A 49,164-nucleotide genomic window follows, 5' to 3' on the forward strand; every position below is an offset into this window, starting at 1 on the left:
ATGGTTTCCTGGTGGTGCGCAGCTGGGGCCCGGACTGGTGGATCGAGCAGTACGACGCCGATGCCCGGTTCGTGCGCCGGCTGCCGCTACCGGCGCAAGGTATCGGCGTGGGCGGGATCGCCTCCGAATCCGGCCAGGACAAGGCGCTGATCAGCTATGGCGGCTGGACCACGCCGGAGCACTGGGTGGAATACGACGGCCACAGCGGCACGCTGAAGACCGTGTTCGAAGTAAAACCGGCGGCCGATTATTCCAGGGTGACCGTTCAGCGCATCGACGGCACGTCGAAGGACGGCACCCGGATTCCGGTGACCGTATTGTCGATGGCGGGAATCGCGCCGAACGGTGCGCGTCCGACCATTCTTTACAGCTACGGCGGCTTCGATATTCCGATCAAGCCCGGCTTCATCGGGCCGAATCTCGCCTGGCTGGAGCGCGGCGGCGTGCTCGCCTACGCGAACATCCGCGGCGGCAACGAGAACGGCCAGGTCTGGCACGCGCAGGGCCAGCGGCTGCACAAGCAGAACGTGTTCGACGACTTCCACGCCGCCGCGCTGGCCTTGTTCGACACGCACTGGACCGACCGCGCCCACCTGGGCATCCTCGGCGCCAGCAACGGCGGCCTGCTGATGGGCACGCAGATCGTGCAGCATCCGGCCGACTACCGCGCGGTGATGGCGAAGGTCGGCATCCACGACATGCTGCGCCACGAGACCGTGTTCGCGAACGGCCGGTACAACGTCAGCGAATACGGCACGGTCGGCGATCCGGCGCAGTTCAAGGCCACCCTGGCGTATTCGCCGCTGCAGAACGTGCGGCCGCACACCGCCTACCCGGCCGTGCTGACGACCACGGGCGCCAACGATCCGCGGGTGGCGCCGTGGCAGTCGCGCAAATTCACCGCCGCACTGCAGAGCACCACCTCATCGACGCAACCGATCATGCTGCTGACTCGCATGAATGCCGGCCACGGCATCGGCGCGCCGTTCAGCCAGCGCGTCGGCGACACGGCAATCGGGCTGACGTTCTTCGCGCATGAGCTCGGGCTGCCCGGGAAATAGGCAACGGGACTTTCTCAGCTGCCGCGGAACTCGCGGCGATACATCGACGGCGTGGTGTTGAACGCGCTGTCGAAGTGCTGGCGCAAGGACAGCGGCGACCCGAAACCCGCGCGCTCGGCAATCCGCCCGACCGGCTGGGCAGTGGTTTCCAGCAGGCGCTGCGCCAGCGTGAGCCGCTGCCACAGCAACCATCGACCCACCGTGGTGCCGGTGTGCCGGCGGAAATGCCGGGTGAAACTGCGCCGGCTCATCGACGCCCTGGCGGCCAGCGAATCCACGCTGTGCGCCGCGTCCAGATGGCGCGCGGCCCAGTCCAGGGTCTTCGCCAGCGGGCCTTCGCCGGCCGAGGCCGGCACCGGCTGCTCGATGTATTGCGCCTGGCTGCCCTGGCGATGCGGCGGCACCACCAGGGTGCGCGCGATGCGGTTGCTGGCCTCCGCGCCGAACTGCTTGCGCACCACATGCAGGCAGCAATCGATGCCGGCCGCGGTACCGGCCGAGGTGAGCGCGTCGCCTTCGTCCACATACAACACGTTCGGATCGACCCGCACCTGCGGAAAGCGCCGGGCGAAATGTTCGGCCCAGCGCCAGTGGGTGGTGGCGCGGCGACCGTCGAGCAGGCCGGCCTCGGCCAGCACATAGGCGCCCAGGCACAAGCCCACGATCATCGCGCCGCGGCGATGGGCACGCCGCAAGGCGGCCAGCAGTGCGGGCGGTGCGGGTTCGTCCGCATTCCGCCATGACGGCACCACCACGACCTGCGCCCGCGCCAGCTCGGCCAGCCCGTACTTCGTGCCGATGCTGAAGCCGATCTGGCTGCGCAGTTCGCCCGGTTCGGCCGCGCATACCCGCACGTCGAACAGCTGCTCGGCACCGGCGGCCTCGCCGAATACCGCGCAAGGTACCGACAAGTGGAATGGCCGGATCCGGTCGAACGCCACGATCGCCACCCGCGTCGCCGTCGCTGTCATGCCGTCATCTCCAGGTTGGCCCGATAATGACTAATTATGGCATTCGGGCCACTCATGGCAACAGCCGCAACGGCGGATCATCTGCTCAGCGGACTCGTCCCGCCACTCGAGGTAACGTGCCATGACCCACACCCCCAACCGCGCACTCGTCGTCGTCGACGTACAAAACGAGTACGAAACCGGCGGCCTGCGTATCGAGTACCCGCCGATCGAGGGCTCGCTGCGAAAGATCGGCAAGGCGATCGATGCCGCGCATGCAGCCGGCATTCCGGTGATCGTGGTGCAGCAGATGGCGCCCGCCGATGCGCCGCTGTTCGCCACCGGCTCGCACGGCTGGCAGCTGCATGACATCGTCGCCCGCCGCCCGCGCGAGCATTTCATACAGAAGAAGCTGCCCAGCGCATTCGCCGGCACCGACCTGGGCGAGTGGCTGCGGCAGCATGGCATCGACACGCTGGCCGTGACCGGCTACATGACCCACAACTGCAACGACACCACGATCAAGCACGCGTTCGACGCCGGACTGCAGGTCGAATTCCTGATGGACGCATCCGGCAGCGTGTCCTACGCGAACCGCGCAGGCTTCGCCAGCGCCGAGGAAATTCACCGCGTATTCAGCGTGGTCGAGCAGTCGCGCTACGCGGCCGTGCTCGACACCGACGAATGGATCGGCTGCGTGACGGACCAGACCCTGCCCGAGCGCGACACCATCCACACCTCGCACCAGCGCGCCCTGGCGCTACAGGGAACACAACAGGCGACCTGAACCGACAATCGCAGGGGTGGCTGCTACGATGCACGCTTGCCATTGCGGATGTCACCATCCATGCCCCTGCCCGCCATCGAACGCGAAACCGCCTCCGACCCGCGCTACAGCATCATCTGGCTGCATGGCCTGGGTGCCGACGGCAACGACTTCGCGCCGATCGTGCCGGAGCTGGTCGACCCGGCATGGCCGCCGCTGCGTTTCGTGTTTCCGCACGCGCCGGTGCGGCCGGTGACGATCAACAACGGCTTGTCGATGCGCGCGTGGTATGACATCGCCGCGTTCGATCTCCATGCGCGACAGGACGAGGCCGGCATGCGCGCGTCGATCGGCGAGGTGGAAACCCTGATCGCCCGGGAGCGCGGCCGCGGCGTGCCCAGCGAACACATTCTCCTGGCCGGCTTCTCCCAGGGCGGAGCGATCGCGCTGGCCGCCGGACTGCGTCATCCGGAGAGGCTGGGCGGCATCATCGCGTTGTCGACCTATCTGCCGCTGCTCGCGACGCTGGCCGGCGAACGCCACGCGGCGAACGCCGCGTTGCCGATCTTCTGGGGCCACGGCACGCTCGATCCCGTGGTGATCCTGCAGCGCGGCACCGACTCGCGCGATCTGCTGCAATCGCTGGGCTACACGGTGGACTGGCATATCTATCCGATGGCCCACTCGGTCTGCGCCGAAGAGATCGGCGACCTGCGCCGCTGGCTCGGCCAGCGGCTGGCGTAAGCCGCGCCCGCATGCGGCATACTTGCCCGCATGCGCGACCAGACGCCCAGCCGCGGCCCGCGCGGCCGCATCGAACACAGCCCGTTGCCGGACTTCTGCGAGCTGCCGGCGTTGTTCGCGCTGCTGGTGGTGGGCGCGCTGACCGTGACCGTGATGTGGCTGGCACACGACGACCCGCGCGACTGGTCCGCCTACAGCGTCAGCATGCTGTTCGTGACCTTGCTGGGCATGGTGGTGGCGGTAACGCTGTGCATGCTGCGGCCCTGGCTGCAGCGCCTGCCGAAGCACCTGCCCTATGTCGGCGTGTGGCTGCTGATCATGCTGATCGTGCTGGTCGCCAGCATCGTGGCGCACTGGTTCGATGGCGCGTTGCAGATGCACCTGGTGCGCAGCAGCCTGCGCGTGTTCGTGCGCGACAACGTGCTGGTCGCCGCTCTGCTCGGTACCGCGATGCTGCGCTACTTCTATGTGCTGGCACAGTGGCAGGCGCGGCTGGCGGCGGTGACCCGCGCCCAGGTCGAGGCGCTGCAGGCGCGCATCCGCCCGCATTTCCTGTTCAACAGCATGAATACGGTGGCCGCCCTGATCCGGGTCGACCCGGCCGCGGCCGAACGCACGGTGGAAGACCTGTCCGAACTGTTCCGCGCCGCGCTGGGCCAGCACGACACCGACGACGGCACCCTGGGCGACGAGCTGGCGCTGATCGATCGCTATCTGGCGATCGAACAACTTCGCCTCGGTGGACGCCTGCGCGTGCAGCGCGAGCTGGATGACCTGCCCGCCGACTTTCCGCTGCCGTGCCTGCTGCTGCAGCCGCTGGTGGAGAACGCGGTACGTCACGGCATCCAGCCGTTGCGCGAAGGCGGCGAGGTGATCCTGCGGGGACATCGCGACGGCCGCGGCATCCGCATCGAGATCAGCAACCCGCTGCCGGACACACCGGCCGAACCCGGCAACGGCCATGGACTGGACAGCGTGCGGCAGCGCATCGCCTACCGCTACGGCGCGCAGGCGAAAGCGCAGGCCGGACCGCAGGGCGGCCGCTTCGTGGTGCTGCTGCACCTGCCCGGACCAGCGCGATGATGCGCGTGCTGATCGTCGACGACGAGCCGCTGGCACGCGCGCGCCTGGCCGCGCTGCTGGGCGAGTGCGACGGCGTGGAGATCGTCGGCAGTGTGGGCGATGGCGAAACCGCGCTGGGCTCGCTGGAGGACCTGCAGCCGGACGTCCTGCTGCTGGACATCAACATGCCCGGCCTCAGCGGCACCGCACTGGCGCAACGATTGTCGGGGCGCACGCGGGCCCAGGTGATCTTCTGCACCGCCTACGAAGCACACGCGCTGCAGGCGTTCGAACTGGGCGCGGTCGATTACCTGCTCAAGCCGGTGCGGCTGGAACGGCTGCGCGACGCGCTGCAGCGTGCGCAACGACGCCTCGCCGATCAGCCGCGCGAGCCCGTCGCCTATCTGCGCGGCAGGATGCGCGGCGAACAGGTCCGCATCGCGCTCAACGAAGTGATCTGCCTGCTCGCCGACGAAAAGTACGTGGTGGTGAAGCACCGCCGCGGCGAACTGCTGATCGAGGAGTCACTGCGCCAGCTGGAGGAAGCCTACCCGGATCAACTGATACGCCTGCATCGCAACTGTGTGGTGCCACCCCCGCGCCTGCTCGGCATCAAGACCCTCGCCGACGGCCGCGTACTGGCACGCCTGGACGGCACCGAACTCAGCCCCGAGATCAGCCGGCGCAATTTGCCGGCCGTAAGGAAGTTGTTGCGGCTGGGGTGAATATGCACGGGCTGTTGCGAACGATTTTGCCGTTTGAGCGGTGCGCTTCGGAATTGAATTCGCACCGGTCCGGCACGGTTCGTGCAGTCGGCCCGAATCCACCTCGGCTAGACAAGCGGCTTGTTTCAATGGGCTTCAGATCACCCATCCCTGGAGTCACCATGAACCATCAATTCAAAGTCGGCGATCACGTGCGCTGGAATTCCGAAGCCGGGCATGTGAGCGGAAAGATCATCAAGGTGCATACGCGCGACATCGACTACAAGGGCCACATGCATCGATGCAGCGAAGATGATCCGCAGTACGAAATCAGGAGCGACAAGACGGATCACATCGCCATGCACAAGGGCGCGGCGCTGCACAAGGTCGACTGAGATGCCAGACGACCCCGCCACGATCTGGACGATCGGTCATTCGACCCGCACGCTGGAGGAGTTTCTCGGTCTGCTGTCCGAATACCGGATCGAGGCGATCGCCGACGTGCGCAGGTTTCCCGGTTCGCGCCGCTATCCGCATTTCGCTCGCGACGCGCTGGCCGAAACTCTGCCGGCTCACGACATCGCCTACCAATGGATCCCCAAGCTCGGCGGCCGGCGCAGGGTGCAGCCGGGTTCGCCCAACTACGCGTGGCGCAATGCCTCGTTCCGGGGGTATGCCGACCACCTGGCCAGCGCCGAGTTTGCCGAGGGGTTGCAGGAACTGCTGATACTGGCAGCGGCCAGGCGCACCGCGCTGATGTGCGCCGAGGCCGTGTGGTGGAGCTGCCATCGCTCGCTGATCGCCGACGTATTGAAGCTGCGCGGCATCGAGGTGACCCACATCATCGATGCCACGCACAGCACGGCGCATCCGTACACCTCGCCGGCGCGCATCGTGGATGGGAGATTGAGCTACGCATTGCCCCGACGCGACCCGCCCCAACCCGCACCGTACCCCCACGTGTAGGAGCCCGCTCGCGGGCGATGCCCTTGCTCTGATGGCGGTAGGAAAGATCGAAACTGGAGCATCGCCCGCTAGCGAGCTCCTACTCCAGAGGACGATCGCCGGCGCGCATCGTGGATGGGAGATTGAGCTACGCGTTGCCCCAACGCGACCCGCCCCAACCCGCACCGCACCCCCACGTGTAGGAGCCCGCTGGCGGGCGATGCCGTTGCTCTGATGGCGGTAGGAAAAATCAAAACTGGAGCATCGCCCGCTAGCGGGCTCCTACCCCGGAGGACGATCGCCGGCGCGCATCGTGGATGGGAGATTGAGCTACGCATTGCCCCGACGCGACCCGCCCCAACCCCCGCAGCGCACCCCCACGTGTAGGAGCCCGCTGGCGGGCGATGCCGTTGCTCTGATGGCGGTAGGAAAGATCGAAACTGGAGCATCGCCCGCTAGCGGGCTCCTACCCCGGAGGACGATCGCCGGCGCGCATCGTGGATGGGAGATTGAGCTACGCATTGCCCCGACGCGACCCGCCCCAACCCCCGCAGCGCGCCCCCACGTGTAGGAGCCCGCTGGCGGGCGATGCCGTTGCTCTGATGGCGGTAGGAAAAATCAAAACTGGAGCATCGCCCGCTAGCGGGCTCCTACGGGAGATCGGGGCGCTGCTCGCCCTACTCCTTCTTGATCGCGTGCCCGCCGAACTCGTTGCGCATCGAGGACAGCAGTTTGTCGGCGAACGAGTCGTCGTCGCGCGAGCGGAAGCGCTCCATCAACGACAAGGTGATCACCGGCGCGGGTACGTTGAGTTCGAGTGCGGCGTCGACGGTCCAGCGGCCTTCGCCGGAATCGACGACGTAGGGTGCGATGCCATCCATGTTCGGGTTCTTGCCGAGGGCGTCGGTGGTCAGGTCGAGCAGCCATGAACGCACCACGCTGCCGTAGCGCCATATCTCACCGACCTGGTGCAGGTCGAGGCCGAAATCCTGTTTGTGCCTGAGGATGGAGAAGCCCTCGGCATAAGCCTGCATCATGCCGTACTCGATGCCGTTGTGGACCATCTTGGTGTAGTGGCCGGAGCCGACCGGGCCGACCCGGCCCCAGCCCTGATCCTTGGCCGGCGCCAGCGTCTCGAAGATCGGCCGCAGCGCCTCGACGGCTTTCTCGTCGCCGCCGATCATCATGCTGTAGCCCTCCTTCAGGCCCCACACGCCGCCGCTGGTGCCGCAGTCGATGTAGCCCAGGCCGTGGTCGGCATACAGCTGCGCGCGGCGCAAACTGTCCTTGTAGTTCGAGTTGCCGCCGTCTATCACGGTGTCACCCTCGTCCAGCAGCGGCAACAGCGCGTCGACGGTGTCATCGGTGATCTTGCCGGCCGGTACCATCAGCCACACCACGCGCGGACTGGACAGCGCGCCGACCAGGGCTTCCAGCGATGTCGCCGGCGCAATGCCGTCGGCTTCGGCCGCCTTGCGCGCGTCGGCGTTCGGGTCGAAGCCGCTGACTTTGTGGCCGCCCTTGACCAGACGTTCCGCCATGTTGGCGCCCATGCGCCCCAGACCGATCATGCCGAGTTCCATAGTTGTCCTTGTGCTGAGAGAGTGCCGATGTGAAATAGGGAATTGTAGAGGCGCCACCGATTAAATCGGCGTGACAGAGGTGCGGTGCGGCGGTTCCTCAGCCTGCCAGCCAGCGACGCAGCCGCGCCCGGATGCGCGGGGTCAGTCGCGTGCGGTTGTAGGCATCGGCGGCGCAGCGGACCGCCTCGGCCTGCGTGGGATACGCGTGTATCACCCGCGATAGCGTGCGCAGGCCGATACCGGCCACCATCGCCAGCGTGACCTCACTGATCATGTCGCCGGCATGGCGCGCCACGATGGTGGCGCCCAGGATCTTGTCGGTGCGCTCCCTGACATGGACTTTCACGAAACCGCCATCCTCGCTGTCAGTCACCGAGCGATCGATCTCGTGCATCGGGATGGTGAATGTCTTCACCGGAATACCTTGCCGGTTCGCCTCGCGCACGTAGAGTCCGACATGGGCGATTTCCGGATCGGTATAAGTGCACCAGGGAATGACCAGGTCGCTCATCCGCTCGCGGCCGCGGAACAACGCGTTCTGCACCGCGATGCGTGCCGAGACCGTGGCGGTGTCGGTGTACTGGTGCTCCAGACAGACATCGCCGGCGGCATAGATGCGCGGATTGCTGGTGCACAGGAAATCATCGACACGGATGCCGTCGCCGGCCGCGTAGTCGACGCCGGCCGCTTCCAGATTCAGCCCCTCGACATTGGGCACGCGGCCGGTGCCGGCCAGGATCGCATCGACGGCGATCGTGTTGTGGTAATCGTCGCTGAGCAGGTCGATCCGCTTCTCCCCGTTCTCCACGCGCACCGTGACGGCCTGCGTGTTCAGCCGCACCTCGATACCGTCGCGCGCGAACGCTTCGGAAAGAATCTGCGCCGCGTCGCGCTCTTCCCGGTCGAGGAACAGCGGCATGTCCTGCACGATGGTGACTCGCGCACCGAGCCGGCTGAACGCCTGGGCGAGTTCGCAGCCGAGCGGGCCGCCGCCGATCACCAGCAGGCGGGACGGCAGCTCGGGGAGGTCGAATACGTTGGCGTTGGTCAGAAAGCCGGCTTCCCGCAGGCCGGAAATCGATGGAACCTGCGGACGCGCCCCGGTCGCGACCAGAGCCTTCCGGAAGCGCAGCTGGTCCCCGTTGACCGTCAAGCTGTCGGCCCCGGAAAACTCCACGTTGCCGAAGAACAGGTCGACCCCGGCCGCGAGCAGATGACGCACTGAATCGCCGCCGCTGAGATGGCTGCGGATGCGCCGGACGCGCTCCATCACGGCGGCGAAGTCGACCCGGATGTCGTCCGGGACCTGCGCGCCATAGCGGTTCGCATCGCGCATTTCGGCATACAGCCGCGAGGTGCGGATGATCGCCTTCGACGGCAAGCACCCCGTATTCAGGCAGGTGCCGCCAAGCAGATGGCGCTCGACCAGTGCCACTTTCACGCCCAGCGCGGCGGCGCATCGTGCGGCAGCGAGACCGGCGGCACCGCCGCCGACGATCACCAGCTGGTAGCAGCTCGCAGGCCTGGGATTGCTCCACACGTCAGGATGCAGATTGGCGGCGCGCTCGCGCTCGTATGCATCCTGCGGTGTGCGTGGCGAAGCATCGATAGGCAGCGACATCAGCCTGCTCCATTGGGAATCGCATGCCGGAGCCAGCCGTCGCGAAAGCCCGCGCAACCCAGCCCACTGCGGATATACGGACAGTCGCGCATCAGCCGCCAGGGCAGCCCGCTGCGATGGTTCTCTATCATCAGCAGCACGATGCCCTGGTCCAGGCCGTAGTGCCCCGCGGAAATCCACGCAGACCCGTCGACCTCGGCAACTGAGGGGTTGAAGCTGCTGGCGAACCGGTCCGCGGTCAGCATTTCCGGGTAGCGCGCCATCATGTTGCGCACGTCGCTCAGGATGATCTCCGGCGCGAACGGCAGCGAGGCCAGCACGGACGGCGCCGACAAGGTGCCGTCGTCCGGCCCGTACGGCACGCCACGGGCGGCATAACCGAACAGGCGGCGCCTTTCGTTGGATACATCCGGCAGCTCATCGCTGGGACCGTCGCAGGCGGTCAGTCCCCAACAGTCGATATCGTAGCCGGCGAATCCGTGCGGATTGCGCTGTGCGTACTCGCGCTGAATCAGCACGGCGCGCCGGCTGTTCTCGAAATAATCCGAGCGCTTCTCACACATGAAGCCGTCGCGGATGCCGCGAAAATCTATCCACGCATGCGAGAACTGATGCACGAACAGCGGGCCTGCGTAGAGATAGTCGTAGTCGTACAGGTTTTCCCACTGGTAGGTGGCCGTCCACGCCTTGTAGCAATCGCCGCGGATCGGATGGGTGGGTGAACCCATGGCCAGCACGTACAACAGGATCGCTTCGCTGTAGCCCTCCCAGCCGTAATGCAGGAATCCGCACTCGGGTTTCCAGCCTTGCCGGATGGTATCGCCCTCATCCTGCGCCCAGCGCCAGTCGATGCGCCAATACAGGAAATCCGCCAACTCACGCAGCTCGGCCTCATCCGGCGTATCGGCGGTGAAATATGCGCTCGCGGCGAGCACGCCGGCGATCAGCAACGCAGTGTCGATCATCGACAGCTCCGACTGCCAGACGCGGGCACCGGTGTGGATATCGAGGAAATGGTAGTAGAAGCCGGCGAAACCGGTCGCCGTGGGGCTGCCGCTCTGGTCGCTGTCACGGAAGAAGCGCAGCGCCGCGAGGCAGCGCCGCACCGCATCCCCGCGTTCCATCCAGCCCCGCTCCACCGCCACCGGATACGACGTCAGCGCGAAGCCGACCACCGCGATGCTGACGGGCGAGTTGTCACGCGAGGTATCGGCTACGAGGCCGTTGCGCGGATTCATGTTCTGCAGGAAATAATCGAACGCGGCGCGCTCCAGCCGATCGAGCAAGGCCTCGTTCGTGAGAGCGCAAAGCCGAGACATCCGCGACTCCACGCCGGCTCAAGCCGCGGCAGTCGATGACGGGCCGCCGCGCGGTGCACCATGCCTGCGGCATGACGGCCGGCGTGCCAAAGTGGGGTTGAAACGCCCGTGCTGTCTGCTTCGGTCATTCATCGCGCTATCCTACTCTGCCGTGGGGTGAAGCCCAGGTCGACGCGTTGACGCGACGGATGCCGATACAGGCGCATGCTGATAGCTCAGCGCCAACCGACGAGACACCCATGCCATCCGCTTCTTCCCGCACCATCGACGCACGCCAGCACGCCCTGCTATCGAACGGCAGTTACAGCGTCATGCTGGGCAGCAGCGGTTCCGGCTACAGCCAGTGGCGCGATCTGGCGGTCACGCGCTGGCGCGAGGATCCCACCGGCGACGGCTGGGGCAGCTACCTGCTGCTGCGCGACGAGGACAGCGGCGAGGCGTGGTCGGCTTCACTGCAACCGTATGGCGTGCGCACACCGGACGACGCGGTATCGTTCAGCGCCGGGTGCGCCAGCTTCGGACGCCGGCACCATAGCCTGCACAGCATGCTGGACGTGGCGGTGGCCGTCGATGCCGACATCGAACTGCGTCGGCTCACACTGAGCAATCACGGCGACCGCACGCGCACGTTGTCGCTGACCTCGTATGCCGAGCTGGTGATCGGCCCGAGCGGCGCCGACAACGCGCATCCGGCCTTCTCCAAGATGTTCGTGCAGACCGAGTGGGACGCCGCACACGGCATGCTGCTGGCCACCCGGCGCCGGCGCGCGAACGGCGAGACCGAGGTATGGGCGGCTCAGGCATTGCAGATCGCGGGACAGCCCGCCGATGCCGCGCCCGAATATGAAACCGACCGGTCGCGCTTTCTCGGTCGCGGCAACACGCTGCGTCAGGCGCAGGCGATGCAGCCGGGCGCTGCCTTGTCGAACACCAGCGGCTGCGTGCTCGATCCGGTCTTCAGCCTGCGCCGGCGCATCACGCTCGGACCCAACAGCAGTGTGACCGTGCTGCTGTGGACGCAGCTGGCCGACTCGCGCGATGGCGCGCTGGCACTGAGCGCACGGCTGGAAAGTGCGGATGCGGCCGAGTCGCTGTTCGCCGGTGCGGTGAAGCATGCCGAGGCCGGACAACAGCGGCTGGGCATCGATGCCGCCCTGCTCGCACGCTTTGCATATTGGATGAGCGCCGTGGTGAACAGCGATCCTGGCCAGCGGCCCGCGCCGAATGTGCTGGCGCGCGGCCGCGGTGGTCCACCCACACTGTGGGCCGCTGGCATCTCCGGCGATCGCCCGATCGTGCTATGCCGTCTCAGCAGCGACGCCGGACTGCCGCCCGTGCAGGAGCTGCTATTGGCACAGCACTACTGGCGCGGCCAGCGGCTGGCCGTCGACGTGGTGCTGCTGAATACGGCCGACGGTGCCGATGGCGACGCGCTGCACAGCGCGCTCACGGCGCTGGCGAGCACGCAACAGGCTCAGCTGAAAGCCGACGACCGGCTGCCCAAGGCCGAGCTGTTCGCACTGCGCGACGACGCGATCGACGACGACTTGCGCAGCGGCCTGCTGACCGTCGCCCGGGTCGTACTGGACGATGCCGCGACGGAGCCTGTTGCCGCGGAACCCGCACCCACCGCCATCGCGCCGGCGATCATCCGCACGAGTACGCCAGCTTCCGTGGCAGCCGTGCCAATCTCCGGCGAACTGGAATTCGCCAACGGTATCGGCGGATTCACCGATGCCGGTCGCGCCTATGAGATCAACCTCGACGACAAGCGCGGCACGCCGGCGCCATGGGTGAACGTCATCGCGAATCCCGCGTTCGGCTTTCTGGTCTCGGCCGAAGGCGGCGGTTACGCTTGGTCGCTGAACAGCCAGCAGAACCCGCTGACGCCGTGGTCGAACGATCCGGTCAGCGACGTTCCGCATGACGTGCTGTATCTGCGCGATGAGGATACCGGCGTGCTGTGGAGTGCCACGGCGCTGCCGATCCGGGTAGCCGGCGCCACATACAAAACCACCCACGGCAAGGGCTGGACGCGTTTCGAGCATGATGCGAACGGCATCGGGCTGGAGCTGATTCAGTGCGTGCCGACGACCGACTCGATCAAGCTGTCGCGGCTGCGCCTGTACAATCGCTCGACGCGCACACGCCGGCTGTCGGTCACCGGCTATGTCGAGTGGGCACTGGGTGCGAATGGCACCACGCCGGCACCGTATGTGATCACCACGCGCGATGAAGCCACCGGTGCGTTGTTCGCGCGCAATCGGTGGCGGCCGGATTTCGGCGATCGCGTGGCGTTCGTCGATCTGGCGGGAGTGCAGCATTCGATGAGCGGCGATCGCCGCGATTTTCTCGGCCCGCTCGGCAGCGTCGCGCAGCCCGCCGCGCTGCGTGACGACGCACCGCTGCCGGGCCGGCTCGGTGCCGCGCCGGATCCCTGCGGTGCGCTGCAGACGCGCATCGAACTGCCGCCGAACACGCAGATCGACCTGGTCTTCATGCTCGGCGATGCGGCCGATGAAGCCGTCGCACGCGCCTTGATCGAAAAGTATCGCGCGGCGGATATCGACGGCGTGCTGGCCGACATCGCCACGCAATGGAACGACGTGCTCGATACGCTGCAGGTGCGTACGCCGGATCGCGCCATGGACATCCTGCTCAACGACTGGTTGCTGTACCAGGTGCAGGCCTGCCGGTTGTGGGCGCGCACGGCCTACTACCAGGCCAGCGGCGCTTACGGTTTCCGCGACCAGCTGCAGGACGTGATGGCCCTGTGCGTGAGCCGCCCCGATCTGGCTCGCGAGCACCTGCTGCGCGCAGCCGGGCGCCAGTTTGTCGAAGGCGACGTGCAGCACTGGTGGCTGCCGCCGAGTGGCCAGGGCATCCGCACGAAGATCAGCGACGACCGCATCTGGCTCGCCTATGTCGCCATGCACTATGCCGGCGTGACCGGCGATGCCTCGGTGTTGGACCAGGTCCTGTCGTTCCTCGCGGGCCAGCCGATTCCCGAGGGCGCTACCGATGCGTTCTTCCAGCCGTCCATTTCGGACCAGCGCGTCACGGTATACGAACATTGCGCCCGCGCGCTCGACACCAGCCTCACCCGCGGCGCGCATGGCCTGCCGTTGATCGGCACCGGCGACTGGAACGACGGCATGAATGCGGTGGGCGAACAAGGCCGCGGCGAAAGCAGCTGGCTGGGCTGGCTCCTGCTCTGTGCGATCGACGCGTTCGCGCCGTTTGCCCAGGCGCGCGGCGAAGACGAACGTGCGCAGCGATGGCGCGACTACGCCGTGGATCTGCGCGCGGCGCTGGAACGTGCCTGGGACGGCCAGTGGTATCGCCGCGGTTATTACGACGACGGCACGCCGCTCGGCTCGCACAAGAACGACGAATGCCGCATCGACACCATCGCGCAGTCGTGGAGCGTGCTGGCCGGCGCCGACGACGCACGGCACGCGGCGCAGGCGATGGCATCGGTCGACCGGCTGCTGGTGGATCGCGCCGACCGGATCGCCCGCCTGTTCACCCCGCCGTTCGACCATGGCACGCAGAACCCCGGCTACATCAAGGGCTACCCGCCCGGCGTGCGCGAGAACGGCGGCCAGTACACGCACGGGGCGACCTGGTCGATCTTCGCCTGGGCGAAGCTCGGCGACGGCGACCGTGCCGCCGGGCTGTTCGACCTGCTCAATCCGATCCATCACAGCGATAGCGCCGAAGCGGCGGCGCGCTACAAGGTGGAACCTTATGTGGTCAGTGCCGACGTCTATTCCGTCGCGCCGCACATCGGCCGCGGCGGCTGGACCTGGTACACCGGCTCGGCCGCATGGCTTTATCGCGCCGGGCTGGAAGCGGTGCTCGGCTTCCTACCGCAAGGCGACAGCCTGCGGATCGATCCATGTATTCCCAGGGACTGGCCAGGTTTCCAGATCGTCTATCGCTATCAGGGCACGCGACACACGAGCCGCTACGAGATAACCGTGTCGAATCCGGCCAGGGTCTGCCGTGGCGTGACCCATATTGAATTGGACGGCCAAACGCTGGTCATCGATGCCCCCATCAAGCTGCTTGACGATGGCCGGATCCACCTGCTGCACATCACTCTCGGCTGACCGCACGCGCGTCGTTGCCGTAGGAGCCCACTCGTGGGCGATGCTTTTCCATGGAAAGAGCAATCGCCCCCCAGTGGGCTCCTACAAAGAGCCTCGACCGTGCGGGCTAGTGGCGACGCGTGCGTGAGGCGCCGAGTTTGCGGGTGAGTGTGTTGCGTCCCACGCCAAGCGCCTGCGCCGCGTTCTGGCGGTGGCCTTCGTTGGCCTGCAGTGCCGCCTGCAGCAGTGTCTGGTCCAGCGCTTCGCGGGCGCGGGCATGGATGTCCGCCTCGCCACCGGTCAGCGCCTCGACCGCCCACTCCCGCAATGCGTCCGTCCACTCCCCGCCGCTGGGCGCGTGCGCGCTGCTGCCGAGGTCGGCGGGCAGGATTTCGCTGCCTGGCGCGATCACCGCCAGCCGGCGGCACAGGTTTTCCAGCTCGCGCACGTTGCCCGGGTAATCGCGCTGCGCAACCAGTTTCAACGCGGCCCGAGAGAAACGTTTCGGTGGCAGTTTCAGCTCATGCGCGGTGGCCGCGAGGAAATGTTGTGCCAGCAACGGAATGTCGCTGCGCCGCGTGCGCAGCGACGGCAGCTCGATGCGCACCACGTCGAGGCGATGCATCAGATCGGCGCGGAACTGCCCGGCGGCCACGCGCAGCGCGAGATCCTGATGCGTGGCGGCGACGATGCGCACGTTGCAGCGGATCAACTCGCGCCCGCCGACGCGATAGAACTCACCGCCGGCCAGCACGCGCAACAGGCGGGTCTGCAGCACCAGCGGCATGTCGCCGATCTCGTCGAGAAACAGCGTGCCGCCTTCGGCCTGCTCGAAGCGGCCGGCAACGCGGCGCGTCGCTCCGGTGAACGCGCCGGCCTCGTGGCCGAACAGCTCGCTCTCCAGCAGCTCGCTGGGGATCGCCGCGGTATTCAATGCGATGAAAGGCTTGCCGCTGCGCGCGCTTTCCACGTGCAACGCCCGCGCGACCAGCTCCTTGCCGGTGCCGGTTTCGCCGGTGATCAGCACGTTGAGGTCGCTGGCGGCGACGCGGCCGATCAGCCGGAACACTTCGCGCATCGCCGCGCTCTCGCCCAGCAGCGCGTGTTCGGGCGCGACGACGTGGTTGCCGGTCACCGTCGGCGCCGCGACACTGGCCAACGCGCGCTGCACCGACGCCACCGCGTGATCGAGATCGAACGGCTTGGCCAGATAGTCCACCGCGCCGGCGCGGTAGGCTGCCGCGGTGGTGGCCACGTCGGTATACGCACTCATCACGATCACCGGGCCGATCGCCAGCGCCTGCAGTTCGGTGAGCAGGGCCAGCCCATCCTCGCCCGGCATGCGCACGTCGGTGAGCAGCAACGCGGGCCGCGTGTCGCGCAATGCCGCGCGCACACCGGCCACTTCGCCGAACTCGCGCACCGTCAGGCCCGCATCGCGCAAGGCTTCGGCCAGCACGAAACGCACCCCGCGATCATCGTCGACGATCCAGATTTCTTCAGTCATGGGTACGCTCCAGCGGCAGGTACAGCGAGAACACCGTGTGGCCGGGGCGGCTGCTGTAGCGCAGCTCTCCGCCGTGTTCGTGGGCGATTTCGCGCGATAGCGCCAGGCCCAGGCCGCTGCCGTCGGCACGGCCGGAGACCAGCGGCTGGAACAGCGTATCGCGCAGTGCGGCGGGCACGCCGGGACCATCGTCGATGACGTCCACCCGCAGCGCCATGCGCAGCATCCGCTCGCGCACGCGCAGTCCGTGCTCGACCCGCGTGCGCATCGTCAGCGTACGCGCGCCGGCCTCCAGTGCGTTGCGCGCCAGGTTCAGCAGGATCTGCTGCAAGCGGTCGGCGTCGCCGTGCAGGTCGGGTACGCTGGGATCGTAGTCGTGGCGCAGCTGCGGCGGCGCGGGTTCAGCCAGCAGCAGATCGCACAACCGTTCCAGCAGGCGATGAACGTTGACCGGGCCGAGCTGCGCCGCGCCATCGTGATGCAGCAAGCGGTTCGCCAGCGTGCCGAGCCGGTCCGCCTCGTCGATGATCATGCCGGCCAGCGCCTGCAGATCCTCGTTGTCTACCCGTCGCTGCAGCAGCTGCGCGGCACCGCGCAAACCGGCCAGCGGGTTCTTCACCTCGTGCGCGAAGCCGCGCAAGGTGGCCGACAGCGGCGAGCCCGTCGACCGCGGCTCGGCCAGCACGTGCACTTCCAGCAGCAGGCCATCCCCGAACGGCTGCAGCGCGATGTCCGCGCTGACTTCGCGGCCATCGGCCGCAGCCAGCGCCACCCCGCGCCACTGCGCCGGCCGCTGCTCCGCAAGCACCTTGCTGGCCTGCAGCACGCCCTCGTCCGCATCGTCCAGCAACAGCCCGAGCGGCTGCCCCACCGCGTTGCGGAAACCCAGCTCGAGACATTCGATCAGGGCGGGGTTGAGCCAGCACAGGCGCAGCTCCGCGTCGACCAGGGCCACCCCGGTCGCCATCTGCTCCGCCCACACCCGCCACGACTGATCGCTCATTGCACCATCATGGACAATGTCTCGTCTTGGTGCAAATCGACTTCCGGCGGGCGAGCGGCTCCTGACGGCAATTTGGACAGAACTCCAAAGTTTGTAGGTCAAACACAAACTTTGGAGAACGGGCCGCTTACAAACTTTGGAGTTTCGACCTCAACCGTCGCTTGTCGACCCCTATGCGCAGGTCGCAACTATGCGCAGTTGATCGTCGCGGGTGCCGCCAGCCCCTTGCGCAATGCGGTTGGAGCTGGACGCACCTGCGCATAGTTACAACGTCTGCAGGAATCGCATGAGCGCGTCCGGTGCCCGGTATCGACGCATCTTGGTATCCGGTGCCTCCAGTCGTGCAAGCGCCTTCTCCTTCATCGCAAGGTCGGCTTCGACATAACGATGAGTGGTCGTCGTACTCTCGTGCCCAAGCCACAGGGCGATCACGTTGAACGGCACGCCCGACTGCAACAGGTGCATGGCGCTCGTATGTCGCAACGTGTGGGGTGAGATGTGTTTCTTGTGGAGGCTGGGTTGTTCTGCGGCTGCCCGTCTCACGGCCAGTGCCAGGCGTTGGGCGACGTTGGATCGGTGCATTGCCTGCCCATCACGATTGGGCAGCAAGGCGGCCTCGCCGCGTAGCGTCGGGTTCCGCCGTAACCAGGCGCGGACTTCCACAACCGTCGTGCCCCACAGCGGTATGGATCGCAGCTTGCGCCCCTTGCCATGCAGGTGCACGCAGGCGCCACCCTCCAGGACGACATCGACCACGCGCACGCCGATGATCTCGGACACACGCGCGCCGGTGTTGTAGAGCATCGCCAGAAGGAGGTGGTCGCGCTGCGAGGACCAGGTCGTGCCGGGTTGCCCAAGCACCGCCATCATCTCGGCTCGACTGAGGAACCCCAGCAGCGGCCGTTCGAAGCGCTTCATCGGCACCGCCAGCGCCCGCTCGATGTCATGCAGCGAGGACACATCACGGCGTGCGGCGAACTTCAGGAACGCGCGCAACGCAGTGAGCCTTAGGTTGCGGCTGCGAACCGCATTGTTCCGATCCTGCTCCAGGTGATCAAGGAAGGCTAAGATCAACTCGGGACGCATATCGACCAGTTGCATCGCCGTGGGGGTCTTGCCCAGCCTGCAACCGGCGAAGTCCAGAAACAGCATCAGTGCATCGCGGTAACAGGCCACTGTGCGTGGGCTGAGCGCACGTTGCGCGACCAGATACTCGGTGAAGAACTGCTGGACCAGCGCGGCGAATGACGGTGGCTTGGGTGCCGTGGCCTTACGCATCTTCGGCATCCGCGTGCGACATGAACGACTCGAAGCGGCCCGCAGCCAGCGCCATCAACTCCGGTACAGCCGAGAGGTACCAGTAGGTGTTGGTTACCATCGCATGGCCGACGTAGGTCGACAGCGACAGCATGGCCTGATCGATGTCCACGCCTGTGGCTTGCCACTTGAGGATACGGCGCACGACGAAGGTGTGCCGCAGGTCGTGGATGCGTGGGGCATCGTGCGTTCCGGGGTTATGCAAACCCAACTGCCGGCGGAGTTGGCCGAAGACGCGATGGACCTGGCGGTCACCCAGCGGCAGCCCTCGACGCCGACCGCGGGTGCCGATGAAGAACGGGGCATCTTCCGCGGCAGACTCACCCGCCAGGTCGCGCGTCCGGCGATACCGCCGCAGGGCGTCCACGGTGCTGGGGTGCATGGGCACCTGGCGCGACTTGCCAAACTTGGCCTGGTGGATGTGCAGCACTCCGGTCTTGAGGTCGACGTCCAAGTTGCGCAGCGACAGCGCTTCACCGATACGCAGACCGGTCGAAGCGATCAGGCCAAGCAGCGTCTCGAAGACGGCACCGCGAAGTCCCGCCACAGGCCCGAGCCGTCTGGCGGCAGCCAGTAGGTCGATGACCTCTTGCTGGCTGTAGATATGCGGTGCCTGCCGTTCCGGCAGTCGCCCGAAGATCGCATCATCGGGCACCTCGGTGCGTGGCTCGAACTGCTGCAGCCAGCGCATGAACGTGCGCAGCTTCTTCAGCCGCCGCGCCCAGTTGGCCATGACCTCCAGCGTCAACGGTCCGCGATGGCCGACCGCCCGGACATAGCCCGCGAAGCTGCGCAAGCCGTAGCCCTCGTTGCGGTCGGAGAACCCCAACCGGCGGCGTTCGGCCAAGAACTTCTCGATAAGCGACGGCACGGAAGGGCGCGCGCTCATGCCGCACTCCCCGGCCATGGCAACGCAACCTCAGTCAACGTACGGCTGTCCAGCTTGGCGTAGATCATCGTGGTGTTCAGCGAGCGGTGGCGCAGCACGTCGGCCACCTCCTTCAGCGACGAACCACCGGCCAGCAGCCGATTGGCCATCGTGTGGCGAAGCAGATGCGAGCGTGTGTAGGGCAGCCCGGCGCGCGCGTAGGCCTGCCGGATCGTCTTGCGCACGAGATCGGGGCCGACGGACTCATCACGCGGTGCCACCGCGCGCGCGAAGACGGCACGGTTGCTGGTCTTGGGGCGCTCCTGCTTAAGGTAGCCAGCGATGGCCTCGCCGGTGGTCGCGGGCAGCGGCGGCACATCCTCGCGGCGCCCCTTGGTACGGCGTAGCGTAATCGTGCCGCGGCGCCAGTCGATATCGTCCAAACCGAGCCGAGCGATCTCGCCGCTGCGAAGTCCAAGATCGAGGGCGCAGCGCACGATGGCGTCGGCGCGGCGCATCGAACGACCGGGGCGACCGAGCGATGCGACCAACTGCTGGACTTCTTCAGCCGTCAGCGTCTTGGGCAGCGAGGACAGCGACCAGTTGGCAGGGTAAGACACCGCTCCGACCAGACGGTGAACGCGGTCCCCCCATGAGGCGCGGTAGCGGAAGTAGCCGCGCAGCGACGCCACCACCGAGCCGGCACTGGCAGGCTTGCTGTAAAGCTTGGCTTGCTGCGCGAAGAAGCGTCGAATGTGTTCGGGCTTCATTGCCGCGATGTTGAGGACGCCGTCGCCGAAACGCGCGGCCAGCAGCCGACCGACGATGCGCAGCGCCATGCTCCGGGTCCTGGGCGCCAAGCCGCGTGCGTGCTCCATGTATTGGTCATATCGGAGCAACTCCGCTTCCACCTCGGTAGTGCCGACGGTCGGCGACACGATGGCGCCCTGCGCGCGAAGCACGACAAGTAGATGGGTCAGTGCCGCGCTGAGGTCCCGTCGATCGTGGCGCATGGGTCCCGCGCAGTTGCAGGTCGGGAGGTGCTCGTCGAGGAACTCGGTGATCGACCGTTCGTCGATCCGGCGCAACTGGAGGCGTGTGCTGCGCGCCCAGCGTGCGAAATGCGTGATGCCAGCCAGGTAGGCAGCGCAGGTGGATGTGGCGTACCTGCCCTCCGTGATGTGCTGCTTGAATGCATGCGCGTACGGGCCGATCGGCCCGTCGGCGAGCCAGTCGATGCCAACACTGCGGGAACGGTGAACGATGCTCATGGTGGTCTCCAGAAGTGGAACCACCAGTGCACTTGAGCACGAAAACTATGTCCAGATCTGCGCCGACCGACCTCGCTGTATGATGCCCCACGTCTGCGTTAACGCAGTCTCCATCCAGCTACCTGCGCATAGTTGCGACCTGCGCATAGGGGTCGGAAGCCGCCCTCCACCGGCCTTGGGAAACCGACAATATTGCCGAAGCGACTGGTCCAAACGATCACTTTCCGATGCATTCGTTTTGGCGCGCGCGACTCAACGGATGTGGGCAGAGGCCTTCAGGGCAGGCCCAGCACGCTACGCGCACCCGCGCGGAAGCGCCGACTGAGATCCAGTCTGGTGCCGTCGTGCAGCACGACTTCCGCACAGCCCTTGAACAGCGGATGCACTTCGCGGATGCGCGCGAGGTTCACGAGTGTGCCGCGGTGGATGCGCAGGAAGCGCGCGGGGTCGAGCTGCGCCAGCAGGTGACGCAAGGTGTCGCGATGCAGGTAGCGCGTCGGGCCGATGTGGATGTGCAGGTAGTTGCCGTCGGCGCGGATCCAGTCGATGTCGTCGACGGGGAGCACGCGGATGTGTTCGCCGTGACGCACGCTGAGGCGTTGCACATAGCCATCGGCGGGCGTCGGTGCGGACGCATCGCCGGTGCCGGCGTGCAGGCCTAGCCAGTGCCGGTTCACCCGCGCCATGGCCTGGTCGAAGCGGGCCTGGTCGATCGGCTTGAGCACGTAGTCCAGCGCCATCGCATCGAACGCGCGCAGCGCGTGTTCGGCGAACGCGGTGGTGAACACCACCAGCGGCAGGCGGTCGGAGGCGAGTTCGTGCAGTAGTTCGAAGCCGTCCATGCCGGGCATCTGGATGTCGAGGAACAGCAGGTCCGGCTGCAGCGCCCGCACCGCCTGCATCGCCTCGGCGGCGTTGCCGCATTCGCCGACGATCTCCACCTCGTCGTGCGTGGCCAGCGCCTGGCGCAGGGCCAGCCGCGCCAGCACTTCGTCGTCGACCAGCACGGTGCGCAGGCGTGGCGTGGTCATGCGACGTATCTGGTGAAGGGCAGGCGCACTTCGGCGCGCGTGCCGCCGCCGGCCAGCGGGGCGAGTTCGAGCCGCGCCAAGTCGCCGAACAACATGTGCAGGCGCGAGCGCGTGTTGCCCAGACCGATGCCTTCGGGTGCGCCTTGCGGCGGCAGGCCGAGGCCGTCGTCGTCCACGCGCAGTTGCAGCTGCTCGCCGTCGCGCCGTGTCGAGACGCGCAGGATGCCGGCGCCGGGCTTGTCCTGCAAGCCGTGGCGCAGGGCGTTCTCCACCAGCGGCTGCAGGATCAGGTTGGGTACCGCCGCCGCCAGGGTGTCGTCGGCCACATCCAACTCGGTGCTGAGCCGGTCCTGGAAACGCACTTGCTGGATGTCGAGATAGCAGCCGAGAAAATCCAGCTCGCGCGACAGTGGCACCTGCGGCGCATGGCGCTCTTCCAGCGTCAGCCGCAGGAAGTCGCTGAGCCGCGCGATCATCAGCCGCGCCTGCAGCGGATCGGCCAGCGCCAGCGCCGAGATGGCGTTGAGCGTGTTGAACAGGAAGTGCGGCTGCAGCTGCATGCGCAGCGCTTGCAGCTGGGACTGGGCCAGTTGCGTCTCCAGCTGCGTGCGGCGCAGACGCTCGCCGCGCAGATGGCGGCGCGATTCCAGCCCGCGCAACACCACCAGGATGATCCAGTAGGTGAGCACGGCGAGGTGGAAGCTGTAGGCGAACTCCATCCGCAGGTACTGGCCAAGTGTATGCACCGGCATGCGTCCGGGGCCGCATAGCGACCAGAACACCACCAGGTGTGCCAGCATCTGCAGCAGCGCCACTGCCGGCGCGGCCGGCACGTGCACCAGGCAAAACCGGCCCCAGCCGCGCCCTGTGCCCTGCCGGCCCAGCCAGCTCACCAGCGGCACCAGCAGCATCCACAGCCAGAAGTTGCTGAGGTTCCACGCCAGCGCGCGCAACCATCCCGGCGGGTAGCCCTCGCTGATCGACGCCAGCCCGCCGCTGAGCGCGTAGGACAGCGCCAGCAGCGTCCAGAAGCCGAATGCCAGGGCCCAGGTCCTCGTCTGCCGCGAGGTGATGTCTTCCGGCACAGGACTCTCGCTGGCCACGCCAGCCGCTGGCTCACTATTCATCCGCGCAGTATGCCCATGCCGCGCAGCCGGCGGATAGGCCGGAAGTGATGCCCGCGCGAAACGTGAGCCGGGAGTCAACGCGCCCCTGCCGCAGTGGGCCCATGGCCCCGTTTCATCGAGATCGGCTCGCCCTGTGTTCCGTCAGCCAGGGTCTGAGCGACAGGCGATGGATGCGGTGGTCCGCCGCCGTGAAATACAGCGTGGATAGGTCTGGATCGAGACGCGCCTCCTCGCCCGACGGCCCGAGGTGGATCGGTAGGCCCCAGCCCGCAGGTGTGGCGAAGGCCATGAACAAGTCGTTCGTATTCGCTGCGGCGGGCTCACGATTCGAACTGAACACGATGAAGGACTTGTCCGGCGCGATCGCCGGATCGACATCGGCGGTCGCGCCTTCGTTCGACGGCAAGGGCAGCCGTACCGGCGGCTGGAATTGCCTGCCGGCAAACTGGCTGAAGTAGATCCGCAGATGATGGCTCTGCGGATCGGGCCTCATGAAATACAAGCTGCCGTCCGCCGCCACCGCCGGCGAGTAGGTCGCCGGGCTGCTGTTGACGATATCGGGAAGCCGCATCGGCGTGCCCCAGCCATTGCCCGCGCGGTTCACGCGCCACAGGTTGCCGCCGCGGCCAGGTTGCGGCTTGCCGCCGAAGTAGCCGTCCAGCGCTTTGCCGCCGGCCGTGGCGGGCCGGTTGGAAATGAAGATCAGATACGAGCCATCGGGCGCCATCACGGGTTCCAGGTCCATCCACCGGTCCGAAAACGGCGCACGCTGCGGCGTCGACCAGACTCCTGCCTGCCGATGCGAAAGATAGATCCGCCGCGTGGGCCCCTTTCCTCGTGCGAACACCACCGTCCGGCCATCCGGTGTGAACGCGGGCGATGCATCGTCGCCCAGCCCCCATGCCGGCTCCGCCTGAAGCTGGCGGGAAGCCGTGGGAGCCGTTGCGGATGGTGCGTCCTGCCAGGAGGCCAGCGATACCTGCCAGATATGGTCGGCGCCGTTGTTCCATGTCGCCGCGGCATTTGGGTCCAATGCCGGCAGGCGGCGATCGCTGTAGAAATACAGCGTGCGGTGATCGGGGCCCAGCTGGGCGCCCATGCTGTGCTTGCCGCCGTTCACCGTGTCGCCGAGATCGCGCGGCGCGCTCCAGCCGGTGGGCGTGTGGAACGCGATGGCCAGCCGATAAGGTTGCTGCGTATCGTGCTTGATGCTGAAGACCATGAACGAGCGGTCCGGCGCGATCGCCGGATCGCGAATCTGCGCGTTGGCATCGCCCAGTGTCACCGCATACGGCCGCTGGTAGCCGCCATCGCGGTAGACCGAGCGCAGCAGATGGAGCTGCGCGTCCGGCGCGCTGCGGCCGATGAAGTAGATGCTGCCGTCGGCCGCGACGCTGGGGGCAAACGTCATCGAACTGCTGTTGACGATATCGGGCAGTCGCACCGGCGCGCTCCAGCCATGGCCTTGCTGATTCACCCGCCACAGGTTCATGCCGCGACCGGCATAGCGCTTGCCCGCGCTGACTGCGTCGATGGGCGAGCCGCCCGACCCGGTCGGCCGGTTCGAGACGAACAGCACGAACGAACCATCCGGAGCCATCGCCGGATCGAGGTCGCGCCATCGGCCGGAGAATGGCGCGACCCGCGGGCTCGACCAGTGGCCGCCGTGACGGTGCGATTCCATCAGCGTGGAGCTGTCGGTGCCGCGCATGAAATACACCGTCGCGCCGTCGGGCGTGAACGCCGCCGCGCCATCGTCGTCGGTCCCGGCGATCTCGCCGGGCGCGAAGATCGTGGCCGTTGGCGAAGAATCCGGCGACATGGCCCGAACCGTGTGGGCCATGCCGGCGAATAAGGCCGTGGCTGCAAGGATCGCGCTGAGTGCCGGCAGGCGCGTGTCAATTTTCCGCATGTCTATCTCCCTTGCCGCGCGTCCGCTGTACAAGCCTTCAGACGAGGCGCCGATGTGGTTGATGAAATCAGGCTGGCATGGACTATCGGTGGCGTCGCTGATCTTGTGACGACAGGCACCGTGGGGGTGATGAACGGCACGCGGGCACGTATCGATGGTCGAAGGCGTCGTAGGCGAATCGCGCGCCGGTCAGCGCGACCGCTGCCCAATGCGTGGCGACCGTTTGTCCCGTCATCGTCGTCGGTCGTCACAGGAACGGTGCGGCGCACCGCCATGCCGGGCAGGCTGCCTCAGCGGCAATCTCGCCGCGGACGAGGGCAGCAGCATGCGCAAGCAATATCTCTTCCAGATCGGCTTGGCGTGCCTTGCCGCCACGACGACGGGAATGACGGGTGCGATCGCGGCGACTGGCCCGGACGAAACCGCCAGGACCGAAGCGGCGGTGATCGCGGTGGATCAGCACTGGCTGGAGGCCGAACTTAGTGGTGATACCGTCTGGCTCGATGCCATGCTGCTGCCCGAGTACCGCTCGGTCGGCGCCGACGGCGCGGTGCATCCAAAGTCCGCGATCATGGCGCACGCGGTGAAGAACCGCGGTTCGGACGAGGAACGTCGCAAGGTGGAGGCATGGATCAAGGCGCATCCGTCGGGCAAGGCGGTCGTGATCCACGGCGACACCGCGATCCTGTCGTTCTACGACCCGGCGAAGGGTGCGGCCAGCGACGTGCGTTCGTCCGACATCTTCGTCTACGTCGACGGCCGCTGGCACGCGCTGTACTCGCAGCACAGCTGGCCGGGAAAGAACTAGGCAACCCTGTGTGGGAGCGACTTCAGTCGCGATGGCCGCGGTAGCTGCCTGCAGTATCCCGGTATCGCCGTTGCTCGACGCACCACCGGATGGCGCAGTGCGCTGCTACGCCATCGCGACTGAAGTCGCTCCCACGAGACAAGCCACGGCCGGTGTGCAGCGTTCCCCGCAACACAGCGGACCTCGCCCCTCGGCCGCTCACCAGGGAATCACTTCGCCGTCGCGGAAGAAGCGCCCGGTCGGTGCTGGCACGGGCAGGTCGGCTGCCCATACGATGCCTGCCGCGCCGCGCTCCACGGGCCGGCCGCCGGGGCCGCCCAGCTCGGTGGCGACCCAGCCAGGACACACGGCGTTGACCGCGATGCCGCTGCCCTCGAGCTCCGCCGCCAGCGTTCGAGTATAGGCGTTGAGCGCGGCCTTGGAAGTGCGATACGCCACGCAGCTGGCGCTGGTCGAGCCGCTGGCGCCGCAACCGCTCGATACGTTGACGATGCGGCCGTAACCGTGCCGCCGCATCAGCGGCAGCAATGCGCTGGACAGACGCCAGCTGCCGAACAGGTGAGTCTCCAGCGCGGCGTGCGCCGGCGTGATGTCGCGGGTGCTGGCCGCGGCGTCGTGGTCGTAATGGCCGCCGGCGTTGTTGACCAGCACGTCGAGCCGGCCGTAGGTAATCTCGATCCAGCGCACCAGCGCATCGACCTCGTCCTGCCGGGTCACGTCGAGCTGCACCGCGATCACCTCGCCGGGTGCCCCGGCGAGCTTGCGTACCGCATGCAGGCCTTTGTCGAAATCGCGCGCACCCAGCAGCACGGTCATGCCGCGTTCGCTGAGCTGGCGCACCACCTCGAAGCCGAGGCCGCGGTTGGCGCCGGTGACCAGCGCCACACGATAGACCGGTGCGGTCGCCGTCGCCGGCACGCGTCGGGCCGGCCGGCTCATGGCGCGGCGTCGGACTTGGCCACGGCGCTGCAATGCTCGTCGCCACAGGCCTGCCAGCCGCCGCCTAGCGCCTTGTACAGCGCCACGGCGCGGGTGTTGATCGCCGCCTCGGCCTGGGCCAGATCGTCTTCGGCAGCGAGCTGGGTGCGTTCGGCATCGAGCAGTTCGAGGAAGCTGGTGGCGCCTTCCTGGTAGCGCACGCGGGCCAGGTCGGCGGCGCGTTTGCTGTGCGTGCTCTGCTCGATCAGATGATCCACCCGCACACGTTGCTGGTTGAATCCGGTGACCGCGTTGTCGATGTCCTCGATCGCCAGCAAAACGGCCTGCTGGTAGTTCGCCTGCGCCGCGTCGGCGCGCGCTTCGCTGACATGCAGGTTGGCGCGCACGCGCTGGATGTTCAGGCCGGACCAGCTGATGCTCGGCGCCAGCGACCATGCGCGCGTCGACGGGCTGCCGAAATCATTGCTGCGTCCGGCCAGGAAACCGAGGAAGCCGCCCAGCGTGATGTGCGGAAAGAAGTCCGCCTTGGCCACGCCGATGCGTGCCGTGGCGGCGGCATATTCGCGTTCGGCGATACGCACGTCCGGCCGCCGTGCCAGCACGTCGCCGGCGTCGCCGATCGGCAGGCTCACCGCAATCGGCGTGAAGCTCTTCGGCGAGACGTCGATGTCGAGTTCGCCCGGCCGTTCGCCCAGCAGTACGGCGAGCCGGAATTCGCTGGCGCTGGCCTGCGTCTGCAGCAGCGGCAGCTGCGCCTGCACCGCACTGAGCCGGGCTTTCGCGCTGGCCACGTCCTGCTCGGAACCGGAGCCGAGCTGCTGGCGCAGGTCGGTCAGATGCACGGTCTGTTGCTGGCTTTCGATGTCGCGCCGCGCGATGTCCAGTCGCAGCTGGCTGCCGCGCAATTCGAAATAGTTGCGTGCGACCTCGGCCAGCAGACTCACTTGCGCGCTGTGCAGTGCCGCCTCGCTGGCGCCGAGATCGGCCCGGGACGCTTCCACCGAACGGCGCACGCCGCCGAACAGGTCCAGCTCCCACGACGCGTCGAAGCCGGCCCGGTACGTCGTCACCGTCTGCCGCTGCGTGCCGAAGCCCGGCTGCTGACCGCGGCTGCGCGTGTAGTCCACGCCGGTATCGATCGTCGGCAGCTGGTCGGATTTGGCGCCGCTGAGCAGCGCCCGCGACTCGCGCAGGCGTGCCACCGCGATGCGCAGGTCCAGATTGTTGGCAGCTGCGCGCTGGATCAGCGCGTCCAGCGTGGGGTCGTTGAACTGCTTCCACCACGCGGCCTGGAACTGCGCGTTGTTCTCTTGTGCCGCATCCAGTCCCTGCAGCTGTGGTGCGGCGGGTTTCGTTTCGCGATAGTTCGGACCCACGCTGGCGCAGCCGGCCAGGGCCAGGGCCAGGGCCGCGCTCAGCGCGGCGACCTTGAGAGACATTTTCATCAGTGGTTCTCCAGCGCCGGCAGGGCGTGTGCCGCGGCGCGTGCGGCCGCACGCGCTTCGCGGCGCTCGACCAGGGCGCGAATCAGGACATAGAACAGCGGGGTGTAGATCAGTCCGAAGATGGTCACGCCCAGCATGCCGGAGAACACCGCCACGCCCATCGCATGGCGCATCTCGGCACCGGCGCCTTGCGAGGTCACCAGCGGCACCACACCCATGATGAAGGCAAACGACGTCATCAGGATCGGGCGCAGCCGCAGCTTGGCCGCTTCCAGCACCGCTTCGTGACGGCTCATGCCTTCATGCTGACGTTCGCGGGCGAACTCGACGATCAGGATCGCGTTTTTGCACGCCAGCCCGACCAGCACGATCAATCCGATCTGGGTGAAGATGTTGTTGTCGCCACCGGAGAGCCACACGCCGGCGATCGCGGACAGCAATACCATCGGCACGATCAGGATCACCGCCAGCGGCAGCGACCAGCTCTCGTACAGCGACGACAGCACCAGGAACACCAGCAGCACGCACAACGGGAATACCAGGATCGCGGTGTTGCCGGCCAGGATTTGCTGGTAGGTCAGTTCGGTCCACTCGAAGCTGATGCCGTTGGGCAGGTTGTCCTTCGCCAGTTTTTCCATCGCCGCCTGCGCCTGGCCGGAGCTGTAGCCCGGCGCCGGGCCGCCGTTGATCTCGGCAGTCGGGTAGCCGTTGTAATGCTGCACGCGATCCGGGCCGGCACCCTGCTGCACGGTGACGAACGAACCCAGCGGCACCATCTGGCCCTGCGCGTTGCGCGTCTTCAGCTGCAGGATGTCCTGCGGCGTGTGGCGGAACGCGGGGTCGGCGGACACGTTGACCTGGTACGTGCGGCCGAACCGGTTGAAGTCGTTGACGTACAGCGAACCCATGTAGGCCTGCATGGTCTGGTAGACGTCGCCGAGGTTCACGCCTTCGGCCTTGGCCTTCTCGCGATCCACGTCGGCGTCGACCTGCGGCACGCTGACCTGGAAGCTGGAGAACAGTCCGGCGAGCGCCGGATCCTTCCGGCTGGCGGCGATCAGGTTCTGGGTCTGCTTGTACAGCTCGTCGAAGCCGCGGTCGCTGCGGTCCTCCAGCTGCAGGCGGAAGCCGCCGATGGTGCCCAGTCCCATCACCGGCGGCGGCGGGAACACTGCGATGTAGGCGTCCTGGATCGCGCCGAACTTCTGGTTCAGCGCGCCGGCGATCGCGCCGGCCGAAAGATCCGCGCTGCGGCGGTCCTCGAACGGCTTCAGCGTGACGAACACGATGCCGGAGTTGGTCGAGTTGGTGAAACCGTTGATCGACAGGCCCGGGAATGCGACGGCATGTTCGACGCCCGGCTGCTTCAGCGCGATCGCGCTCATCCGCTGGATCACGTCCTCGGAACGATCCAGTGAGGCCGCATCGGGCAGTTGCGCGAACGCCACCAGGTATTGCTTGTCCTGGCCCGGCACGAAGCCGGTCGGCACGTGCGAGAAGCCGAACCAGGTCAGGGCGATCAGTCCGGCGTACAGCACCAGCGCCAGCTTGCCCTTGCCGACGATGCGTTTCACGCCACCCACGTAGCGCTCCGACCCGCGGTGGAACATGCGATTGAACGGCCGGAACAGCCAGCCGAACGTGCGGTCGATCGCGCGGGTAAGGCGGTCCTTCGGCGTGTCGTGGCTCTTCAGCAGCACTGCGGCCAGCGCCGGGCTCAGGGTCAGCGAGTTGAACGCCGAGATCACCGTGGAGATCGCGATGGTCAGCGCGAACTGGCGATAGAACTGGCCGGTGAGGCCGCTGACGAACGCGGTCGGGATGAACACCGCACACAGCACCAGCGCGGTCGCCACGATGGGGCCGGTGACTTCGCGCATCGCCTGGCGCGTAGCTTCCTTGGGCGGCTGGCCCAGCTCGATGTGCCGCTCCACGTTTTCCACCACCACGATCGCGTCATCGACCACGATACCTATCGCCAGCACCAGTCCGAACAGCGACAACGCATTGAGCGAGAAGCCGGCCAGGTACATCACCGCGAATGTGCCGATCAGCGACACCGGCACCGCCACCAGCGGAATGATCGAGGCGCGCCAGGTCTGCAGGAACAGGATCACCACCAGCACCACCAGCAGGATCGCCTCCAGCAAGGTATGCGCCACCGCTTCGATCGAGCCGCGCACGAATACGGTCGGGTCGTACACGATCGAGTAGTCCACGCCCTGCGGAAACTCCTTCTTCAGCTGCGCCATAGTGGCGCGCACTTCGTCGGAGATCTGGATCGCGTTGGAGCCGGGCCGTGCGAAGATCGGCAGCGCCACTGCCGGCTTGTTGTCGAGCAGGCTGCGCAGCGCGTAGTTGTTGGAACCCAGGTCGACCTTGGCGATGTCGCTCAGATGGGTGACGCCGCCGTTCGCGTCGGTGCGCACGATGATGTTGCGGAAGTCGTCCTCGCTGACCAGCCGGCCGCGGGTGTTGATGTTGAGCTGGAATGCCGAATTGGTCGGCCCGGGCGGCGCGTTCAGCGCACCGGCGGCGACCTGCACGTTCTGCTCGCGGATCGCGTTGACCACGTCGCCGGTGGTGAGTCCGCGCTGCGCCAGCTTCTGCGGGTCCAGCCACACGCGCATCGAGTATTCGCCCGCGCCGAAGATCTGCACGTCGCCGACGCCGTCGAGCCGGCCCAGCACGTCTTTCACGTGCAGCCGCGCATAGTTCGACAGGTACAGCATGTCGTAGCGCTGATCCGGCGAGGTGAGATGCACCACCATGGTGAGGTCGGGCGAGCTCTTCTGCGTGGTCACGCCCAGCCGCTGCACTTCCTCCGGCAGCTTGGGCAAGGCTTGCGCCACGCGGTTCTGCACGTCGACCTGGGCGGTGTTGAGATCGGTACCCAGCGCGAAGGTCACGGTCAGCGTCAGCGCGCCGTCGCTGGTCGCCTGCGAGGAGCTGTACAGCATGCCCTCGACGCCGTTGATCTGTTCCTCCAGCGGCGTGGCGACGGTTTCCCCGATCACTTTCGGGTTGGCGCCGGGATAGCTGGCGCGCACCACCACGGTGGGCGGCACCACCTCGGGGTATTCGCTGATCGGCAGCTTGAACACCGCGATGGAGCCGGTGATCACGAACAGCAGCGACAGCACGGCGGCCATGATCGGCCGGTTGACGAAAAATTGGGCGATGTTCTTCATGCAATGAATCCTCGACGAAGCCGTTTCGCGGCTTCGGTCTTCTTTGCTCCTGCCCCTGCGTCGCAGGGAGAGGTGGGGAGGGGGTAATGCTTGTTTCTTGCTACGCGTTCTGGTTTTCGCTGCGCGGTTCGCGGGAGGGCTCCATTCTTCCCCGGCTGCTTCGGTCGCAGGGGAGGGGAGGCGCGGTCAACCCTGCGGAGCCTTCACCGCCGCCGTGCCGGCCTGCGCCGTGCGCGAGTCATTGGCGTCCGGTGCGTCGCCGCGTTCGACCAGCGCCTTGTCGGCCGCGTCGAGGCGGTAGCTCATCGCCACCTTCTGCGGGTTCACCTCGGCACCGGGACGCACGCGTTGCAAGCCGTTGACGATCACCACGTCGTTGGCGTCCAGGCCGCTTTCGATCACGCGCAGGCCGTGAAACAGCGCGCCGGTGCTGACCTTGCGGTATTCCACCTTGTGCTGCTTGTCGACCACGTAGACGAACTGGTTGCCGAGGTCGGTGCCGATCGCACGGTCGTCCACCAGCACGCGCGGGCGGGCCTGGCCGCTCTGCAACTGCACGCGGGCGTACAGGCCGGGCGTGTACAGCCCGTCGGTGTTGTCGAACACCGCGCGCAGCCGCATCGTGCCGGAGCCGGCGTGCAGCTGGTTGTCGACGAAGTCGAGGCGGCCTTTATGCGGATGGCCGGATTCGTCGGCCAGGCCCATCGCGGCTTCGATCCGTGCGTCGCGTCCGGCCTTCGCCGCGCCGCTGCGCAGGTGGTCCAGCTTGAGCCAGGTCTGTTCGTCCACGTCGAAGTAGACGTAGACCGGATTGACCGAAACCACGCTGGTCAGCACGTCGCTACTGGTGACGAGGTTGCCGGGATTGACGCGGGCATTGCTGACGCGGCCATCGATCGGCGAGCGCACCTGGGTGAAATCCAGGTTCAGCCGCGCGGCGGCCAGCGCGGCCGTGCTGGCCGCCAGCTGGGCACGCGCGCTTTGTTCGGCCGTGCTCTCGCGATCCGCGTCCTGCTGCGCCACGGCGTGCTGCGCCAGCAGCATCTCGGCGCGGCGCTGGTTGGTCTCGGCCAGGCTCAACTCGGCACGGGCCTGCGCCTGATTCGCACTGAGCCGGTCGACCTCGGCCTGATACGGGCGCGGATCGAGCTGGAACAGCACATCGCCCTTGTGCACCAGCGCGCCTTCCTGGAAATGCACCGAGTCCACGAAGCCGCCGACCCGCGGCTGCACCTGCACCGTATTGACCGCTTGCAGCCGGCCGGTGAATTCGGCGCTGTCGCTGACCTGGCGGGTCAGCGCCTGCGCCACCGTCACCTCGGCCGGACCGCCGCCAGCCGGTGTTTGCGCCTGGCTGCTGCGGCCATGCAGGAGAACCCAGCTGCCCATCACACCGGCGGCCAGCAGAGGTATCAGCATCCATTGTTTTTTCATGTTGCGCTCCCAGAACCTGACAGGCCGGTACACGTCCCCGGCGAAGGGACGAAAGAATAGGTGTACCTGACGGTATAGAAAATCCGCTTCTTGCGCATTACACTCGTGACTCGCGATCACGAATCGGCCAGGAATCCGGGCAATGGAAGACTTTTCAGCAATTTCGACCTTCGTGCGGGTGGTCGAGGCCAAGAGCTTCGCTGCTGCCGCCAGCCAGTTGGGGATGACTCCGTCCGGTGTGAGCCGGGCGATCGCCCGGCTGGAAACCCAGCTCGGCGCGCGGCTACTGTTCCGCTCGACCCGATCGTTGCGATTGACCGACGATGGTGCTTCGTTTCATGCACGTTGCAAGGAGATCCTCGCCGATCTGGCCGAGGCCACGGAGGCGATGGGGCATGCGCGCAGCCATCCGGTCGGCAAGTTGCGGGTAGCCGCCCACTCGGCGATCGGCCGCGCGTCGCTGATTCCGAATCTGGCCGAGTTCGAGCAGCGCTACCCGGATATCCGGCTCGAGCTGGCCATGTGCGACTACCACTTCGACCTCAACGAAGAGGGCTACGACTGCGCCATCCGCATGGGCGAGCTGGCCGACTCCAACCTGATCGCACGCAAGCTCGGCTACTTCAACAATGTGCTGTGCGCCTCGCCGGACTACCTGCGCAAGCACGGCGCGCCGCACAGCATCGACGACCTCAAGCAGCATCGCGCCATCAACTACGTCTATCCGAACACGGGCAAGCCCTACCAGTGGCAGTTCGACACGCCGAGCGGACGCGTTGCGCTGGATATCGACGCGCACATGCTGATCAACGACGGCGAATCGGTCATCCAGGCGGCGGTCGCCGGGTTGGGCATCATCCAGATCGCGCACTGCCTTGCCGCCAGCGCGCTGGCCAAGGGGCAGCTGGAGATCGTCATGACCGATACGATTTCCACCGGCTCGCCGGTATGGATCGTCTACCCGCAGAAGCGGCATCTGTCCGCGCGCGTGCAGGCCTTCATCGAGTGGGTCAACGAACTGTTCCAGCGCACCAGCGAACCGCAGTGCCGGATCACGGCACGGATCAAGGCCGAGCAGGCCGAACGCGGCGAGCGCGTAGCCGCCATCGCCTGAGCGCGATTGTGTGTACCTGTGTGTAGGAGCCCGCTGGCGGGCGATGCTCTTGTTTCGATGGTGGGTAGGAAAGATCAAGACAAGAGCATCGCCCGCCAGCGGGCTCCTACGTCGTCTCTATATTCCGGGGTCCTGCGAAACGTCAGGCCCCCGTCGGCATCAGCGCCAGCAAGGCGATGCCGAGCGCGATGCGGTAGATCGCGAAAGCGGTGTAGCGATGGCTGCGGATGTAGCCGAGCAGCCACTTCACGGCGATGAAGCCGACGATCGCCGAGACCACGAAGCCGACGATGAGCGCCGTCCAGTCTTCGTGTGCCGCGCCGCCGTTCTTCAAGACCTTCAGCAGCTCGTAGCCGGTCGCCGCGTACATGGTCGGGATGCCGACCAGGAATGCGAACTCGGTGGCGGCGGCGCGATTGCTGGTGCCCGCCAGCATCGCGGCGAAGATCGTCGCGCCCGAGCGCGAGGTGCCGGGGAAAATGCCGGCGACCATTTGTGCGATGCCGACCAGGATCGCGACCCGCCAGGTGACCTGGGTGCGATCCGCCTGCTTTGCGGCAATCGCTTCGGCGCCGATCATCCAGAAGCCGCCGATCACCAGCGCCCAGGCGATCGGCGTCACCGTCTCCGGCAGTTTGAAGCCATAGTGGGTGACGATCAGCCCGAGCACGCAGGTGATCAGGAACGCGACGGCCAGCTTGTACAGGTAATCGCGGTTGGCCGGCTCGCGCCACTGCGTGAACAACTGCCAGATGCGGCCCCAGTAGATCAGGGTGATCGCGAGGATCGCGCCGGCCTGGATACCTACGTTGAACAGGTCCGAGCGGGCACCGAGGCCCAGCTTCTCGGCGATCAGCAGATGGCCGGTACTGGAGATGGGGAGGAATTCGGTGATGCCTTCGATGATACCGAGCAGGATGACGTGAAATAGATCGATCACGGGACGTTCCGTTGCGGGTGGAGGGCGTGCCGGCGAACGCATCGCCGGCATGAAGCGCCATAGCTTACGGGTTTTGCCCTCGAGGGGGCGGTGGCGCGGGCGCCGTCCGGCCGCCTGGGCACGCACTGGAACAGTGCAAACCCATCGCGCACGCGCGTGTTGATGGTGCTAAGGCGAGCGTGATCGACGCGCCCAAGCCCTGTCGATGCGGATGCCGCAACGCTTGCGCGCCATGGCACGGGGCTTGCTCAGGTGAGCCATGGCCCGGCATCCGCAGGGTCACAACACGGTGATCCATAGACGCCTGGACGTCCGTCTCTGTGCCTGCCGTTTCGTCAAGGGGAGTCGAACTCATGAAACGATGTTGGATACCTGTGGGCACCGCCGTCCTGCTGCTCGCCGCCTCCGGCCTGACGCCGGCGTTGGCCGACGAGGCCGCGGCCAGCAAGTGGGTCGGCAGCGCCGACGTGGTCAACGACTACCTGTTCCGCGGCATTTCGCAGACCAATCGCAAGCCCGCCGCGCAGGCCGGCCTCGAATACGACCACGCCAGCGGCTGGTACATCGGCGGCTGGGGCAGCAACGTCAGCTGGCTGTCCGATGCGTCGACGTCGGCCCAGCCGATTTCCAGCAGCCTGGAGCTCGATTTCTACGGCGGCTACCGCGGCAGCTTCTCCAGCGACTGGAGTTATGACGTCGGCCTGTATCGCTATCAGTATCCGGGCAGCTATCCATCCGGCTTCACCCTGCCCAACACCACCGAGGGCTATGCGGCACTGACCTGGAAGAGCGTGTCGCTCAAATACTCACATGCCTTCACCAACCTGTTCGGCTTTGCCGGCAGCAAGCACAGCAGCTATGTCGACCTGTCGTGGAACCAGGAGTTCGCGCCGGGCTGGCTGCTCAATGCCCATGTCGGCCACCAGAAGGTGGAGAACACGCCCGGTGCGTCGTACACCGACTGGAAGCTGGGCGTGACGCGCAATTTCGCCAGCGGCTATTCGGTGGCGCTGGGCTACTACGACACCAACGCGAGCAGGGCCGTCTACACCAATGCGCACGACCGCTACCTGGGCCGAGCCACGGCGGTGCTGACCCTGGCCAAGGCGTTCTGAGCCGGCGCATCGCATTGCAGAAAATCCACCCTGGGAGTCACGCATGAAAATGGTTACCAGCGTCATCCGTCCCTACAAGCTCGATGAGGTCCGCGATGCACTCGCGCAAACGGGCGTCTCGGGCATCACGGTGACGGAAGTGCGCGGCTTCGGCCGCCAGAAGGGTCACACCGAGCTGTATCGCGGCGCCGAGTACGTCGTCGATTTCCTGCCCAAGCTCAAGCTCGAGGTGGTGGTGTCCGACGAACTGCTCGATGTCGTGCTGGAGGAGATCCAGCGCTCGGCCCGCACCGGCAACGTCGGCGACGGCAAGATCTTCGTCACCCACGTGGATCAGGTGATCCGCATCCGCACCGGCGAGCTCGACGCCGACGCCCTCTGACCGAACCGCACGAGGTTTCCATGAAAGAGTTCAAGTTGTTCCGTGGCATCCGCACGTGGTTGCCGTTGCTGGTACTCGGCCTGGCCGCGCCGATGCTGCATGCCGAGGCGGTCGCGCCGGTGGTCGACAAGGGCGACGTGGCATGGATGCTCACCTCCACGCTGCTGGTGTTGCTGATGACGGTGCCGGGACTGGCGCTGTTCTACGGCGGCCTGGTGCGCTCGAAGAACGTGTTGTCGGTGCTGATGCAGGTGATGACGGTATTTTCGTTGCTGCTGCTGCTGTGGGCTGCCTACGGCTACAGCCTCGCGTTCAACGGCGGCGGCCCGTTCATCGGCAACTTCGACAAGATATTCCTGCGCGGCGTCACCAAGGACACCTTGGCGGCCACGTTCAGCGCCGGCGTGTCGTTGCCTGAGTACGTGTTCGTGGCGTTCCAGGCCACCTTCGCCGGCATCACCGGCGCGCTGATCGTAGGCTCGTTCGCCGAGCGGATGCGCTTCCGCGCCGTGCTGCTGTTCGCCGCGCTGTGGTTCACCTTCGCCTACCTGCCGATCGCCCACATGGTGTGGTACGGACCGAACGGCTATCTGTTCGCCAAGGGCGCGCTGGATTTCGCCGGCGGTACCGTGGTGCACATCAACGCCGGTATCGCCGGCCTGGTCGGCGCGTACCTGGTCGGGCCGCGGCTGGGCTTCGGCCGCGAACCGATGAAACCGCACAACGTCACCTTCACCATGATCGGTGCGGCGCTGCTGTGGGTGGGCTGGTTCGGCTTCAACGCCGGCTCCAACCTGGAGGCGAACTCGGGTGCGGCGCTGGCCTTCATCAACACCTTGCTGGCCACCGCCGCGGCGGTGCTGGCATGGCTGGCGGTCGAGGCGCTCCTGCGCGGCCATGCGTCGATGGTGGGCGGCGCCTCCGGCGCGGTCGCCGGCCTGGTCGGCATCACGCCGGCCTGCGGCACGGTGGGACCGATGGGCGCGATCGTGGTGGGCGTCGTGGCCAGCCTCTGCTGCGTGTGGGGCGTGACCGGCCTGAAGAAACTGCTGCGCGCGGACGACGCGCTGGACGTGTTCGGCGTGCACGGTATCGGCGGCATCGTGGGCGCGCTGCTGACCGGCGTGTTCACCGCGCCGGCACTCGGCGGCACCGGTGCGGCAGGTTTCTCGATCGGCCACCAGCTCGGCGTGCAAGCGCTGGGCGTGGGCATCACCGTGGTCTGGAGCGGGCTGGTCTCGGTGCTGTCGTACTTCGTGGTCAAGGCGGTGTTCGGCCTGCGCGTATCGCCCGAAGCCGAGCGCGAAGGGCTGGATATTACCTCGCACGGCGAAAGCGCTTACGATGTGTGAGCGGCGCGTCGCCTATGTGCCCGAGTGACCTGGTCGAATGATTCATGATGGTGCAATACATTGCCTGTATTGCACCATCATGTTTCTTCGCAGCCCGTCCGACGCGCCGGGAAAAGCCCGCAGCCGTTGCCGTACACGGTTTCTTCCATTGGCATGGGCTTTGCTCTATCCAGCTCATCCTTCACAGCCGAGGTTGCTACATGTCCGCCAAAAAAGTGCTCGACCTGATCCAGGAACATGAGGTCGAGTTCGTCGACTTCCGCTTCGCCGACATGCTCGGCGTACACCACCACGTCAGCTTCCCGGCCCACGCGGTCGACGAGTCGACGTTCGAGGACGGCAAGATGTTCGACGGTTCGTCGATCACCGGCTGGAAGGGGATCAATGAATCGGACATGGTGCTGATGCCGGACCCGGACACCGCCCATCTCGATCCCTTCAGTTCGCACGTGCAGCTGATCGTGCATTGCGATGTGCTGGAGCCGTCGACGATGCAGGCCTATGGCCGCGATCCGCGCTCGATCGCCAAGCGCGGCGAGGCGTACCTGAAATCCACCGGCATCGCCGACACCGCGTTCTTCGGCCCGGAGCCGGAGTTCTTCATCTTCGATTCGGTGCGCTGGCAGAACGACCCGGGCCGCGTGTTCTACGAGATCGGTTCCGAAGAAGCGACGTGGTCGTCGCGCTACAAGTACGACGGCAGCAACTCGGGCCACCGGCCGGGCGTGAAGGGCGGCTACTTCCCGGTCAGCCCGGTCGATTCGCTGGGCGACCTGCGCGCCGACATGTGCAAGGTACTGGAGTCGCTGGGCCAGACTGTCGAAGTGCATCACCACGAAGTGGCCAATGCCGGCCAGTGCGAGATCGGCGTCAAGTTCAACACCCTGGTGAAGAAAGCCGACGAACTGATCACCATGAAGTACGTGGTCAAGAACGTGGCGCACCAGAACGGCAAGACCGTCACCTTCATGCCGAAGCCGCTGGTCGGCGACAACGGCAGCGGCATGCACGTGCATCAGTCGCTGGCCAAGAACGGCGAGAACCTGTTTGCCGGCGACCTCTACGGCGGCCTGTCGCAGACCGCGCTGTGGTACATCGGCGGCATCTTCAAGCACGCCCGCGCGATCAACGCGTTCTCCAACTCCACCACCAACAGCTACAAGCGCCTGGTGCCGGGCTTCGAGGCGCCGGTGATGCTGGCCTACTCCGCCCGCAACCGTTCGGCGAGCTGCCGCATCCCCTATGTGGCCAGCCCCAAGGGCCGCCGCATCGAGGTGCGCTTCCCCGATCCGATGCAGTCGGGCTACCTGGTGTTCACCGCGCTGATGATGGCCGGCCTCGACGGCATCCTCAACAAGATCGACCCGGGTGCGCCGGCCGACAAGGATCTGTACGACCTGCCGCCGGAAGAAGAGAAGAACATCCCGCAAGTCTGCTCCAGCCTCGACGCCGCGCTGGAAGCGCTGGACAAGGACCGCGACTTCCTGAAGGCGGGCGGCGTGTTCACCGACGACTTCATCGACGCCTACATCGAAGTGAAAATGAAGGAAGTCACCAAGTACCGCGCCAGCACGCATCCGCTGGAATTCCAGATGTACTACTCGCTCTGATCGCGGCGAGGGATCGAAAACAACGGGCGCTGCGGCGCCCGTTGTTTTTGGCGACTACGCGACGAGCCGCAAGCCCGGTGCGCACGGCGACCTCACGCAGGCAGTGCCAGCCATGCCTGCAGTTGGGCTTCGTTCTCTTCGGTGATGGAGATGATGCGGTAGCCGGCCCAGAACTGGTCGGCCGACGCGGCATGTTCGTGCCACTGTTCCTGTACGCCCACTTCGATGTATGGCGACGAGCCGCTGCTGCCCGGCAACGGCAGACGCAACTGATAGATCGCTTCGCTGCGCGGCGCCGCGGGGCCGATCAACAGCATGCCGGTCCCCGATACATTGCCGATCTGGCCCATGGGCAACCCGGTAATGACGTCGGTGACCTCGGTCACGACGTCGACCGATTTGCGTTGTGCCCTGCGTTCGTCGCGCTGGTGGTCGTGGTCGGTACGATTCATGAGATGCGGCTCAAGGGGATCTCCCGGGTAACGGCGCGCCATGCGTGATCGAGCACGTCCTCGTGGTCCGGCGCCATCTCGCGCGCGCGGCCACCGGCGATCTCGTGGGCCAGCTGCAATTCGCCCAGCTCCTCGGCACGCTGGCCATTGCGGGTGACGAACAAGCTGTGACCGGTCAATGCCGAATACCACACGAGTCGGCGCCGGCTGTGCGCGCCGCTGGAGGCATCGACGAACTCGAACCAGGTTCCCATGGCCAATGTCCGCAGATGCCGGTGGATGCGCAGTATCTCGGCATTCGGCGCGACACCTGCGGCGCTCGCGACAGCGCGGGGGATTTGCGCATCCTCACGGACCGGTTTTTCCTGCCGCCTCGAATGCATGCCGGCATTACCGGGATTGGCCGGAGTGCCGGCGTCTTCTGTTCGATTGGCGTCGATCATGCGTCGGGCCGCCTGCGCGACTTCATCATCCTGCATGCCTATTTGCCGCAGGCCAGCCTCCACCTCGTCCAGCAGCTTGCTGCGGTTGCCGATCGGCAGGCGGCCCAGCAGCTGGTCGGCGATCGCCAGCCGGGTACCGAACACCTGGCTTTGTTCGCCATGGCGAAGCAGAGTCAACGCCAGTACATCGGACCAGGCGTGATCGAGCCGTGCCAGCAGGCGATGTTGCGACGATCCGGCGAAACGTTGGGTGAGCAGTTCCGCGGAACGGTGTCGGGCCTGCTCCAGACGCTCCAGGCCTTGCATCGCATCCACCTGGCGCCGCTCGGCAAGTTGCGTCCTGTGCTCCAGCTCGGCGAGGTGCCGTTCGAGGTCATGCTGCAGCGACAGATAAAGAGCGGCACTGGGCGGTTCGCGGCCGGCACGCTCGATCAGCCGGCTCAACTCGAGGCGCAAACCGCGGTCGATCACGCCGCTGGCGTCGTCCAGCCAGTCGCGGGCGATCTCGGCGACCTTGCCAAGCACCTTGCGGGCAGGGTGTTCATGCTGCTCGAAAAATCCGTGATCCATCAGCGCCACGCGCAGCATCGGCAGCTGCAGGTTGCAAAGCAGCGACTGCACGTCACCGGACTGCGGCAGCTGCTGCGCGATCTGCCCGAACAGCCGCACGATCAGTTCCACGGTATTGTCCTGCGCGGCCGACAGGCTGACGCGGGCAGCCTGGGCCGGGCGTCCCACGTTGAGCTGGATAAGCAGCTCCAGACGCAGGCGATCAGGACGGTTCAAGTCGAAGCGGGTCCGCTCGTCCACCTGGAACAGATGCTCCTGCAGCGCCGCAAGAGCGACCTGCAACTCCTCGCCGGTCACCGGAGCGCCCGGTGCGGACGGGTTTTCGTCACGATGGGCCGGCGGCTGGGCGGATGTCTCCGGCCGCCTGTCCGTTTTTGCGGACGGGGTACGGGTATCGGCGGCGGCCGGCGCTGAGAATGGGGTGGGCTTCTCCTCCTTGGCGCGCTCGCGGCGCGCCGCCGCGCGCGGCAACGCGAAGGGGCGCAGGCGCGGAAGGATGCCGTTGGCGAGCAAATGGGCGTTGACCAGTTCGTACAGGCGAGTGAGCCCCTCGATCAGGCTGCTCTCCAGGCTCTGCAGCAGCAGCAGTTCGTGCTCGCTGGGCAGCCCCAGCGTGCGGCTGGCCTCGCGAAACGCCGCGGCCATCGCCTGCGGGCCGATCGGCAGCGCGTCGCTCTCCAGCGGAGACGAGCCGATCAGAACCGCCAGGCGGTAGCCCAGTTCAAGGAGCTGCGGGCCGCCGCGGGCCTCGCTGCGCGAGACCAGCTGATCGAGTGCGGCCGTCAGCTCGTGTTCCGACGGATCGAGCAGGCTCAGCGTAGGTGTCAGCGCCTGCGGGATGGCTCCCCCGGTGGGCTTCGCCACGGGCATCCCGAGCCGGTCGAACGCGTCGTCGATGCTCGCTATGAAACGTTCGTCGAACGTCTTCCGCTCGATGAACAAATGCTGGCGCGTGGTCACGTAACGCTGCTGATCGAGATGGCTGCGGGACTGCTCGCCCTGCCTGTGCAAGCGCATGTCGAAATGGTCGAGACAGCGCCTCAGCGGTTCGTGCAGCCAGTTGGCGCAGAGCCCGCGCAGTTCGTCCAGCAGGTGCTGCGTCCGCGCCGGCCAGCGCGCTTCGGAATAACCGACGGAATGGGCGCTATTTAATTCCTGCGAATCTGTCTGTTCATCATTCATCAGATTCTCTATCAAGGACTTTGACGATTTCAGTGTATGCCGATTTAACAAATTCTGTCGGTGATTTAAATCACGCGCGTTCACAAAGTTCTCACATAAGAACCGTGATGCAGTTATCAATGCGTGCGTGCGGTTGAGCAGAACCTAGGCTTGTCACGGTTCAAATCATTTGAATCGAAAATTCCGCAGGGGGAACGATGACATGACTATTTCCTTGATGGCTGAAGTCGCCTGGTGTCTGTGCACCTTGTTGCTTGTTCCATTACCGGGCCGGGCGGAAAGCGGCCAGATCCTTTTCTCCGGTGCCGTGATCGAACCCACCTGCAGTGCTGCGGTCGCGGAAGACGTGGCGATCACGGGCGCCCCACCAACTATAGCGGCCGAAGCCCGACAAACTTGTGCCCGGCCGGGCAAGGCAGCCGCCGCTTCCCGGATTTATGCGTTGACCGTCGTGCGCCTGACGAGTTCGGTGCCGGATCGGGTTTTGAAGTATTTCGATGGCTACGTCAAGGCAGGTCGGTCCGATGCGATGGATCCGGTGCTGCTTACGCAAACCTACGAATAAAGCCGTCACGCAAAAAAATACGATAGCGCCATCCGCTCGCTTATCGAGTATGAAAACAATCAATTCCGAATAAGCGCCGGATGGCCCAGCAGATAGCCCTGGCCCATTTCGCAGCCCATGGCCAACAGAATGTCGTGCTGCGCATCCGTTTCGATGCCTTCGGCAATGACCTGGATATCGAGCGCCCGCGCCAGCGCCAGGATCGCTTCCACGACACGGATGCTGCTGGTATTGCTGTCCTTGTCCAGTTCCTGCACGAAGACCTGGTCGATCTTCAGCATGCGCAGCGGCAAGGAATGCAGATAGCTGAGCGATGAGTAGCCGGTACCGAAATCGTCGAGCGCGGCACCAACTCCGGCAAGGCGCAGCTGTTCCAGCGTGGAGCGTACGCGCTCGGCATTGTCCAGCAGCGCACCCTCGGTAACCTCGATGACCAGGCGCGTAGCAGGCAAATCGCAGCGTTTGAGAAGCTGGATGAGACGCGTGTCGAAATCGAGATGGCGCAAATGCCGCGCCGAAACATTGAGCGTCATGAAAACGTCCTCGCGCGCGTGTTGTCGCAGCAGACGGCAGCTGAGCTCGAACATGCGCCAATCGACCGCCTCGATCAGCCCGCTGTCCTCGGCGATCTTGATGAATTCCGCAGGCTTCAGCAGGCCGCGCTGCGGGTGGTTCCAGCGGATCAGGGCCTCGTAGCCCACCACCTGGCTGGAGTCGAGCTGGCAGATCGGCTGGAAATATGGCTCGAACTCGTCGTGGTGCAGCGCATGGCGCAATTCGGCTTCCAGCGTGAGCACGTCGACGACGTTCTTGGCCAAGGCCTCGTCGAACATTTCAAAACGCTTGCGGCCGCCTTCTTTCGCCCGGTACAGCGCGATGTCGGCATCGCGCAGGACCTCGTCGGCCGTGCTGTAGCGGCTGTCGGCCACCGCGATACCGATGCTCGCCGAGGGCTCCAGCTCCTTGCCGGCCAGATGCAGCGGCTCGCCGAGGCATTTCATTATGCGCTCGGCCACGTTCACCGCCGTGCCCGGGATCTCCACGTCCTCCAGCAGAATCGCGAACTCGTCGCCGGACAACCGCGCCACCACGTCCGGATCACGGACGCAGCTGAGCAGCCGGCGGGCAATTTCCCTGAGAAACCGGTCGCCGGCCAGATGGCCGAGGCTGTCGTTGATCACCTTGAAGCGATCGACATCCAGATACAGCAGGGCGCAGAGCCGGTTCGGTTCGCGCTGCAGCAACGTCAGCGCACGGTCGAGGCGATCGCGCAGAAATCCCCTATTCGGCAGGCCCGTCATCGGATCGTGCATCACCTGATGCTTCAGCTGCTGCTGGATGTGTTCGCGCTGGCGAATCTGCTGCAGCAACTCGTGCGTGCGTTCTTCCACGCGCTGCTCGAGCTGGACATTTGCCTGATGCAGGGACAAGTCGGAACGGCGCCGGTAGATGCTGTTGGCGATCTGCAGCGCGGCGAAGCTCAGCAACTCCTGGTCCGTAGTGCTGTAGACGTTCTCTTCGGCGTAGCTGTGCACCGCGACCAGGCCCATCACCTCGTCGCTGACCATCAGCGGGACGCCCAGCCAGCACGACGAAGGCTTGCCGATGGTGTGTTGCACGACCTCGCCCCGTTGAATGAGCGCCTCGATATCGGAGGTCTGGCCGAGGAACGGGCGGGCTTTCCGTATGACGTATTCGCTCAGGCCGCCGGCCAGAGGGCGCGACAGGACATGTCGCTCGCCGGAGTCGACGTAATAGGGAAAATCCAGCGTGCGGTGATCTTCCGAGAGCAACGCGATGAAGAAATTCTCCGCGTTGAGCAGGGCGCCGACCAGGACATGAACGCGTTCGTAGAATTCGCTCTCGCTGATATCGGCGGTGGCAAGCTGGGCCAGCTGGAACAATGCAGCCTGCAATTGTTCGGCACGCTGGCGCTCCAGTACTTCCTGCTGCAGTTCGCGATTCGCCTCGTCCAGCTGCTGCGTGCGCCGGCGTACGCGCTGCTCCAGCTCGTCCTTGGTCAGCTTGCGCTCCAGCGCGGTGAGGATGTGGCTGCCGACAAATTCCAGCAAGGCGCGGTCTTCGAGCGTATACACCGTGCCTTCGCGATAGCTCTGAACCACCAGCGCGCCATGTACCTGGCCGTTGCGAAGCATCGGCACGCCGAGCCAGTCGGTGCTGTCCGGGCCGGCCGCCAGGAGCGGACCATTCACCTGTTCGAGCAGTTGCTCGTTGCTGCCCATCAACGGCTTGCCATAGTGCAGCAGGTGCCAGGTCAGCGAATACCGCCGGTCGTCCAGCGGCTCTTCCCTGGTCGTGTCCGGACCTTGCTTGTCCACGACGTCGACGTAGTAGAGGAAGCGCATCACGCCACGCTCGGGGTCGTGCCGCACGATGAAGAAGTTCTCGCCGTACATCAGCGTGTTGACGATCTCGTGGATACCCCGCAGGAGCTCGGGCATCTCCAGATCGGAACCGGCCAGGTCGGCGATCGCGAACAACGCGCGCTGCAGATCCTCCGAACGTTCCAGCTGCCTGTGCGAGTCCTGCAGGCTCGCCAACTCCAGCACCTGCTGCAGACGGCGGCCGGCCATCGCGAAATGGCGCTCCAGCGTGCCCCGCAAGAACTGCCCGATCTCGGCGGAAAAATGCAGCAACACGATCGCGCGCTCATGCGGCAACGGTCGCCAGGCCACCCGGCCACGGCCATCCAGGCAAAACCCGTCGCCGGCAAGCGCACCTAGTGCCCATGCCGTTTCATCGGGCGTTGCCTCTGCGCCGCAGGAACGCATCTCGTCCTCGCCGCCCCACAGCAAGGTGGCTGCCTCGCAGCCGGGCAATGCGCCGGCCAGATCCAGGATCACCTCTGCTACTTCGACCGGCGTCGCTGCCTCGATCAGCCGGCGCAAGCAGGTTTGCTCCTCCGTGGCCATCGGCGCGGCATGGGAAACCTGCGGGTGGCTATTCATCACGTGAAGATCCGAAGGCAGCATAGGCAGTCATTACCTGGTACGACGTGAATGTAATTGCACCGGACCGTTGCCCCTTCACCGAAAGCGAACGCCGTTCGAGGCAAGCACCGACTCTTGCTGCGGCTCGTGCATCGCCATGCGAAAGGTATTGCGCCCGGCCGCTTTCGCTTCGTAGAGCGCAGTGTCCGCGATGCGCATGAAGGCATCGGCCGAAGCGACGCTCTGGCAAAACGCCACGCCGATGCTCAAGGTCATCTTTACCCGAACGGCACCCACGGCGATCTCCCGCTTCATGGCCGTCTGGATCTTGCGGGCCAGTTCTTCGGCGATGGACGAAGACTCGACGTCCTCGATCAGCGCAACGAATTCGTCGCCGCCAAGGCGGGCCACCAGATCGTTCTTGCGAAGGCAGGCCTGAATGCGCCGGCCGACGGCCTTGAGCACTTCATCGCCCACGCCGTGACCCCACGAATCATTGATGCGTTTGAAGTGATCCACATCGATCATCATGAGCAGAAGCGGCGACCGCTGCCGGTACTTCTGCAACAGCAGCGTGGCGATGCGCTCGTCGAAATGGCGCCGATTGGCAAGGCCCGTCAAGGTATCGAAGCGCGCCAGCCGGGACAGTTCCTGCTCCACATCCTTGATATGGGTGATGTCCGTGGTCAGTGCGTAGAAACCGCGCACGCAACCTTCCGGGTCCCGATCGGGCACGAAGTTCGTCTGGAAGCACAGGTGCCTGCCTTTGTAGTCCGCTTCGTACTCAAACATGGCCATGCCGCCACCCAGGGCGGTCGCAATGTGCCCTTTAAGGTCGCCATAGATCTGCTCACCGCGGACCTCGCGCATCGTTTTCCCGATCATCTGCCGCGGGTCGGCGCCCGAAACATGCTCCACGTAGGCGTTGACGAAGGTGTAATGCTCGGAAGCATCCACGTGGGCAATGACCGCCGGTACGTTGTCGGTAATCGTGCGCAGTCGCCGTTCGCTGTCGGCCAGGGCCTGCTCTGCGATCACTCTTTGCGTGACATTCCGCCCGGTATAGATGATTTCCATCATGCCGTCCCCTTCAGGGCTCGGCACCAGCCGGGCCAGCGCCTCAAACCAGACGTAATGGCCCTCCTTGTGGCGAATGCGGTAGGTGGTGATGGTCGAGCCGCCCGTACGGTAAAGCTCGGCGACGGCTTCGGCCACACGCTCGCGGTCAACGGGGTGAATGAGGTCGGGGCGCGGCATCGAGAACTCCTCGGCATCCCAGCCCAGCAGCTCCTTGATCGACGGCGACACATAGCGCCGCTGACCGTCGGGCCGGATGCGCATCACCAGATCGCCGGCGTAGTCGGCGAGGATCCGATAGCGCAGCTCGCTCTCTCGTACTTTGGCTTCCAGTTGTCGGCGCTCGGCGAGAATCAAGGCCAGCGGCAGGGAGATCAGGCAGGCCACCCCCAGGAACACCTGCGCCAGCAGGGCGTGTTCGGCGCGTGACCCGTCGAGGATGAGATTGAAGGGTCCCGATCCCAACGCCGTCGCGATGTTGGTGATGGCTGCGATCAACGCTACGCCCACTATCATGCCGGCAAAGCGATGTCGGAATACCGCCAGGAGCAGCGGCGCGTAGATCAGGAACAGCAGGGGATATCGCGACTGCGCAAACACCGCGAAGGTCGTGCCGGCGATCAGTGCCATATCGCGAACAAACGGCCACCGCCTGGCTGGTTTCCCGAAGAGTCTCCATTTCTCGGTGAAGACCACCCACGCCAGCGTGGCCACGATCACCATCCCCAGCACATGGGCGCGGTACCAGGTTTGCGCGTAGACCAGCAGCGGAGTTCCTTGTGCGATGTGGACCGTGAGCGCGGCGAGCAGCGCGGACAGGGCGCACGCCACGAGCGTGCTCGCGAGGGCCACGCGGCCCAGGCTCAGATACGGCACATCGCGGGGGATTTCCGGGAACCGCCGTCGTACTGCGCCGCTGACCAGCAACACCTCGAGCGCACCGGCCGCGGCGAGACCCAGGGCCACGACGGGAGCGACGTGAAGCACGAGCTGGGCTGCCACCGTGCCCGCGAAACCGAAAAGCAGATACAGCCACCAGTCGCGCGTCGGCCGCCGCAGAAGGCCGCCCACGAGGACACCATTGGCTATCCACAGAGAAGGTGCGCTGCCGGTCGAGCGCGCCAAGGCCAGCGAATAGGCACAGGAAGCGAATACCAGAATGGCCATGGCGATGGCCTGCAGCAGAACAGCGGTCGATATGGACGGAAGCAAGCGGCGCATGGCTCTTCCTCCAGGAATGTGTGGTGGGCGATAAACGTCAGGATGCCTCGACGCGTGGTCAGTCCGCCCAGTAAGCCGACCACAACCGGATAGCCAGGCCCCCGCCTCGTGGCTTTCCTTGATTCAAGAGACAAGCAACGCCTGTTCCAAGCGGACCTACGCCTGTTCCTGGCTACACATTCCTGTGATGAACATCACAAATTGTCTTCGGATGGCCCGTTGTGCCGGCAGGGCCGGTACGACCAGAGTGCCGACTCCGGCCGGGATCTTCAGGCCGGGTCGTCGGCACGTTCCAGCACGCCCGTCGGCGCAACGATCGCTTCGTTGCACTTTCCGCCCCGCCGCGCCAGCTATCGTCGACAAAGCATCCATGCGCCACCCCCGCCTCGCCGAACCAGGGGGTGGCCGTGCAGATTCTGGCGCCGGAACATGTCGGTCACGATTTCCAGGGGACCAGCAGCACCACCTTGAGCTATTCGGCCATTCCCTCGACCGGCTCCTGGAACGCGCTCACCAATCCCTACGCCGCCAACGGCACCAGCGTACTGCTGGGTATCGGCGCAGACCTGCAGCTGCGGGACGATCTGCAGATCGCCACCGACTACGGCTACCTGATGCAACCGCATTCCCGCGACCAGATGATCCGCCTGGGCCTGAGAAAGAGCTTCTGAACGCGACGTGTAAACGGCGAAGGGCATCCTGCGGGATACATTTCGCCGCGTTCCGGCATGCGGCGAAAGCGTTCAGGGCGCGCCGCGAAAACGATGCCGCGATATGTCAACCACAATAAGTCCGTCGGTCAAGAAGCCGCGTGGGGAACTCGCATGCCGACCACCTGCAATCACACCTTTGGAGAATGGACTCAATCCGGCATCACCAGGCACCGCGTATGCGGTCGATGTGGCGCCGATGAGAAAGAAGTCTCCCAGCCGTGCCCGCGCTGCAACGGAACCGGCGTCTGCCCCTGCTGCCACGGTTCATGCTGCGATCCCTATGGCCGTAGCTGCGACCCCTGCTGTGGCGACGGCGACTGCCGATTTTGCAGCGGGAGACGTGTGTACTGGAGCAGCCAGTAGGCCAAGCGGTGGCTCGATCTCCAGAGTCCGAGTGGGACTGGCCGGACTGTGGAGTTCTGTCCGCACCTGGACAGAACCGCGAAGTCTGTGCACTTTTGCGCCCCATAGTTTGTGCTCGAGATCGCGCGCTGACACAGACTATGACGTCAGTTAAGAGTCATACGTCTGTGCGCGCTCTTTCGGATCAATCAGTTGCCCAGCACGTGAAGCCGGAAATTTGGTCCGACTTAGCACCATAGTGTGTGCAGTTAGCCGTAGAGTCCGCGCTCGGCCTTGGACTCTATACTCACAGCGCCAGGGCGAACTTGACCATGACCTGGCCCGACCGGTAGCTGTGGTTGAACTGGTAATCGTAAGCGCTTTCGAGTGACCACCTGGTGCTGCTGGCGATGAGAAGGCCGGCGCCCAGGTC

General features: G+C 66.0%; 38 protein-coding genes (1 of these 38 running past the window's edge). 17 read left to right on the plus strand and 21 right to left on the minus strand.

The window, feature by feature from the left end; genetic code table 11:
• Positions 1-1,061: the end of a prolyl oligopeptidase family serine peptidase gene (locus tag ACFPPB_RS09815; RefSeq protein WP_377326582.1), read on the plus strand. The gene continues 1,096 nt to the left of window position 1, outside the view; the window shows 1,061 of its 2,157 coding nt (coding positions 1,097-2,157); its start codon lies beyond the left edge, outside the window; it ends in the stop codon at positions 1,059-1,061.
• 14 nt (positions 1,062-1,075) lie between these two features.
• On the opposite strand, the gene ACFPPB_RS09820 is transcribed toward ACFPPB_RS09815, so the two are convergent.
• Positions 1,076-2,032, minus strand: a complete 957-nt coding sequence (locus ACFPPB_RS09820; protein WP_377326583.1) for a GlxA family transcriptional regulator — start codon at positions 2,030-2,032, stop codon at positions 1,076-1,078.
• A 121-nt stretch (positions 2,033-2,153) separates the two neighbouring features.
• On the opposite strand from ACFPPB_RS09820, the gene ACFPPB_RS09825 reads away from it, so the two are divergent.
• From ACFPPB_RS09825 to ACFPPB_RS09850, 6 genes are all read left to right on the plus strand, one after another.
• Complete coding sequence (locus ACFPPB_RS09825; RefSeq protein WP_377326584.1) at positions 2,154-2,798, plus strand: cysteine hydrolase family protein; 645 nt, start codon at positions 2,154-2,156, stop codon at positions 2,796-2,798.
• Between the two features lie 60 nt (positions 2,799-2,858).
• Positions 2,859-3,521, plus strand: a complete 663-nt coding sequence (locus tag ACFPPB_RS09830) for an alpha/beta hydrolase (RefSeq protein WP_377326585.1) — start codon at positions 2,859-2,861, stop codon at positions 3,519-3,521.
• A 30-nt stretch (positions 3,522-3,551) separates the two neighbouring features.
• Positions 3,552-4,604 (plus strand): sensor histidine kinase, encoded by a 1,053-nt coding sequence (locus tag ACFPPB_RS09835; RefSeq protein WP_377326586.1) that lies wholly within the window; start codon positions 3,552-3,554, stop codon positions 4,602-4,604.
• Positions 4,604-5,308, plus strand: a complete 705-nt coding sequence (locus ACFPPB_RS09840; RefSeq protein WP_377326622.1) for a LytR/AlgR family response regulator transcription factor — start codon at positions 4,604-4,606, stop codon at positions 5,306-5,308. The genes ACFPPB_RS09835 and ACFPPB_RS09840 overlap by 1 nt, the downstream gene beginning before the upstream one ends.
• Before the next feature lie 161 nt (positions 5,309-5,469).
• Positions 5,470-5,682 (plus strand): hypervirulence associated TUDOR domain-containing protein, encoded by a 213-nt coding sequence (locus ACFPPB_RS09845; RefSeq protein ID WP_377326587.1) that lies wholly within the window; start codon positions 5,470-5,472, stop codon positions 5,680-5,682.
• A 1-nt stretch (position 5,683) separates the two neighbouring features.
• Positions 5,684-6,253 carry a DUF488 domain-containing protein gene (locus ACFPPB_RS09850; RefSeq protein WP_377326588.1) on the plus strand — a complete coding sequence of 190 codons (570 nt, stop codon included), beginning with the start codon at positions 5,684-5,686 and terminating at the stop codon, positions 6,251-6,253.
• Between the two features lie 656 nt (positions 6,254-6,909).
• On the opposite strand, the gene gnd is transcribed toward ACFPPB_RS09850, so the two are convergent.
• The 3 genes from gnd to ACFPPB_RS09865 form a co-directional block, all read right to left on the minus strand.
• The gene (gene gnd / locus ACFPPB_RS09855; RefSeq protein WP_377326589.1) at positions 6,910-7,815 is read right to left on the minus strand and encodes a phosphogluconate dehydrogenase (NAD(+)-dependent, decarboxylating); all 906 of its coding nucleotides are present in this window, start codon (positions 7,813-7,815) and stop codon (positions 6,910-6,912) included.
• Between the two features lie 97 nt (positions 7,816-7,912).
• Complete coding sequence (locus ACFPPB_RS09860; protein WP_377326590.1) at positions 7,913-9,436, minus strand: mercuric reductase; 1,524 nt, start codon at positions 9,434-9,436, stop codon at positions 7,913-7,915.
• Positions 9,436-10,755, minus strand: a complete 1,320-nt coding sequence (locus tag ACFPPB_RS09865) for a glucoamylase family protein (RefSeq protein ID WP_377326591.1) — start codon at positions 10,753-10,755, stop codon at positions 9,436-9,438. Before ACFPPB_RS09865 ends, ACFPPB_RS09860 begins: the two co-directional genes overlap by 1 nt.
• A 239-nt stretch (positions 10,756-10,994) precedes the next feature.
• Between ACFPPB_RS09865 and ACFPPB_RS09870 the strand changes: the two genes are divergently transcribed.
• Entirely contained in the window at positions 10,995-14,870 is a 3,876-nt protein-coding gene (locus ACFPPB_RS09870; protein ID WP_377326592.1) for a GH36-type glycosyl hydrolase domain-containing protein, read from the plus strand.
• 106 nt (positions 14,871-14,976) lie between these two features.
• On the opposite strand, the gene ntrC is transcribed toward ACFPPB_RS09870, so the two are convergent.
• From ntrC to ACFPPB_RS09910, 8 genes are all read right to left on the minus strand, one after another.
• Complete coding sequence (gene ntrC / locus ACFPPB_RS09875; protein WP_377326593.1) at positions 14,977-16,356, minus strand: nitrogen regulation protein NR(I); 1,380 nt, start codon at positions 16,354-16,356, stop codon at positions 14,977-14,979.
• Positions 16,349-17,359, minus strand: a complete 1,011-nt coding sequence (locus tag ACFPPB_RS09880) for a two-component system sensor histidine kinase NtrB (RefSeq protein WP_377326594.1) — start codon at positions 17,357-17,359, stop codon at positions 16,349-16,351. Before ACFPPB_RS09880 ends, ntrC begins: the two co-directional genes overlap by 8 nt.
• A gap of 264 nt (positions 17,360-17,623) precedes the next feature.
• Entirely contained in the window at positions 17,624-18,637 is a 1,014-nt protein-coding gene (locus ACFPPB_RS09885; RefSeq protein WP_377326595.1) for a tyrosine-type recombinase/integrase, read from the minus strand.
• Positions 18,630-19,565 (minus strand): tyrosine-type recombinase/integrase, encoded by a 936-nt coding sequence (locus ACFPPB_RS09890; protein WP_377326596.1) that lies wholly within the window; start codon positions 19,563-19,565, stop codon positions 18,630-18,632. The genes ACFPPB_RS09885 and ACFPPB_RS09890 overlap by 8 nt, the downstream gene beginning before the upstream one ends.
• A complete protein-coding gene (locus ACFPPB_RS09895; RefSeq protein ID WP_377326597.1) occupies positions 19,562-20,815 on the minus strand; it encodes a tyrosine-type recombinase/integrase in 1,254 nt (417 codons plus the stop codon). Before ACFPPB_RS09895 ends, ACFPPB_RS09890 begins: the two co-directional genes overlap by 4 nt.
• 275 nt (positions 20,816-21,090) lie before the next feature.
• The gene (locus ACFPPB_RS09900; RefSeq protein WP_377326598.1) at positions 21,091-21,846 is read right to left on the minus strand and encodes a LytR/AlgR family response regulator transcription factor; all 756 of its coding nucleotides are present in this window, start codon (positions 21,844-21,846) and stop codon (positions 21,091-21,093) included.
• Positions 21,843-22,973 carry a sensor histidine kinase gene (locus ACFPPB_RS09905; protein WP_377326599.1) on the minus strand — a complete coding sequence of 377 codons (1,131 nt, stop codon included), beginning with the start codon at positions 22,971-22,973 and terminating at the stop codon, positions 21,843-21,845. Before ACFPPB_RS09905 ends, ACFPPB_RS09900 begins: the two co-directional genes overlap by 4 nt.
• A 112-nt stretch (positions 22,974-23,085) precedes the next feature.
• On the minus strand, positions 23,086-24,684 hold the full coding sequence (locus ACFPPB_RS09910; protein ID WP_377326600.1) for a TolB family protein: 1,599 nt from the start codon (positions 24,682-24,684) through the stop codon (positions 23,086-23,088).
• Between ACFPPB_RS09910 and ACFPPB_RS09915 the strand changes: the two genes are divergently transcribed.
• Both ACFPPB_RS09915 and ACFPPB_RS09920 read left to right on the plus strand, forming a co-directional pair.
• Positions 24,683-24,994 carry a hypothetical protein gene (locus ACFPPB_RS09915; RefSeq protein WP_377326601.1) on the plus strand — a complete coding sequence of 104 codons (312 nt, stop codon included), beginning with the start codon at positions 24,683-24,685 and terminating at the stop codon, positions 24,992-24,994. The genes ACFPPB_RS09910 and ACFPPB_RS09915 overlap by 2 nt on opposite strands.
• Before the next feature lie 216 nt (positions 24,995-25,210).
• Positions 25,211-25,693 (plus strand): nuclear transport factor 2 family protein, encoded by a 483-nt coding sequence (locus tag ACFPPB_RS09920; protein ID WP_377326602.1) that lies wholly within the window; start codon positions 25,211-25,213, stop codon positions 25,691-25,693.
• Positions 25,694-25,891: 198 nt separating this feature from the next.
• On the opposite strand, the gene ACFPPB_RS09925 is transcribed toward ACFPPB_RS09920, so the two are convergent.
• The 4 genes from ACFPPB_RS09925 to ACFPPB_RS09940 form a co-directional block, all read right to left on the minus strand.
• The gene (locus ACFPPB_RS09925) at positions 25,892-26,632 is read right to left on the minus strand and encodes an SDR family NAD(P)-dependent oxidoreductase (RefSeq protein ID WP_377326603.1); all 741 of its coding nucleotides are present in this window, start codon (positions 26,630-26,632) and stop codon (positions 25,892-25,894) included.
• Positions 26,629-28,077 (minus strand): efflux transporter outer membrane subunit, encoded by a 1,449-nt coding sequence (locus ACFPPB_RS09930; protein WP_377326604.1) that lies wholly within the window; start codon positions 28,075-28,077, stop codon positions 26,629-26,631. Before ACFPPB_RS09930 ends, ACFPPB_RS09925 begins: the two co-directional genes overlap by 4 nt.
• Positions 28,077-31,268: an efflux RND transporter permease subunit gene (locus ACFPPB_RS09935; protein ID WP_377326605.1), complete on the minus strand. Its 3,192-nt coding sequence runs from the start codon at positions 31,266-31,268 to the stop codon at positions 28,077-28,079. The genes ACFPPB_RS09930 and ACFPPB_RS09935 overlap by 1 nt, the downstream gene beginning before the upstream one ends.
• A 186-nt stretch (positions 31,269-31,454) precedes the next feature.
• A complete protein-coding gene (locus ACFPPB_RS09940; protein ID WP_377326606.1) occupies positions 31,455-32,702 on the minus strand; it encodes an efflux RND transporter periplasmic adaptor subunit in 1,248 nt (415 codons plus the stop codon).
• Between the two features lie 142 nt (positions 32,703-32,844).
• On the opposite strand from ACFPPB_RS09940, the gene ACFPPB_RS09945 reads away from it, so the two are divergent.
• Positions 32,845-33,816 carry a LysR family transcriptional regulator gene (locus tag ACFPPB_RS09945; protein ID WP_377326607.1) on the plus strand — a complete coding sequence of 324 codons (972 nt, stop codon included), beginning with the start codon at positions 32,845-32,847 and terminating at the stop codon, positions 33,814-33,816.
• Positions 33,817-33,958: 142 nt separating this feature from the next.
• Here ACFPPB_RS09945 and ACFPPB_RS09950 read toward each other — a convergent pair whose 3' ends face one another.
• On the minus strand, positions 33,959-34,756 hold the full coding sequence (locus ACFPPB_RS09950; RefSeq protein ID WP_377326608.1) for an undecaprenyl-diphosphate phosphatase: 798 nt from the start codon (positions 34,754-34,756) through the stop codon (positions 33,959-33,961).
• Between the two features lie 353 nt (positions 34,757-35,109).
• Between ACFPPB_RS09950 and ACFPPB_RS09955 the strand changes: the two genes are divergently transcribed.
• From ACFPPB_RS09955 to glnA, 4 genes are all read left to right on the plus strand, one after another.
• A complete protein-coding gene (locus ACFPPB_RS09955; RefSeq protein ID WP_377326609.1) occupies positions 35,110-35,871 on the plus strand; it encodes a TorF family putative porin in 762 nt (253 codons plus the stop codon).
• A gap of 43 nt (positions 35,872-35,914) precedes the next feature.
• The gene (locus ACFPPB_RS09960; RefSeq protein ID WP_072759583.1) at positions 35,915-36,253 is read left to right on the plus strand and encodes a P-II family nitrogen regulator; all 339 of its coding nucleotides are present in this window, start codon (positions 35,915-35,917) and stop codon (positions 36,251-36,253) included.
• A 20-nt stretch (positions 36,254-36,273) separates the two neighbouring features.
• A complete protein-coding gene (locus ACFPPB_RS09965) occupies positions 36,274-37,605 on the plus strand; it encodes an ammonium transporter (RefSeq protein ID WP_377326610.1) in 1,332 nt (443 codons plus the stop codon).
• 200 nt (positions 37,606-37,805) lie between these two features.
• The gene (gene glnA / locus ACFPPB_RS09970; RefSeq protein ID WP_377326611.1) at positions 37,806-39,215 is read left to right on the plus strand and encodes a type I glutamate--ammonia ligase; all 1,410 of its coding nucleotides are present in this window, start codon (positions 37,806-37,808) and stop codon (positions 39,213-39,215) included.
• A gap of 92 nt (positions 39,216-39,307) precedes the next feature.
• On the opposite strand, the gene ACFPPB_RS09975 is transcribed toward glnA, so the two are convergent.
• Positions 39,308-39,667, minus strand: coding sequence for a PilZ domain-containing protein (locus tag ACFPPB_RS09975; protein WP_377326612.1), 360 nt, complete (start codon positions 39,665-39,667; stop codon positions 39,308-39,310).
• Positions 39,664-41,862 (minus strand): DUF1631 family protein, encoded by a 2,199-nt coding sequence (locus ACFPPB_RS09980; protein WP_377326613.1) that lies wholly within the window; start codon positions 41,860-41,862, stop codon positions 39,664-39,666. Before ACFPPB_RS09980 ends, ACFPPB_RS09975 begins: the two co-directional genes overlap by 4 nt.
• A gap of 202 nt (positions 41,863-42,064) precedes the next feature.
• On the opposite strand from ACFPPB_RS09980, the gene ACFPPB_RS09985 reads away from it, so the two are divergent.
• Positions 42,065-42,427 carry a hypothetical protein gene (locus ACFPPB_RS09985; RefSeq protein ID WP_377326614.1) on the plus strand — a complete coding sequence of 121 codons (363 nt, stop codon included), beginning with the start codon at positions 42,065-42,067 and terminating at the stop codon, positions 42,425-42,427.
• A gap of 59 nt (positions 42,428-42,486) precedes the next feature.
• Here the strand turns inward: ACFPPB_RS09985 and ACFPPB_RS09990 are convergent, their stop codons facing one another.
• Together ACFPPB_RS09990 and ACFPPB_RS09995 are read right to left on the minus strand one after the other, a co-directional pair.
• The gene (locus tag ACFPPB_RS09990) at positions 42,487-45,396 is read right to left on the minus strand and encodes a bifunctional diguanylate cyclase/phosphodiesterase (protein ID WP_377326615.1); all 2,910 of its coding nucleotides are present in this window, start codon (positions 45,394-45,396) and stop codon (positions 42,487-42,489) included.
• A 78-nt stretch (positions 45,397-45,474) separates the two neighbouring features.
• Positions 45,475-47,676 (minus strand): sensor domain-containing diguanylate cyclase, encoded by a 2,202-nt coding sequence (locus ACFPPB_RS09995; RefSeq protein ID WP_377326616.1) that lies wholly within the window; start codon positions 47,674-47,676, stop codon positions 45,475-45,477.
• A 401-nt stretch (positions 47,677-48,077) separates the two neighbouring features.
• On the opposite strand from ACFPPB_RS09995, the gene ACFPPB_RS10000 reads away from it, so the two are divergent.
• Entirely contained in the window at positions 48,078-48,347 is a 270-nt protein-coding gene (locus ACFPPB_RS10000) for a hypothetical protein (protein ID WP_377326617.1), read from the plus strand.
• Positions 48,348-49,164: the final 817 nt, after the last annotated feature.

The organism is Rhodanobacter terrae, from assembly GCF_042657005.1.
Classification (GTDB): Bacteria; Pseudomonadota; Gammaproteobacteria; order Xanthomonadales; family Rhodanobacteraceae; genus Rhodanobacter; species Rhodanobacter terrae.

Excerpts from the sequence above, each read along its gene's own strand:
- ACFPPB_RS09915 (WP_377326601.1), top strand. The coding sequence starts at position 24,683 with ATGAAATACACCGTCGCGCCGTCGGGCGTGAACGCCGCCGCGCCATCG.
- ACFPPB_RS09840 (WP_377326622.1), top strand. The coding sequence starts at position 4,604 with ATGCGCGTGCTGATCGTCGACGACGAGCCGCTGGCACGCGCGCGCCTG.
- ACFPPB_RS09980 (WP_377326613.1), bottom strand. The coding sequence starts at position 41,862 with ATGAATGATGAACAGACAGATTCGCAGGAATTAAATAGCGCCCATTCC.
- ACFPPB_RS09905 (WP_377326599.1), bottom strand. The coding sequence starts at position 22,973 with ATGAATAGTGAGCCAGCGGCTGGCGTGGCCAGCGAGAGTCCTGTGCCG.
- ACFPPB_RS09945 (WP_377326607.1), top strand. The coding sequence starts at position 32,845 with ATGGAAGACTTTTCAGCAATTTCGACCTTCGTGCGGGTGGTCGAGGCC.
- ACFPPB_RS09960 (WP_072759583.1), top strand. The coding sequence starts at position 35,915 with ATGAAAATGGTTACCAGCGTCATCCGTCCCTACAAGCTCGATGAGGTC.
- ACFPPB_RS09870 (WP_377326592.1), top strand. The coding sequence starts at position 10,995 with ATGCCATCCGCTTCTTCCCGCACCATCGACGCACGCCAGCACGCCCTG.
- ACFPPB_RS09910 (WP_377326600.1), bottom strand. The coding sequence starts at position 24,684 with ATGCGCGGCACCGACAGCTCCACGCTGATGGAATCGCACCGTCACGGC.
- ACFPPB_RS09955 (WP_377326609.1), top strand. The coding sequence starts at position 35,110 with ATGAAACGATGTTGGATACCTGTGGGCACCGCCGTCCTGCTGCTCGCC.
- ACFPPB_RS09920 (WP_377326602.1), top strand. The coding sequence starts at position 25,211 with ATGCGCAAGCAATATCTCTTCCAGATCGGCTTGGCGTGCCTTGCCGCC.
- ACFPPB_RS09835 (WP_377326586.1), top strand. The coding sequence starts at position 3,552 with ATGCGCGACCAGACGCCCAGCCGCGGCCCGCGCGGCCGCATCGAACAC.
- gnd (WP_377326589.1), bottom strand. The coding sequence starts at position 7,815 with ATGGAACTCGGCATGATCGGTCTGGGGCGCATGGGCGCCAACATGGCG.
- ACFPPB_RS09860 (WP_377326590.1), bottom strand. The coding sequence starts at position 9,436 with ATGTCGCTGCCTATCGATGCTTCGCCACGCACACCGCAGGATGCATAC.
- ACFPPB_RS09850 (WP_377326588.1), top strand. The coding sequence starts at position 5,684 with ATGCCAGACGACCCCGCCACGATCTGGACGATCGGTCATTCGACCCGC.
- ACFPPB_RS09990 (WP_377326615.1), bottom strand. The coding sequence starts at position 45,396 with ATGAATAGCCACCCGCAGGTTTCCCATGCCGCGCCGATGGCCACGGAG.
- ACFPPB_RS09900 (WP_377326598.1), bottom strand. The coding sequence starts at position 21,846 with ATGACCACGCCACGCCTGCGCACCGTGCTGGTCGACGACGAAGTGCTG.
- ACFPPB_RS09925 (WP_377326603.1), bottom strand. The coding sequence starts at position 26,632 with ATGAGCCGGCCGGCCCGACGCGTGCCGGCGACGGCGACCGCACCGGTC.
- ACFPPB_RS09975 (WP_377326612.1), bottom strand. The coding sequence starts at position 39,667 with ATGAATCGTACCGACCACGACCACCAGCGCGACGAACGCAGGGCACAA.
- glnA (WP_377326611.1), top strand. The coding sequence starts at position 37,806 with ATGTCCGCCAAAAAAGTGCTCGACCTGATCCAGGAACATGAGGTCGAG.
- ACFPPB_RS09965 (WP_377326610.1), top strand. The coding sequence starts at position 36,274 with ATGAAAGAGTTCAAGTTGTTCCGTGGCATCCGCACGTGGTTGCCGTTG.
- ACFPPB_RS09895 (WP_377326597.1), bottom strand. The coding sequence starts at position 20,815 with ATGAGCATCGTTCACCGTTCCCGCAGTGTTGGCATCGACTGGCTCGCC.
- ACFPPB_RS09825 (WP_377326584.1), top strand. The coding sequence starts at position 2,154 with ATGACCCACACCCCCAACCGCGCACTCGTCGTCGTCGACGTACAAAAC.
- ACFPPB_RS09890 (WP_377326596.1), bottom strand. The coding sequence starts at position 19,565 with ATGAGCGCGCGCCCTTCCGTGCCGTCGCTTATCGAGAAGTTCTTGGCC.
- ACFPPB_RS09930 (WP_377326604.1), bottom strand. The coding sequence starts at position 28,077 with ATGAAAATGTCTCTCAAGGTCGCCGCGCTGAGCGCGGCCCTGGCCCTG.
- ACFPPB_RS09865 (WP_377326591.1), bottom strand. The coding sequence starts at position 10,755 with ATGTCTCGGCTTTGCGCTCTCACGAACGAGGCCTTGCTCGATCGGCTG.
- ACFPPB_RS09935 (WP_377326605.1), bottom strand. The coding sequence starts at position 31,268 with ATGAAGAACATCGCCCAATTTTTCGTCAACCGGCCGATCATGGCCGCC.
- ACFPPB_RS09995 (WP_377326616.1), bottom strand. The coding sequence starts at position 47,676 with ATGCGCCGCTTGCTTCCGTCCATATCGACCGCTGTTCTGCTGCAGGCC.
- ACFPPB_RS09985 (WP_377326614.1), top strand. The coding sequence starts at position 42,065 with ATGACTATTTCCTTGATGGCTGAAGTCGCCTGGTGTCTGTGCACCTTG.
- ACFPPB_RS09830 (WP_377326585.1), top strand. The coding sequence starts at position 2,859 with ATGCCCCTGCCCGCCATCGAACGCGAAACCGCCTCCGACCCGCGCTAC.
- ACFPPB_RS09885 (WP_377326595.1), bottom strand. The coding sequence starts at position 18,637 with ATGCGTAAGGCCACGGCACCCAAGCCACCGTCATTCGCCGCGCTGGTC.
- ACFPPB_RS09880 (WP_377326594.1), bottom strand. The coding sequence starts at position 17,359 with ATGAGCGATCAGTCGTGGCGGGTGTGGGCGGAGCAGATGGCGACCGGG.
- ntrC (WP_377326593.1), bottom strand. The coding sequence starts at position 16,356 with ATGACTGAAGAAATCTGGATCGTCGACGATGATCGCGGGGTGCGTTTC.
- ACFPPB_RS09940 (WP_377326606.1), bottom strand. The coding sequence starts at position 32,702 with ATGAAAAAACAATGGATGCTGATACCTCTGCTGGCCGCCGGTGTGATG.
- ACFPPB_RS09820 (WP_377326583.1), bottom strand. The coding sequence starts at position 2,032 with ATGACAGCGACGGCGACGCGGGTGGCGATCGTGGCGTTCGACCGGATC.
- ACFPPB_RS09845 (WP_377326587.1), top strand. The coding sequence starts at position 5,470 with ATGAACCATCAATTCAAAGTCGGCGATCACGTGCGCTGGAATTCCGAA.